The sequence below is a fragment of the Mesorhizobium sp. M1006 genome (genome assembly GCF_040318825.1).
Lineage (GTDB): Bacteria > Pseudomonadota > Alphaproteobacteria > Rhizobiales > Rhizobiaceae > Mesorhizobium.
This window is the reverse complement of the sequence record NZ_JAMYMZ010000013.1, coordinates 57,539-113,218: the sequence shown is the minus strand read 5'-3', so window position 1 is coordinate 113,218 and position 55,680 is coordinate 57,539. Positions and strand designations below refer to the sequence as shown.

General features: G+C 62.8%; 59 protein-coding genes (2 of these 59 only partly in view). 39 read left to right on the top strand and 20 right to left on the bottom strand.

The genetic code is table 11. The annotated features are described in order from the left end of the window. From NKH60_RS15305 to NKH60_RS15260, 10 genes are all read left to right on the top strand, one after another. Positions 1-215, top strand: partial view of a sensor histidine kinase gene (locus NKH60_RS15305; protein WP_352833436.1) — the final stretch only. The gene continues 1,390 nt to the left of window position 1, outside the view; 215 of the gene's 1,605 nt are visible here — the last part of the coding sequence; the start codon falls outside the window, past its left edge; it ends in the stop codon at positions 213-215. Continuing rightward, positions 193-873, top strand: coding sequence for a response regulator transcription factor (locus NKH60_RS15300; protein ID WP_352450507.1), 681 nt, complete (start codon positions 193-195; stop codon positions 871-873). The genes NKH60_RS15305 and NKH60_RS15300 overlap by 23 nt, the downstream gene beginning before the upstream one ends. 421 nt (positions 874-1,294) lie before the next feature. Further along, entirely contained in the window at positions 1,295-1,801 is a 507-nt protein-coding gene (locus NKH60_RS15295; RefSeq protein ID WP_352833433.1) for a DUF2938 family protein, read from the top strand. A gap of 223 nt (positions 1,802-2,024) precedes the next feature. After that, complete coding sequence (locus NKH60_RS15290) at positions 2,025-2,669, top strand: 50S ribosomal protein L25/general stress protein Ctc (protein WP_352469743.1); 645 nt, start codon at positions 2,025-2,027, stop codon at positions 2,667-2,669. Positions 2,670-2,692: 23 nt separating this feature from the next. Then, a complete protein-coding gene (gene pth / locus NKH60_RS15285; RefSeq protein ID WP_352833430.1) occupies positions 2,693-3,418 on the top strand; it encodes an aminoacyl-tRNA hydrolase in 726 nt (241 codons plus the stop codon). A gap of 3 nt (positions 3,419-3,421) precedes the next feature. Further along, complete coding sequence (locus NKH60_RS15280; protein WP_352770921.1) at positions 3,422-3,985, top strand: hypothetical protein; 564 nt, start codon at positions 3,422-3,424, stop codon at positions 3,983-3,985. 77 nt (positions 3,986-4,062) lie between these two features. After that, positions 4,063-5,166, top strand: a complete 1,104-nt coding sequence (ychF, locus tag NKH60_RS15275; RefSeq protein ID WP_352469740.1) for a redox-regulated ATPase YchF — start codon at positions 4,063-4,065, stop codon at positions 5,164-5,166. A gap of 217 nt (positions 5,167-5,383) precedes the next feature. Continuing rightward, on the top strand, positions 5,384-6,358 hold the full coding sequence (corA, locus tag NKH60_RS15270; RefSeq protein ID WP_352833425.1) for a magnesium/cobalt transporter CorA: 975 nt from the start codon (positions 5,384-5,386) through the stop codon (positions 6,356-6,358). Positions 6,359-6,492: 134 nt separating this feature from the next. Further along, complete coding sequence (locus NKH60_RS15265) at positions 6,493-6,954, top strand: MaoC family dehydratase (RefSeq protein WP_352770919.1); 462 nt, start codon at positions 6,493-6,495, stop codon at positions 6,952-6,954. Beyond that, entirely contained in the window at positions 6,951-7,421 is a 471-nt protein-coding gene (locus NKH60_RS15260) for a MaoC family dehydratase (protein WP_352772566.1), read from the top strand. The genes NKH60_RS15265 and NKH60_RS15260 overlap by 4 nt, the downstream gene beginning before the upstream one ends. Positions 7,422-7,467: 46 nt before the next feature. Here the strand turns inward: NKH60_RS15260 and NKH60_RS15255 are convergent, their stop codons facing one another. The 4 genes from NKH60_RS15255 to petA form a co-directional block, all read right to left on the bottom strand. Beyond that, positions 7,468-8,013 carry an adenine phosphoribosyltransferase gene (locus NKH60_RS15255; protein WP_352469734.1) on the bottom strand — a complete coding sequence of 182 codons (546 nt, stop codon included), beginning with the start codon at positions 8,011-8,013 and terminating at the stop codon, positions 7,468-7,470. Positions 8,014-8,226: 213 nt separating this feature from the next. Beyond that, on the bottom strand, positions 8,227-9,099 hold the full coding sequence (locus NKH60_RS15250) for a cytochrome c1 (RefSeq protein ID WP_352469733.1): 873 nt from the start codon (positions 9,097-9,099) through the stop codon (positions 8,227-8,229). Between the two features lie 89 nt (positions 9,100-9,188). Further along, complete coding sequence (locus NKH60_RS15245) at positions 9,189-10,490, bottom strand: cytochrome b (RefSeq protein WP_352469732.1); 1,302 nt, start codon at positions 10,488-10,490, stop codon at positions 9,189-9,191. 16 nt (positions 10,491-10,506) lie between these two features. After that, a complete protein-coding gene (gene petA, locus NKH60_RS15240; protein WP_352541007.1) occupies positions 10,507-11,067 on the bottom strand; it encodes a ubiquinol-cytochrome c reductase iron-sulfur subunit in 561 nt (186 codons plus the stop codon). Positions 11,068-11,348: 281 nt separating this feature from the next. On the opposite strand from petA, the gene NKH60_RS15235 reads away from it, so the two are divergent. Beyond that, a complete protein-coding gene (locus tag NKH60_RS15235; RefSeq protein ID WP_352819963.1) occupies positions 11,349-11,705 on the top strand; it encodes a cupin domain-containing protein in 357 nt (118 codons plus the stop codon). Positions 11,706-11,732: 27 nt separating this feature from the next. Here the strand turns inward: NKH60_RS15235 and NKH60_RS15230 are convergent, their stop codons facing one another. The 4 genes from NKH60_RS15230 to NKH60_RS15215 are packed head-to-tail and all read right to left on the bottom strand — an operon-like array spanning position 11,733 to position 16,409. Beyond that, positions 11,733-12,047 (bottom strand): DUF6665 family protein, encoded by a 315-nt coding sequence (locus NKH60_RS15230; RefSeq protein WP_352819916.1) that lies wholly within the window; start codon positions 12,045-12,047, stop codon positions 11,733-11,735. 22 nt (positions 12,048-12,069) lie between these two features. Continuing rightward, the gene (locus NKH60_RS15225; protein ID WP_352833420.1) at positions 12,070-13,953 is read right to left on the bottom strand and encodes an ABC transporter ATP-binding protein; all 1,884 of its coding nucleotides are present in this window, start codon (positions 13,951-13,953) and stop codon (positions 12,070-12,072) included. Then, a complete protein-coding gene (locus NKH60_RS15220; RefSeq protein ID WP_352541005.1) occupies positions 13,950-15,839 on the bottom strand; it encodes an ABC transporter ATP-binding protein in 1,890 nt (629 codons plus the stop codon). The genes NKH60_RS15225 and NKH60_RS15220 overlap by 4 nt, the downstream gene beginning before the upstream one ends. 27 nt (positions 15,840-15,866) lie before the next feature. Continuing rightward, on the bottom strand, positions 15,867-16,409 hold the full coding sequence (locus NKH60_RS15215) for a hypothetical protein (RefSeq protein WP_352833417.1): 543 nt from the start codon (positions 16,407-16,409) through the stop codon (positions 15,867-15,869). Between the two features lie 283 nt (positions 16,410-16,692). On the opposite strand from NKH60_RS15215, the gene NKH60_RS15210 reads away from it, so the two are divergent. From NKH60_RS15210 to NKH60_RS15200, 3 genes are all read left to right on the top strand, one after another. Continuing rightward, the gene (locus NKH60_RS15210; RefSeq protein ID WP_352683922.1) at positions 16,693-17,151 is read left to right on the top strand and encodes a tRNA (cytidine(34)-2'-O)-methyltransferase; all 459 of its coding nucleotides are present in this window, start codon (positions 16,693-16,695) and stop codon (positions 17,149-17,151) included. Positions 17,152-17,283: 132 nt separating this feature from the next. Continuing rightward, positions 17,284-17,730: a redox-sensitive transcriptional activator SoxR gene (gene soxR, locus NKH60_RS15205; RefSeq protein WP_352683921.1), complete on the top strand. Its 447-nt coding sequence runs from the start codon at positions 17,284-17,286 to the stop codon at positions 17,728-17,730. 43 nt (positions 17,731-17,773) lie between these two features. Continuing rightward, positions 17,774-17,974 (top strand): hypothetical protein, encoded by a 201-nt coding sequence (locus NKH60_RS15200; RefSeq protein WP_352819913.1) that lies wholly within the window; start codon positions 17,774-17,776, stop codon positions 17,972-17,974. A 6-nt stretch (positions 17,975-17,980) separates the two neighbouring features. On the opposite strand, the gene NKH60_RS15195 is transcribed toward NKH60_RS15200, so the two are convergent. Then, on the bottom strand, positions 17,981-18,238 hold the full coding sequence (locus NKH60_RS15195; RefSeq protein WP_023679487.1) for a hypothetical protein: 258 nt from the start codon (positions 18,236-18,238) through the stop codon (positions 17,981-17,983). A 103-nt stretch (positions 18,239-18,341) separates the two neighbouring features. Here NKH60_RS15195 and hemF point away from each other — a divergent pair, with 103 nt between their 5' ends. From hemF to NKH60_RS15180, 3 genes are all read left to right on the top strand, one after another. Further along, complete coding sequence (hemF, locus tag NKH60_RS15190) at positions 18,342-19,256, top strand: oxygen-dependent coproporphyrinogen oxidase (RefSeq protein ID WP_352833414.1); 915 nt, start codon at positions 18,342-18,344, stop codon at positions 19,254-19,256. 257 nt (positions 19,257-19,513) lie between these two features. Continuing rightward, positions 19,514-19,774 carry a DUF1344 domain-containing protein gene (locus tag NKH60_RS15185; protein WP_352541000.1) on the top strand — a complete coding sequence of 87 codons (261 nt, stop codon included), beginning with the start codon at positions 19,514-19,516 and terminating at the stop codon, positions 19,772-19,774. 280 nt (positions 19,775-20,054) lie between these two features. Further along, entirely contained in the window at positions 20,055-20,240 is a 186-nt protein-coding gene (locus NKH60_RS15180; protein ID WP_023679490.1) for a DUF1059 domain-containing protein, read from the top strand. 3 nt (positions 20,241-20,243) lie between these two features. Here the strand turns inward: NKH60_RS15180 and NKH60_RS15175 are convergent, their stop codons facing one another. Genes NKH60_RS15175 through NKH60_RS15165 form a run of 3 tightly spaced genes read right to left on the bottom strand, consistent with a single transcriptional unit; the run spans position 20,244 to position 22,784 of the window. Continuing rightward, positions 20,244-21,512: a CCA tRNA nucleotidyltransferase gene (locus tag NKH60_RS15175; protein WP_352469725.1), complete on the bottom strand. Its 1,269-nt coding sequence runs from the start codon at positions 21,510-21,512 to the stop codon at positions 20,244-20,246. Further along, entirely contained in the window at positions 21,509-22,141 is a 633-nt protein-coding gene (locus tag NKH60_RS15170) for a CoA pyrophosphatase (protein ID WP_352469827.1), read from the bottom strand. Before NKH60_RS15170 ends, NKH60_RS15175 begins: the two co-directional genes overlap by 4 nt. Positions 22,142-22,154: 13 nt before the next feature. Then, the gene (locus tag NKH60_RS15165) at positions 22,155-22,784 is read right to left on the bottom strand and encodes a DUF1285 domain-containing protein (RefSeq protein ID WP_352469826.1); all 630 of its coding nucleotides are present in this window, start codon (positions 22,782-22,784) and stop codon (positions 22,155-22,157) included. A gap of 144 nt (positions 22,785-22,928) precedes the next feature. Here NKH60_RS15165 and NKH60_RS15160 point away from each other — a divergent pair, with 144 nt between their 5' ends. Genes NKH60_RS15160 through NKH60_RS15145 form a run of 4 tightly spaced genes read left to right on the top strand, consistent with a single transcriptional unit; the run spans position 22,929 to position 29,757 of the window. Beyond that, positions 22,929-23,933 carry an AAA family ATPase gene (locus NKH60_RS15160; protein WP_352450525.1) on the top strand — a complete coding sequence of 335 codons (1,005 nt, stop codon included), beginning with the start codon at positions 22,929-22,931 and terminating at the stop codon, positions 23,931-23,933. Continuing rightward, the gene (locus tag NKH60_RS15155) at positions 23,933-24,847 is read left to right on the top strand and encodes a DUF58 domain-containing protein (protein WP_352833412.1); all 915 of its coding nucleotides are present in this window, start codon (positions 23,933-23,935) and stop codon (positions 24,845-24,847) included. Before NKH60_RS15160 ends, NKH60_RS15155 begins: the two co-directional genes overlap by 1 nt. Continuing rightward, the gene (locus NKH60_RS15150) at positions 24,844-27,666 is read left to right on the top strand and encodes a DUF4159 domain-containing protein (protein ID WP_352833409.1); all 2,823 of its coding nucleotides are present in this window, start codon (positions 24,844-24,846) and stop codon (positions 27,664-27,666) included. The genes NKH60_RS15155 and NKH60_RS15150 overlap by 4 nt, the downstream gene beginning before the upstream one ends. A gap of 3 nt (positions 27,667-27,669) precedes the next feature. Continuing rightward, the gene (locus NKH60_RS15145; protein WP_352833406.1) at positions 27,670-29,757 is read left to right on the top strand and encodes a hypothetical protein; all 2,088 of its coding nucleotides are present in this window, start codon (positions 27,670-27,672) and stop codon (positions 29,755-29,757) included. Between the two features lie 172 nt (positions 29,758-29,929). Here the strand turns inward: NKH60_RS15145 and clpS are convergent, their stop codons facing one another. From clpS to NKH60_RS15130, 3 genes are all read right to left on the bottom strand, one after another. Next, positions 29,930-30,235: an ATP-dependent Clp protease adapter ClpS gene (gene clpS, locus NKH60_RS15140; RefSeq protein ID WP_352540995.1), complete on the bottom strand. Its 306-nt coding sequence runs from the start codon at positions 30,233-30,235 to the stop codon at positions 29,930-29,932. A 256-nt stretch (positions 30,236-30,491) separates the two neighbouring features. Beyond that, complete coding sequence (locus NKH60_RS15135) at positions 30,492-30,707, bottom strand: hypothetical protein (RefSeq protein ID WP_352450529.1); 216 nt, start codon at positions 30,705-30,707, stop codon at positions 30,492-30,494. Positions 30,708-30,743: 36 nt separating this feature from the next. Then, positions 30,744-31,088: a hypothetical protein gene (locus NKH60_RS15130; protein WP_352833496.1), complete on the bottom strand. Its 345-nt coding sequence runs from the start codon at positions 31,086-31,088 to the stop codon at positions 30,744-30,746. A 237-nt stretch (positions 31,089-31,325) separates the two neighbouring features. Here NKH60_RS15130 and NKH60_RS15125 point away from each other — a divergent pair, with 237 nt between their 5' ends. Beyond that, positions 31,326-32,042 carry a response regulator gene (locus tag NKH60_RS15125; RefSeq protein WP_352469721.1) on the top strand — a complete coding sequence of 239 codons (717 nt, stop codon included), beginning with the start codon at positions 31,326-31,328 and terminating at the stop codon, positions 32,040-32,042. Further along, entirely contained in the window at positions 32,039-33,448 is a 1,410-nt protein-coding gene (locus NKH60_RS15120; RefSeq protein WP_352540994.1) for an ATP-binding protein, read from the top strand. The genes NKH60_RS15125 and NKH60_RS15120 overlap by 4 nt, the downstream gene beginning before the upstream one ends. A gap of 236 nt (positions 33,449-33,684) precedes the next feature. Here the strand turns inward: NKH60_RS15120 and choV are convergent, their stop codons facing one another. The 3 genes from choV to NKH60_RS15105 all read right to left on the bottom strand — a co-directional run bounded on the left by choV (position 33,685) and on the right by NKH60_RS15105 (position 36,771). Continuing rightward, complete coding sequence (gene choV, locus NKH60_RS15115; protein ID WP_352540993.1) at positions 33,685-34,866, bottom strand: choline ABC transporter ATP-binding protein; 1,182 nt, start codon at positions 34,864-34,866, stop codon at positions 33,685-33,687. After that, positions 34,863-35,717, bottom strand: coding sequence for a choline ABC transporter permease subunit (choW, locus tag NKH60_RS15110; RefSeq protein ID WP_254819158.1), 855 nt, complete (start codon positions 35,715-35,717; stop codon positions 34,863-34,865). The genes choV and choW overlap by 4 nt, the downstream gene beginning before the upstream one ends. 118 nt (positions 35,718-35,835) lie before the next feature. Next, entirely contained in the window at positions 35,836-36,771 is a 936-nt protein-coding gene (locus NKH60_RS15105) for a choline ABC transporter substrate-binding protein (protein WP_292660734.1), read from the bottom strand. 237 nt (positions 36,772-37,008) lie between these two features. On the opposite strand from NKH60_RS15105, the gene NKH60_RS15100 reads away from it, so the two are divergent. The 9 genes from NKH60_RS15100 (at position 37,009) to NKH60_RS15060 (ending at position 47,632) form a co-directional block, all read left to right on the top strand. Beyond that, a complete protein-coding gene (locus NKH60_RS15100) occupies positions 37,009-37,620 on the top strand; it encodes a thymidine kinase (RefSeq protein ID WP_023679506.1) in 612 nt (203 codons plus the stop codon). Between the two features lie 127 nt (positions 37,621-37,747). Continuing rightward, positions 37,748-38,137 carry a c-type cytochrome gene (locus NKH60_RS15095; RefSeq protein ID WP_023679507.1) on the top strand — a complete coding sequence of 130 codons (390 nt, stop codon included), beginning with the start codon at positions 37,748-37,750 and terminating at the stop codon, positions 38,135-38,137. A 216-nt stretch (positions 38,138-38,353) separates the two neighbouring features. Beyond that, positions 38,354-39,442 (top strand): hypothetical protein, encoded by a 1,089-nt coding sequence (locus NKH60_RS15090; RefSeq protein ID WP_352450536.1) that lies wholly within the window; start codon positions 38,354-38,356, stop codon positions 39,440-39,442. 35 nt (positions 39,443-39,477) lie between these two features. Continuing rightward, positions 39,478-40,623, top strand: coding sequence for a hypothetical protein (locus NKH60_RS15085; protein WP_352872607.1), 1,146 nt, complete (start codon positions 39,478-39,480; stop codon positions 40,621-40,623). A 24-nt stretch (positions 40,624-40,647) separates the two neighbouring features. Continuing rightward, the gene (locus NKH60_RS15080) at positions 40,648-42,558 is read left to right on the top strand and encodes an AAA family ATPase (protein WP_352743314.1); all 1,911 of its coding nucleotides are present in this window, start codon (positions 40,648-40,650) and stop codon (positions 42,556-42,558) included. Positions 42,559-42,675: 117 nt separating this feature from the next. Then, a complete protein-coding gene (locus tag NKH60_RS15075) occupies positions 42,676-43,092 on the top strand; it encodes an endonuclease domain-containing protein (protein WP_352743316.1) in 417 nt (138 codons plus the stop codon). Positions 43,093-43,201: 109 nt separating this feature from the next. After that, complete coding sequence (locus tag NKH60_RS15070) at positions 43,202-44,506, top strand: DUF6638 family protein (RefSeq protein ID WP_352833399.1); 1,305 nt, start codon at positions 43,202-43,204, stop codon at positions 44,504-44,506. 14 nt (positions 44,507-44,520) lie between these two features. Beyond that, positions 44,521-45,645 (top strand): DUF2333 family protein, encoded by a 1,125-nt coding sequence (locus NKH60_RS15065; RefSeq protein ID WP_352450540.1) that lies wholly within the window; start codon positions 44,521-44,523, stop codon positions 45,643-45,645. A 307-nt stretch (positions 45,646-45,952) separates the two neighbouring features. Continuing rightward, entirely contained in the window at positions 45,953-47,632 is a 1,680-nt protein-coding gene (locus tag NKH60_RS15060; RefSeq protein WP_352833396.1) for a formate--tetrahydrofolate ligase, read from the top strand. Positions 47,633-47,710: 78 nt separating this feature from the next. Here the strand turns inward: NKH60_RS15060 and NKH60_RS15055 are convergent, their stop codons facing one another. Continuing rightward, on the bottom strand, positions 47,711-48,358 hold the full coding sequence (locus tag NKH60_RS15055) for a cysteine hydrolase family protein (protein ID WP_352450542.1): 648 nt from the start codon (positions 48,356-48,358) through the stop codon (positions 47,711-47,713). 128 nt (positions 48,359-48,486) lie between these two features. Here NKH60_RS15055 and NKH60_RS15050 point away from each other — a divergent pair, with 128 nt between their 5' ends. The 3 genes from NKH60_RS15050 to NKH60_RS15040 all read left to right on the top strand — a co-directional run bounded on the left by NKH60_RS15050 (position 48,487) and on the right by NKH60_RS15040 (position 50,649). Further along, positions 48,487-49,476 (top strand): helix-turn-helix domain-containing protein, encoded by a 990-nt coding sequence (locus tag NKH60_RS15050; protein WP_254819147.1) that lies wholly within the window; start codon positions 48,487-48,489, stop codon positions 49,474-49,476. 187 nt (positions 49,477-49,663) lie between these two features. Continuing rightward, positions 49,664-50,143, top strand: a complete 480-nt coding sequence (gene parS, locus NKH60_RS15045) for a type II RES/Xre toxin-antitoxin system antitoxin (protein ID WP_352849956.1) — start codon at positions 49,664-49,666, stop codon at positions 50,141-50,143. Further along, entirely contained in the window at positions 50,140-50,649 is a 510-nt protein-coding gene (locus tag NKH60_RS15040) for an RES family NAD+ phosphorylase (RefSeq protein ID WP_352833387.1), read from the top strand. Before parS ends, NKH60_RS15040 begins: the two co-directional genes overlap by 4 nt. Positions 50,650-50,707: 58 nt before the next feature. Here NKH60_RS15040 and NKH60_RS15035 read toward each other — a convergent pair whose 3' ends face one another. Continuing rightward, positions 50,708-51,265, bottom strand: a complete 558-nt coding sequence (locus tag NKH60_RS15035) for a sugar O-acetyltransferase (RefSeq protein ID WP_352450544.1) — start codon at positions 51,263-51,265, stop codon at positions 50,708-50,710. Between the two features lie 148 nt (positions 51,266-51,413). Here NKH60_RS15035 and NKH60_RS15030 point away from each other — a divergent pair, with 148 nt between their 5' ends. The 4 genes from NKH60_RS15030 to NKH60_RS15015 all read left to right on the top strand — a co-directional run. After that, a complete protein-coding gene (locus NKH60_RS15030; RefSeq protein WP_352450545.1) occupies positions 51,414-51,875 on the top strand; it encodes a DUF4126 domain-containing protein in 462 nt (153 codons plus the stop codon). Then, positions 51,872-53,248: an FAD-containing oxidoreductase gene (locus tag NKH60_RS15025; RefSeq protein WP_352743322.1), complete on the top strand. Its 1,377-nt coding sequence runs from the start codon at positions 51,872-51,874 to the stop codon at positions 53,246-53,248. Before NKH60_RS15030 ends, NKH60_RS15025 begins: the two co-directional genes overlap by 4 nt. 101 nt (positions 53,249-53,349) lie before the next feature. Further along, positions 53,350-54,399: a M14 family metallopeptidase gene (locus NKH60_RS15020; protein WP_352744290.1), complete on the top strand. Its 1,050-nt coding sequence runs from the start codon at positions 53,350-53,352 to the stop codon at positions 54,397-54,399. Positions 54,400-54,835: 436 nt separating this feature from the next. Then, positions 54,836-55,680: the beginning of an anthranilate synthase gene (locus NKH60_RS15015; RefSeq protein WP_352837278.1), read on the top strand. It continues 1,345 nt past the right edge of the window; only the first 845 of its 2,190 coding nucleotides appear in the window; it begins with the start codon at positions 54,836-54,838; its stop codon lies beyond the right edge, outside the window.

Genomic DNA, 55,680 nt, shown 5'->3' with positions numbered 1-55,680 from the left:
ACGATCTCCCGTTCGTGTTTGACCGATATTATCGCGGGCGTGTCGGCGGGAGGTCCGCAGCCGACGGCCTTGGTGTTGGCCTCGCGATCGCCAAGGAGATTATAGACGGGCACAATGGCACAATCGGCCTTGAAGGAATTGAGCCTTCGGGAACCCTCCTCAGAATCAGACTGCCGCTGGTACATCGCACCCATGATTCGAATCCTGATCGTTGAAGACGACCGGCGTGTCTCCGACTTTCTCCGCCGGGGGTTGGAGGCCGAAGGCTTCCACGTGAGTGTCGCGGAGGACGGTCGCGAGGGACTAGCCATTATTCGTACGGATCCATTCGATCTCGTGATCCTGGACCGTCTGCTTCCCTACCTGGACGGCCTTGAGCTGTGCCGGATCGTGCGATTGGAGCAGTGGCCGGTTCTCATCCTGATGCTGACCGCGAAGGAGACAATTCAGGATCGCGTAGATGGGCTCAAGGGCGGTGCCGACGATTACCTGACGAAACCGTTTGCGTTTGATGAACTGGTGGCCAGGATTGACGCGCTGCGCCGACGCCGTCAGGGTGCAGTGGATCGACAATTGCTTCGAGTGAGCCGCCTCAATCTCGACACGAGCGCTCGTCGTTTTGCGGACGGCGACCGGGAAATCAGCCTTACCCGACGTGAATTCGACCTTCTGCATTTTCTCATGCTCAACGCGGGGAAAGTGGTTAGCCGCGAGCGCATCCTCAACAATGTCTGGTCATACAGCTTCGAACCCGGGACGAAGATCGTGGAGGTATACATTCGCTATCTGCGTGCGAAGCTCGGGCCGGATGCATCGGCCAGCATTCAGACAGTTCGTGGGATCGGCTACATGCTGGTCGAGCGGAAGCCATAGAAGGTAGAGCGAAACTCTTTATCGCACCGTTCTCGCCACTCGCTGGAAACCTCCCCTTTCCGCAACGCCGCTTCCACCGCTTGTTTCCGAATAGGTGTTCATCGGCTCCCTTCCATGCTGCCGGCGCGCGCCGTCCACCCGCCGTGGGCATTGCCCCGCCGCGGTTCCCCTTTCCACCCGCCGCGGTTCCCCTTTCCATTTGTGTTCGGGCTTGGGCGGCGACACCGATTTTGGCGGCCGTTAACCGCTTTCGTAATTCACGGCCTCTACCCCCAGGCCTGCAGCCACCCAGTCGGGGAAGCCGCCTTCGAACCGGCGCGGGGCCCAGCCTCGTGCCCTGAGGATTGCCAAGGCGTCGGGCGAAAGAACGCACTGGACTCCACGACAATAGGCGACAACGGGTGAAACAAGAGATGCCAAAATGTTGGAGTTCGTTGTTCGTGCGGCCGTCGTTGGAATCGGCGCGACAGCCCTGATGGACCTCTGGGGATGGTTTCTGAAGCGAATGTTCGCGATTCCACCGCTTGATTACGCCTGGGTCGGCCGCTGGATCGGGCACTTTCCACATGGACGTTTTGCACATGCGAATATCGCACAAGCTGCCCGCGTTCGCGGCGAAACCGCCATTGGATACCGCCATTGGATGGAGTGCGCATTACGCGACCGGCATCGTATTTGCCGCAGCGCTGATTGGAGTGTGGGGCCTCGACTGGGCACGGCACCCGACAGTGCTTCCGGCCCTGTTGGTCGGCGTCTGCATCATCGTCGCCCGTTCTTCGTGATGCAACCGGCTTTTGGGATCGGCATCGCGGCTTCGAAAGTTCCCAACCCGCGCACTGCGCGCCTGCGCAGCCTTATGGCCCATCTGTCTTTCGGGATTGGGCTGTACGTTGCAGCATCGCTTTCGGCATTGCTACTTCCGGCCTGATGGGCCGCCCGCTTGCACCTCGCGCCGCCTTCCGCTATAGAGCCGCCACCCGCGTAGACACCCTTGGAGGCAACGCGGCGGAAGGCCGCCTTCCCGCATGATCCCGAAAAGTGGATTCCGGTTTTCGGACCAGGTCATGCGTCAGCTATGTCGGCTTTCGACGTTTACGGCCCCGGCACGTTGCCGGCCGCGAACGCTCCAGAACAACGCGAAAGGAAATGCCATGAGCCACGATACTTACGAGCTCAAGGCCGAAGCGCGCGAACAGGTCGGTAAGGGGTCCGCCCGTGCAGTTCGCCGCAACGGTAAAGTGCCTGCAGTGATTTACGGCGACAAGCAGCCTCCCCTGGCGATTGCGCTGACCTACAAGGACATCTACTACAAGATCCATGGCGGCGGGTTTCTGACCACGGTCGCCACGATCGATGTCGACGGCAACAAGATCCAGGTTCTGCCCAAGGATTTTCAGCTCGACCCGGTCAAGGATTTCCCTGTCCATGTCGATTTCCTGCGCATCGGCAAGGATACCGAAGTCAACGTCGATGTGCCCGTGCACTTCATCAATGAAGACAAGTCGCCCGGCATCAAACGCGGCGGCGTGCTCAACATCGTGCGCCACGAGGTCGAGTTCCACTGCCCGGCCAATGCGATCCCGGATTTCATCACCGTCGATCTCACCGGTACCGATATCGGCGATTCGATCCACATTTCGGCCGTCACCTTGCCGGCCGGCGTCAAGCCGGTGATCTCCGACCGCGACTTCACCATCGCGACCATTGCCGGCTCCTCGGCGATGAAGCCGGAGGCTGCGGAAGAGACGACTGAAGCGGCTGCGCCCGAAGCGGCTCCTGCCGCCGAAGAGAAGTAACCCCTTCCCGCCCGGAGGCGACGATGCTTGTCTTTGCAGGCCTCGGCAATCCGGGCGCGAAATACGCCAACAACCGGCACAATGTCGGCTTCATGGCGGCGGACGCGATGGCCCGCCGCCATTCCTTTTCGCCTTGGTCGAAGAAATTCCAGGGTCTGATTGCCGAAGGCACGCTTGCCGGCGAAAAGGTGATCCTGATCAAGCCGCAGACCTTCATGAACCTGTCCGGCCAGGCGGTCGGCGAAGCCTTGCGCTTCTACAAGCTCGGCCCTTCGGCGCTGACTGTCTTTTATGACGAGATCGACCTTGCCGCCGGCAAGGTGCGGGTCAAAGTCGGTGGCGGTTCCGGCGGCCACAACGGCATCCGCTCCCTCGACCAGCACGTCGGCAAGGATTTTCGCCGTGTGCGCATCGGCGTCGGCCATCCCGGCGTCAAGGAAATGGTGCACGGCCATGTGCTTGGCGATTTCGCCAAGGGCGACCGCGAATGGCTGGACGTGCTGCTCGACGCAATCGCCGATGGTGCCGGATTGCTTGCCAAGGGCGACGACAATTCGTTCATGAACCGCGTGACGCTGGCGCTGCGCGACAAGCTCACGCCGACGGACGACGACGATCGCCCGCCGCCCAAGGCGCCAAAGGCGCAAAGCCACGTCCGCCAGGCGCGGCCGCAGCAGCCGGCGGCCAAGCTGCCCGAAACCGGCCCGATGGCGGCCATGCTGAAGAAGCTTTTTGGCGGCAAGGACTGAGCCATGGATCTGGATGACATTCAGGAATTGGTCCGTCTCATCAGACAGAAGTATGTTGATTATTTCGTCACCGCTGCCGGCGAACTTGCTCGCAACAGCCAAGGATCGCATGCGACCGAAATCAAGTTTTCGAACGTCGATTCCTTCTATCGAAATTTCATCGCGGTTGATTTCGTCAGTAATGACGGACAGCCAAATCCGCAATTCATCAACAGCGATTCCTATGTGAAATTCTCTCCGGATATTCACGCCGGGATGGGTGGAATGGATGTCCTCATCTCACCTTTCAGGTGGGATGAGGTTCATTTTAAATTCCCTATAAATGAGCTCGACGGCGATCTCTTCGACGAATGGTTTCGCGGCTGGTTCGATATCGATAGCGAGCGTGAAACATCGGAGACCGTCGGAAACGTCATTCACAGTGCGCAATTGCTCGAGGGGCAACTGACCATCGATTTCGGAACCGCTGAGGTCGACGCGTTCTGGCATCTTCTGCAAATACTGAGCAGGTCCGGCGTTCGTTCGTTGGCGATAGGCACCGATGACATCGCGCAGCGTCTGAATTGAATTGCGCCTTGACGATCATCGGGGCTTTCGCCCATAGCCCTGATTAAATTTCGATTTCCCGATAGGACCAGACAAAAATGGGTTTCAAATGCGGCATCGTTGGCTTGCCCAATGTCGGCAAGTCGACGCTCTTCAATGCGTTGACCAGGACGGCGGCCGCGCAGGCCGCCAATTATCCGTTCTGCACCATCGAACCGAATACCGGCGAGGTGGCGGTGCCCGACCCGCGCCTGCAGAAGATCGCCGCGATCGGCAAGTCGAAGGAGATCATCCCGACCCGCATCTCGTTCGTCGACATTGCCGGCCTGGTGCGTGGCGCCTCCAAAGGCGAAGGGCTTGGCAACCAATTCCTCGCCAACATCCGTGAGGTCGACGCCATCGTCCATGTGCTGCGCTGCTTCGAGGATGACGACGTCACCCATGTCGAGGGCCGCATCGATCCTGTCGCTGATGCCGAGACCGTCGAAACCGAATTGATGCTTGCCGACCTCGACAGCCTTGAGCGCCGCATCGTGCAGATCCGCAAGCGTGCCGCCGGCAAGGACAAGGAAGCAGCGACCGCACTTCCGATGATGGAAGCGGCGCTTGAACTGCTGCAGGCCGGCAAGCCCGCCCGCATCCTGCTCAACGGCATCTCGGCTGAGGATCTACGCATCCTGCAGGGGCTGAATCTCTTGACCTCACACCCGGTGCTTTACGTCTGCAACGTCGCGGAAGCCGATGCCGCCACCGGCAACGCGCATACCAGGGCGGTCGAGAAGATGGCCGCCGCGCAAGGTGCCCGCACCGTTGTGATTTCCGCGGCGATCGAGGCCGAGGTCGCCCAGCTCTCGGACGAAGAGGAAATGGAATTCCTGGCAACGCTCGGTCTGGACGAACCCGGCCTGAACAAGGTCATCCGCGCCGGCTACGAGCTGCTCCAGCTCATCACCTACTTTACCGTTGGCCCCAAGGAGACACGCGCCTGGACCGTGCACAAGGGCGCCAAGGCGCCGCAGGCAGCAGGCGTCATCCACACCGATTTCGAGCGCGGCTTCATCCGCGCCCAGACCATCGCCTATGAGGACTTCGTCAGGCTAGGCGGCGAAGTCGCGGCCAAGGAGGCCGGCAAGGCGCGCGACGAAGGCAAGGAGTATGTCGTCCAGGACGGCGACATCATGCTGTTCAAGTTCAACACCTGACCTGGCGAGGGAGCCCAATGGTCACCATTGCCGTCGCTCGATGACAAACTTCAAAGCAGGGCGTCGCAGTGGCTCTTGCGCTGCTTGACGGGCCATCGTGCGGGGTCTAAGGGGCCTCTGCACCGGCCTCGCGCCTCGCCTGCCCGTGTCCGTGCGATGTGACTGACGCGCCCCCTCCAAACGAACGCTCTTTGGCAACAGCAAGGGAGACCCGGCGATGATCAAGGCCTTCGTCGTCGACAATGATCGCCTGCGCCTGGTCGACGATCTCGTGCAAAACAGCGACACTGTCGTCTGGGTCGACCTCTTCAACCCGACAAAGGAGGAAGAGACGACAATCGAGACCTGGCTCGGCATCGCCGTTCCGACGCGGGAAGAGATGGAGGAGATCGAGATCTCGAGCCGTCTCTACGTCGAGGACGGCGCCTACTTCATGACCGCCATTCTGCCTGCGCAGACCGAGGTGAACGATCCCTTGATGTCGCCGGTCACCTTCGTGCTCGCCGGAAGCAGGCTGATCACCGTGCGTTACCACGAGCCGAAGGCGTTCAAGACCTTTCCGCTGCGCGCCGAGAAGGTGGCGACCGGCTGCACCAGCGGCGACACCATCCTGATCGGACTGCTGGAGGCGATCGTCGACCGCCTCGCCGACATTCTGGAGCGCGCCGGCCGCGACGTCGAGGCGATCTCGCGCGACATCTTCGAGGCACGCTCGACCAAGGTTTCCAAGCGCAACCGCGACTTCCAGGAGCTGTTGAAAGGCATTGGCCGCAAGGAGGACCTCGCCTCCTCGATCCGCGACAGCCTAATCTCGCTGCAGCGCCTTGCCGGCTTTCTCGCCCATGCCTCCACGCAAAGCAGGATGAGCAAGGATATCCGCGCTCGCATCAAGACCTTGTCGCGCGACGTGCTGTCGCTCGCCGACCACGCCACGTTCCTGTCGCAGAAGATCAGCTTCCTGCTCGACGCGACGCTCGGCATGATCTCGATCGAGCAGAACGCCATCATCAAGATCTTCTCCGTCGCCGCTGTCATCTTCCTGCCGCCGACGCTTGTCGCTTCGATCTACGGCATGAATTTCGACATCATCCCTGAGCTCAAATGGCACTTTGGCTATCCCTTCGCCATCGGCATGATGGTGCTTTCGGCAATCCTGCCCTTCTGGTATTTCCGCCGCCGCGGCTGGCTATAGGGTCGTCAATACCGCGCTGCGGCTTGGGCGCAGCGGGCTGGCGCAATAGAAATTGCTTGACCAAATGCCGCCCTGCCTGCATCCGGGACCCGGACCCGTAGCGATCGTACAATCCTGAACAGGATTTCCAGACCATGACCGCAAAGACCTGGGCTTATGAGGATTTTGTCGAGGGCGCTTCGCTCGACCTGGGCACCAAGCTGGTAAGCGCCGCCGAAATCATAGAATTCGCCAACGAGTTCGATGCCCAGCCGATGCATCTCGACGAGGCCGCGGGCAAGGCCAGCATCCTCGGCGGGCTGGCGGCTTCAGGCTGGCACACCTGCGCCATGTTCATGCGCATGCTGTGCGATGCCTTCCTGCTCGACTCGACCTCCCAGGGCGCGCCGGGCGTCGACCAGGTCAAATGGAAACGGCCTGTCCTGGCCGGCGACCTGTTGACCGGCAGCACCACCGTCCTTGCCAAGCGACTGTCCAGATCGAAACCCCGCCTTGGCCTGGTGACCATGCGCAGCGAGTTGTTCAACCAGCGCGGCGAAGGTGTTTTCGAGCTCGAAAACACCGTCATGTTCCTCACCCGCGAGGGCAGTGCGTGAGCCTCGACGAATTCTTCTGCATCGGTATCACCGTCACGCTCGGTTCACATCGATTCGAACCGGAGGCGGTCAAGGCGTTCGCCCGCAAATACGACCCGCAGATATTCCATATCGACGAAGAGGCGGCGAGGAACAGCATATTCGGCGGGCTCTGCGCCTCGGGCTGGCACACCGCCGCCACCTGGATGAAATTGAACCTCCAGGCTGGCATAGAGGCAGAGGTCGCCCGCTGGCCCGGTCCCGGGCCGGTGCCGGAATTCGGTCCCTCGCCCGGCTTCAAGAACCTCAAATGGCCCAAACCTGTCTATGCCGGGGAAACCGTGACTTTCACCCGCACCGCGCTGGCCCATCGCCCCATCGCCTCGCGACCGGGCTGGCGGCTGCTGACGCTCCGCTCGGAGGCCTTCGATTCGACCGGCGACAAGGTCATCGAATTCGAAAGTGCCGTGCTGGTGAAGGTGGAGTGAGCGGAGTTCTTCCCTTCTCCACAAGAAGGGGAGAAGGAAGAAACGCTCAATGCCCCTCAAACCCGATCAGCGTCCTCACCGGTACGCCGAGCGCCTCTAACCTCTCGCGGCCGCCAAGGTCCGGCAGGTCGATGACGAAGCAGGCGGCGAGGATGTCGGCGCCGATCTGCCGCAATAGCTTGACGGCCGCCTCGGCCGTGCCGCCAGTGGCGATCAAATCGTCGACGAGGATTACCTTCTCGCCTGGAGAAACACCGTCTTTGTGCATCTCCATCTCGTCCAGCCCGTATTCCAGGCTGTAGGCGACGCGCACCGTCTCGGAAGGCAACTTGCCCTTCTTGCGGATCGGCACGAAGCCGGCCGAGAGCTGGTGGGCGATGGCGCCGCCGAGAATGAAGCCGCGCGCCTCGATGCCGGCGATCTTGTCGATCTTGAGGCCGGCATAGGGATGCACCAGTTCGTCGATGGCGCGGCGGAAGGCCCGCGCATTGCCGAGCAGCGTGGTGATGTCGCGAAACAGGATGCCCGGCTTGGGATAATCCGGAATGGTGCGGATCGCGGCAAGCAGCGTCTCTTCGAGCGAGGATTTCATCAAGCGGCTCTCCGGGCCTTTCAGATTCGGCTGAAGACGTGAAGGGAATTGGCCAATCGTAACCCGGTGCAGCTAAGTCCGGCTACGGCCATGTGACGCCTGACGGAAAATTGTCCGGCAAAGGGGCCACTCTGCGCCGGCAGCGATGAATCGACATGCCTGCAATGAGAAGGGCGTCTTTCGACGCCCTCGCATTCTCGTAGATCGCAGGGCTCAGTGCGCCACGCCGGCCCACACCTTGCGCTTGGTCAGGTAGACCAGTGCGCCGAACAGCAGCAGGAAGACCAGTACGCGAAAGCCGGTCTTCTTGCGGTCCTCGAGGTGTGGCTCGGCCGCCCACATCAGGAAGGCCGACACGTCACGCGAATACTGGTCGACCGTCTGCGGCGCGCCGTCATCATAGGTTACCTGGCCGTCAGAGAGCGGCTTCGGCATCTTCAGCGACACGCCGGACAGGAAGTACGGATTGTAGTACGTGCCTTCTGGTATGACCATGCCCGCCGGCGGCTGCTGGTCGTAGCCGGTCAGCAGCGAGTGGATGTAGTCGGGGCCGCCCTGGGCATACTGGGTAAAGATATCGAAGACGAAGCGCGGGAAGCCGCGTTCGACCCCGCGCGCCTTTGCCAGCAGCGACATGTCGGGCGGTGCTGCGCCGCCATTTGCCGCCGCCGCCGCTTCCACATTGGGGAACGGCGCCGGGAAATGGTCGGACGGCTTGCCGGGACGATCGAACATGTCGCCGGCATCGTTCGGTCCGTCATGGATCGTATATTCGGCCGCCAGCGTCTTGATCTGCGCATCCGAATAGCCAAGGCCCTCCAGTGTACGGAACGCCACCAAATTCATCGAATGGCAGGCCGAGCAGACTTCCTTGTAGACCTTCAGCCCGCGCTGCAGCTGGGCCTTGTCGTAGGTGCCGAATGGCCCGGCGAAGCTCCAATCCATTTCCTTCGGTTCGTGTATCGGGAAATGCGTCGGCGCCGCCTCATTGTGCGCCTCTTCCTGGGCGCTGGCTCCAGTGCTTGCGGCACCCATGCCCGCGGCCACAAGGCCAAGCAGCGCCAGCGAGGAGAGAATCTTCTTCATGCCAAATCCCCTTGAGATTCTCTGACGCGCCGTCACCGTCTCGAGCATGACCTTGTCCGAGTACCGGTTTCCACTTTTCGGAATCATGCTCAGCCCTTGGTTTCCGGCGCGGTCGTGGCGCCGGCAGGATGTCCACCGCCGCCCTTGTTCTTCTCGAGCACCGCCTCGGTGATCGAGTTCGGCAGCCGCCGCGGCTTTTCGATCAGCCCGAGCACCGGCAGCGCTACCAGGAAGAAGGCGAAGTAGAACAGCGTCGCCATCTGCGCCATGAATACATAGCTGCCCTCGGCCGGCTGCGAGCCCAGCCAGCCGAGCAGGATGGAGTCGGCCACGAACAGCCAGAAGAACAGCTTGTACCAGGGCCGGTAGACTGCCGAGCGCACCTTCGAGGTGTCGAGCCACGGCACCAGGAACAGCATGACAATCGCGCCGAACATGCAGAGCACGCCGCCGAGCTTGGAGTTGATGGGCCCGATATTGAAGGTGATAGCGCGCAGGATCGCGTAGAACGGCAGGAAATACCATTCCGGCACAATGTGGGCCGGCGTCTTCAGGGGGTTGGCAACGGTGTAATTGTCCGGATGGCCGAGATAGTTCGGCAGATAAAAGACGAAATAGGCGAAGACGAACAGGAACACGATCATGCCGAACCCATCCTTGATGGTCGCGTAAGGCGTGAAGGCGAGCGTGTCGGTCTTCGATTTGACCTCGATGCCGGTCGGATTGTTCTGGCCGACGACGTGAAGCGCCCAGATGTGCAGCACGACAACGCCGGCGATCATGAACGGCAGAAGGTAATGCAGCGCAAAGAAGCGGTTCAGCGTCGGATTGTCGACCGCGAAGCCGCCGAGCAAAAGCTGCTGGATCCAGTCGCCGACCAGAGGTATGGCGGTGAAGAAACCGGTGATGACGGTGGCGCCCCAGAAGCTCATCTGGCCCCAGGGCAGCACGTAGCCCATGAATCCGGTCGCCATCATCAGCAGGTAGATGATACAGCCGAGGATCCACAGCAGCTCGCGCGGCGCCTTGTAGGAGCCGTAGTAGAGCCCGCGGAAGATATGGATGTAGACGGCGACGAAGAAGAACGACGCGCCGTTCGAATGCAGGTAGCGCAGCAGCCAGCCCGAATTCACGTCGCGCATGATCTTTTCGACCGAATCGAAGGCGAGAGTGCTGTCGGCCGCATAGTGCATGGCCAGCACGATACCGGTCAGGATCTGCGCCGCCAACATAAGCGCAAGGATGCCGCCGAAGGTCCAGGCATAGTTCAGGTTGCGCGGCACCGGATAGGCGATGAAGCTGTCATAGACCAGCCGCGGGAGCGGCATGCGGGAATCGAACCAGCGTCCGATACCGGTCTTGGGCGTATAGGTCGAGTGTCCCTCGCTCATCGAAATATCCCTTGCCTCAGCCGATACGGATCTTGGTGTCGGAAACGAATTGAAACACCGGCACCGCCATGTTCTCCGGCGCCGGTCCCTTTCGGATGCGGCCGGCCGTATCGTATTGCGAACCGTGGCATGGGCAGAACCAGCCGCCGAAATCGCCTTCCTGGCCGAGCGGGATGCAGCCGAGATGGGTGCAGACCTGGACCATCACCATCCAGGCTTCCTTGCCCGGCGTGGTCCGGTTGGCGTCGGTTGCCGGCGCGTCGGCCGGCAGGTTGGCATTGCGGGCAATTGGATCCTTGAGTTCGGCGAGATTGACCGCCTCGGCGTCCTTCATCTCTTTTTCGGTGCGGTTGCGCACGACAACCGGCTTGCCGCGCCACTTCACGACGAGCGACATTCCCGGCGTCAGCGAGGAGACGTCGACCTCGACCGAGGCGAGCGCCAGCGTCGAGGCATCCGGGCGCATCTGGTCGATGAATGGCCAGGCAACGGCGCCCGCGCCGACCACTGCGGCCATGCCGGTGGCGACGTAGAGAAAATCACGACGGTTGGGATCCTGGGTGTCGGTTGCGCTCACGGGTGCCTGATCCTTTCGCCTCTTCCGTGCCGGCGGCCGAGCCTTGTTCCCCGCTCAATCGCGCCGGCCCGACAGCGCATGGCGAACAGGCTAGCGAATTCCTCCGGCATTTGGGACTTGGGTTTATGCGTGAAGCCTGTTTTTGTCCAGACGGGTGAAGGCACAAGGGCAGATTGTCGCGGGGGCGTAATTCGCACGGCGGAACGATTGGAAAACAGCAGCAAAACCAAATGGCTGCGTTCGCCTCGACAGCTGGCGCTGGCCCGGTTTATCCTCGGCCTATGGCGCATGTCATAGACCGCGGCAAATGGGCCGAAGCGCCCGACCGCTGGCCCGACCACTGGCAGGGCGAGCTGCAAGGCGGAGCTTACGGCTCCCGCAGCTGCCTGATCTTCAACTACCTGCCCGAGATCGGCGGCGGCCCCAGGCTGCACAGCCATCCCTATTGCGAGATTTTTATTATCCGGACCGGCACCGGCCTGTTCACCGTCGGCGACCGGCAGATCGAGGCCACCGCCGGCCAGATCCTGGTCGTACCGCCGAACACGCCGCACAAATTCACCAATGTCGGGCCAGGCCCGCTGGAAACCACCGACATACACGAGAACGGCAGCTTCATCACCGAGTGGCTGGAATAACGCTTCTCAAACCAGTTCCGGTTCGGATCATGCGCTGGCGCCGAGCCTGGCCAGCACGGCGTTGGGAATGTTGTATTCCCGGATCACCGCGTCGTGCTTGCGAAGGCCGCAGAGTTCGCGCTGGATGAAATACCCGTGCACCGCTTCGGCTGCATCCCTGAGCAGCCGGGCGCGGTCGACATCGTCGCAATTCTCGCGCAGCCTCGTCAATGTTTCCTCGACGCGCCGGCCGGCGCGGCCGAGCGCGGCCGCCTTCTCGCCGAGGATTTCATGGCCAAGCAGGTCCAACGCGCTCTCCTGCGCGCCGGACCGTCCGAAATTCGATGGCATTCTCACCGCCATGGTCTACTCCGGTCTTTAGAAACTACTCCGCCGGCCGGGTCTCGGCCAGCGCGCTCTCCTCGTTGAACAGGAAACCTCCGGACTGCCGCTTCCACAGCCTGGCATAGAGCCCGTCGAGCCCGACCAGCTCGTCATGCGTGCCTTGCTCGACGATGCGGCCCTCGTCGAGCACCACCAGCCGGTCGAGTGCCGCAATGGTCGACAGCCGATGCGCGATGGCGATGACCGTCTTGCCTTCCATCAGCCTTGCCAGATTTTCCTGGATCGCCGCCTCGATGTCGGAATCGAGCGCCGAGGTCGCCTCATCGAGCACCAGGATCGGCGCATCCTTGAGGAAGACGCGGGCGATCGCCACGCGCTGGCGCTGGCCGCCGGAGAGCTTGACGCCGCGCTCGCCGACATAGGCCTCGTAGCCGATACGATCGCGATTGTCGCGCAGACCGAGGATGAACTCGTGCGCCTCGGCCTTCTTCGCTGCCGCGACCACCTCGGCGTCGGTCGCTTCCGGCATGCCGAGCTTGATGTTGTCGCGCAGCGAGCGGTGGAAAAGTGCCGTATCCTGGCTGACGACGCCGATATTGGCGCGCAGCGAATTCTGCGTGACCCTGGAGACGTCCTGCCCGTCAATGGTGATCTTGCCGCTCTCGAGGTCGTAGAGGCGCAGGATCAGATTGACCAAGGTCGTCTTGCCGGCGCCGGACGGGCCGACCAGGCCGACCTTTTCGCCCTGCCGCACGACGAGGTCGATGCCGTTGAGCACGCCGGACCCCTTGCCGTAGTGGAACTCCACATTGCTGACGTTGATGCGCCCGCCGCCGACGACAAGCTCTTTCGCGTCCGGCGCATCGGTCAGGCCGAGCGGCTGTGAGATCAGCGCCTTGGAATTCTCCAGCACGCCGAGGTTCCGCAAGATGCCGTTGAGCTGCATCATCAGCCGGCCGAGCAGCATGTTCAGCCGCAGCACCAAAGACAGCGTGAAAGCCACGGCGCCGACTGTGATCGAACCCTCGACCCAGAGATAAACGGCAAAGCAGGCGATCGCCGTGATCATAATGCCCGACAGCATCGTCAGCGCCATGCGCACGCCGGTCAGCCTGCGGGTGAACGGGCGCAGCGCGTCGAGATAGATGTCGAAGCCGTTCCTGATGTAGCGGTCGTCGCCATCGGCCGAGAACAGTTTCAACGTCTGCACGTTCGAATAGGAATCGACAAGGCGGCCGGTGATCATCGAGCCGGCTTCGGCGGTGGCTTCGGCATGTTTGCGGATTGCCGGCAAATAGCGCCTGGCCAGAAAGCCGAAGGCGGTAATCCAGATCACCACCAGCACCGCCAGCCGGAGATCGAGCCCGGCGACCAGCGCCAGCGTCGTCACCGTATAGACGACCATGAACCAGACCACCTCGATGAAGCTTTCCATCAGATCGCCGGTCGCCTGTCCCGCCTGCCAGACCTTGGTCGCGATACGCCCGGCAAAGTCGTTCTGGAAGAAGGCGTAGGATTGGCGCGAGACATGGCGATGCGCCTGCCAGCGCACCAGATTATAGAAACCCGGCGTGATCGTCTGCTCGTCGACCAGCGCCGACAGGCCGACGACAATGGTGCGGATGACCAGCACCACCGCGATCATGAAGACAAGTTCCGGGCCGGCGGCAGTCCACAGAGCGTGCCAGCTGCGTTCACCGGGAAGCTGGTCGAGGATGTCGACCAGCCGCCCGACGAAATAGAACAGTCCGGCTTCGACCAGCGGCGCGATGCCGCCGATCACCAGCATGGCGAAGAAGGCGATCTTCGCCTGCCCGACATAATGCCAGAGGAAACCCCTGACGCCGGCAGGTGGGCGAAGGTCCGCAGGCTCGCGGAATGGATAGACCCAGTTCTCGAACCAGCGGTAGATGGCAGTCATCATTCGGCGGCTTCACCCTTGGCGATTGCATCGTTGGCGGCTGCATCGTTGGCGGAGGGGCCGTCGTCGAGCAGGAAGCCGCCCGACTGGCGTTGCCAGAGCTGGGCGTAGAGCCCGCCGCTGGCAACCAGTTCCTCATGCGAACCTTCCTCGATGACGCGGCCCTTGTCCATAACGACGAGCCGGTCCATGGCGGCGATCGTCGACAGCCGGTGCGCAATGGCGATGACGGTCTTGCCTTGCATCAGTCTGTAGAGGTTCTCCTGGATGGCCGCCTCGGCCTCGGAATCGAGGGCGGAGGTCGCTTCGTCGAGGATAAGGATTGGTGCGTCCTTCAGCATGACACGGGCTATGGCGATGCGTTGCCGCTGGCCGCCGGACAATTTGACGCCGCGATCACCGACATGCGCGTCGAAACCCTTTCGACCGTTAGAATCCGACAATCCGGCGATGAAATCCAGCGCCTCGGCGCGCCGCGCCGCCTCGATCAGCATCTGGTCGCTGGCGTCCGGCCGGCCATAGAGGATATTCTCGCGCACCGAGCGATGCAGCAGCGAGGTGTCCTGCGTGACCATGCCGATCTGGGCGCGCAGCGAGTCCTGCGTCACCGCCGCAATGTCCTGGCCGTCGATCAGGACCTTGCCGCTTTCGAGGTCATAGAAGCGCAACAGAAGATTGACCAGCGTCGACTTGCCGGCACCCGAACGGCCGACGATGCCGACCTTCTCGCCCGGCTTCACCGTCAGCGACAGGCTTTCGATCACGCCCTTCTGCTTGCCATAGTGGAAGCGGATGTCCTCAAAACGGATCTCCCCCTTGGTCACGGCAATATCCTTGGCGCCAGGCCGGTCTTCGACGAGGCGCGGCAGCGAGATCGAGGCGATGCCGTCCTGCACCGTGCCGATATTCTCGAACAGCGTGGACATCTCCCACATGATCCATTGCGACATGCCCCAGAGCCGAAGCACGAGGCCGATGACCAGGGCGACGGCGCCGATCGTCACGGCTTGGCCGAGCCACAGCCATAGCGAGATTGCGGTGACTGAAAACAACAGCAGCGAATTCAGGACGTAGAGCAGGCCGTAGAGCTGAGTCACCAACCGCATCGACCGGTAAACGGTGTCGAGAAAGCCGGCCATACCGTCCTTGGCGAAGGATGCCTCGCGCCGCGCATGCGAGAACAGCTTGACCGTCTGGATGTTGGAGTAGCTGTCGACGACACGGCCGGTCATGGTCGAGCGCGCATTGGCCTGCTCCTCGCCGACCTTGCCCAGCCGCGGGATGAAATAGCGCAACAGCAGGACATATCCGGCAAGCCAGACGGCAAGCGGCGCAGCCAGCCGCCAGTCTGCCGAGCCGACGATGAACAGCATGCCGAGAAAATAGACGACGATATAGTTGAGCACATCGATGAGCTTGATGACGCACTCGCGCACCGCGAGCGCGGTCTGCATCAGCTTGGTCGCGATGCGCCCGGCAAACTCGTCCTGATAGAAGCTCATCGACTGCTTGAGCAGGTAACGATGCACCTGCCAGCGGATACGCATCGGATAATTACCCATCAGCGTCTGCTGGTTGAGCAGCGAATGGAACCAGACCGTCGCCGGCAGCGCGAAAACCACGATGAAGGCCATCCCGGCCAGCTTCAAGCCTTCGGTCTGCAGGAATGTCTCGCGATTCTGTCCGGACAGCCAGTCGACGATCCGGCCCATGAAGCCGAACATCCACACCTCGGCAAGGGCGATGGCCGTCACCAGTACCGCATCGAGAGCGATGTAGGGCCACGCGCCGCGCGTATAATGCACGCAGAAGGCGATCAGTGTCCGCGGCGGCTCGACCGGCTCCTTGGCAGGGAACGGATCGAGCCTTTTTTCAAACCAGCTAAACATAGAGATGCTCACAATACCTGTTTCCGCTCACGCGGCACGCGAACGGACGGGGTGCCCAGACCGCATGGCGTCAAGGACCGGCGATACGGAATCGTCCGCCTCGCCGGTCCTGCTTCGCGCTATATAGGTTGTCGCGGGCCTTTCGCCGACAGTCTCGTTTGACGATGCTGACGACGTTTTGACGATCCGGATTTTCGCGCTGGTTTTTGCACCAGGCCGGATCAGCCTGATGATCCGGCGCACCAGCGACGGCCGGCTATAGTCCGGAACGGCGCGCGAGAAATCGACGTCCGGCAGCATACCGCGATGCGGACGCCGGCGGGTCTCGGCGTGAACCGCCGACGAGTAGGTCTCGCCGATCAAAAGCGCCCAGGTCGCAGTCTTCCGCTCGTGCAGGCTTCTTGAGCCGGGTATTCTACAGGGATCGAACATCGGTCCGTCCTCCAGTTGAAGATGCAGGTAGAAGGGTGAACCAACCCAGGCCGCGGGCACGCGCGGCGCGGCAATGGTGGCATCGGTCGAAGCGTGTTCAGGTGGGGCGTTCAGCCCCTTCCACAGCTTGAAAAACATCGCAGGATTCCTTCAAAGGCCGAAAAAGGTTTCGGCGGGAATCGGTGCGATTGAAGTCTAGAAGGTCAGGAGAATCGTCGTACCGAAACCGCCGTCGGGCTGGTAAGCCCACGAGAGGGGTGGTGGATGTGCATGGCCATCATGAATTACCCCTCCGTCGGTTCGGGTTGACAATGCTGGCCGTATAACCGACTTCGCAGAAAATGACCACCCGCCAGTCCAGGAATTTCCAAAACCGCGAGAGCTCTGTGGCTGATCTGCCACTTATTAGAAAGACGCGGAAATGAACGACCGTCTCCGCATCGCGCTCTACCAGCCTGATATCGCCGGCAACACCGGGACAATCCTGCGCTTCGCCGCTTGCCTCGGTCTCGGCGTCGACATCATCGAACCGGCGGGCTTCCCGCTCGGTGACCGGGCGCTGAAACGGGCCGGCATGGACTACCTCGAAATGGCGGCGCTCACCCGGCACGTCGACTGGCACGCCTTCGAGGACTGGCGCAAGCTTGCCAAGCGGCGGCTGGTGCTGCTGTCGACCAAAGCCACGACCCCTTACACCAGCTTCGCCTTCGGCGATGACGACATTCTTCTGTTCGGCCGCGAATCCGCAGGCGTTCCGGATCTTGTCCATCAAGCGGCGGATGCCCAATTGACCATTCCCATGCAAGACGCTGCGCGCAGCATCAACGTCGCGCTTTCCGTCGCCATGGTGGCGGGTGAAGCCATCCGGCAACTCGGATAACGGCACTCCGTCTCCCGTCATCCTGGCCCAGGCGCACATCACCATCTCCTTGGTTTGCAGATCCCGGGTTTCTTCGCTACAAGCTCAACTTAACTTTAGGTCAAGCGAAAAAATCGGAACGGAAAAAGAGGGATGGCACCGGTAACGGAATTGACGGTCGGCCAAGTGGCCATGCGCAGCGGTGTGGCGGTGTCGGCGCTACATTTCTATGAGGCCCGCGGGCTGATCCGCAGCCACCGGACGTCAGGCAACCAGCGGCGCTACGGCCGCGACGTGCTGCGCCGTGTCGCGATCATCAAGGTAGCGCAGGAGGTCGGTATCTCACTGGCCGAGATCGGCACGGCCCTTGCGTCACTGCCCGAGGGCCGCACGCCGACGCGCGATGACTGGAACCTGCTATCGACCGCCTGGCGCGACGGGCTCGACCACAAGATCGCCCAGCTGAAGAAACTGCGCGACGGGCTGACCGACTGCATCGGCTGCGGCTGCATGTCGATCGACAAGTGCCCGTTGAGGAACAAGGGCGACCGGCTGGCAAGGGAGGGGACCGGGGCGCGGCGGCTGATTGTTGCATCCTAAATGGAAGCAGTGCGATTATGGTGCGATACGGAAGGGAACCTCAGTGCTGGGACATCTAATCCAAGCAGAAGAAGAGACACAGCTCATCGTGATCTATCGGATCGATTCCGGCGGCATGCCAACGCCCTATACGTCCTTGAGCTTCGATGAGGCGCAGAAAATGGGCTTCGAAAAATTCGGCAAGCTACTTGGTGAGAACCTAATTCTAGATTCTCCAAAATTGCGCGATCTATTTTTGTCGTGACATCCCTTAATCTGCTGCCGGCAACCGTCGTATCGTGAACTCGATCACGTCGCCCGGCCGCTCGAACCAGCTTTCGATCTCGGTCCAATAGGCCTGCTTGGGAAAGCGCTCGAACCATTCCTTCGCCTTGAGACGAGCGTCGGAGCGCGGCAGCACGAAGGTCTCGCGCAGGAAGCCGTCGCGCGGCATGCGCGCGTTCTCGGCGCGCGAACGGTCGAGCCTCTTCTTCAGGCCATCCAGCGGCGGTCTTGCCGGGGTGCGCACGAAAGAACTCCATTGACACTTGACCCTTGCACCCAAGAGATTAGGGATCGCGGCCGGAAAAGACGAGTCATTTGTCGGGCGCGCCCGCAACCGGAGACAGGATTTGCAACGACCCGAGATACCGGCGGGGCTGCCAGCCGACATCGAACAGAAGAAGACGAAGGCACGGCTGTGGTTCGAGACGTTGTGCGAGCGCATCTGTGCCAGCTTCGAGCAGATCGAGCAGGACCTGCAGGGGCCGCAGGCTAGCTGGTCGCCCGGCCGCTTCGAAAAGACGCCGTGGCAACGCGATGCCGGCAAGGGCGGCGGCGGTATCATGTCGATGATGCACGGCCGCGTCTTCGAGAAGGTCGGCGTCCACACCTCGACCGTCCACGGCGAGTTCTCGCCCGAATTCAGGAAGCAGATGCCGGGCGCCGAAGAGGACCCCTCCTTCTGGGCAAGCGGCATTTCGCTGATCGCCCATCCGTGGAACCCCAACGTGCCGGCCGTGCATATGAACACGCGCATGGTCGTCACCTCGCGCCAGTGGTTCGGCGGCGGCGCCGATCTGACACCGGTGCTCGACCGCCGCCGCAGCCAGGACGACCCCGACACGATCGCCTTCCACAGAGCGATGCAATTTGCGTGCGAGAAGAACGCGGCGATCGCCGACTACGTGAAATTCAAAGCCTGGTGCGACGAGTACTTCTACCTGCCGCACCGTGACGAGCCACGCGGTACCGGCGGTATCTTCTTCGACTGGCTGCATTCGGATGAGGACAAAGGCGGCTGGGACGCCGATTTCAACTTCGTCCAGGACGTCGGGCGATCTTTTCTCGTCGTCTACGAACATCTGGTGCGCGCCAACTTCAATGACAACTGGACCGATGGCGACCGTGACGAGCAGCTCATCCGCCGCGGCCGTTATGTCGAATTCAACTTGCTTCACGATCGCGGCACCATCTTCGGGCTGAAGACCGGCGGCAATGTCGCCTCGATCCTGTCCAGCCTGCCGCCAGAAGCGAAATGGCCGTAAAATCTCGGTGAGCACGACGTGAGCCGCAATCGGGTCCAAATCCCCAGAATTTGACGGCGAATGTGGCGCAAGGCGCGCCAGAAAATATCTTTTTCGTCTAATGTATCATTGTAAAGATTGGGCTATTTGTCGCGTCGGGCCGGGAAACGCCGGCGGTTCTTTACTCCCGAGAGCCGCGACCCGACGTGACCGGACGGCCCATGATTGAATCGGGCACCTTTCCCAAGCGGTGCCCGTATTTTCCAGGAGAGCATGCCATGCGCAAGCTTATTATGACCGCAGCCGCCACTGCCGTTCTCGCCTCTGGTACTGCCGCATTCGCTGCGGTCAAGCACACCACCGGCACGATCAAAAGCTTTGATGGAACGGCGATGAGCCTAGTTCTGGATAACGGAGCCACCTTTACGTTGCCCCAGACCTTCAAGGATCCTGGCCTGAAGGTCGGCGAAAAGGTCCGCGTCACGTGGGATATGAGCGGCAAGGATAAAATTGCCGAGGCAGTCAAGATCGTGAAGTGATGTCCTGCCCGCTGGAGCAAGACGAGGTCTTACTCCTGGGTGGCGTAAGAGGGCGGAGCAGCGATGCTCCGCCTTTTCGCAACCCGATCACCAGAGGGCCGCGTGTCGGCTTGGACGCACGGCACTCTAAGGCAACCAAAACCGTTCGATCGTGTTATGCTTAGCTGGCCAGCGTGTAGCCCGGATACCGTACGCGGTTTCCGGATCGCGCAATCAAAGGTCTGGAGCTTCCGTGTCAGTGCGCTGCGCGGCGCTCCAAGGAGGAGATGAGGAGAAGCCGATGAAGGAATTCCATTGCGGGTCGCTCGTACCCGGCTGCGAGTGGCACACACGCGCCGAGGAGGAGGCTGAGGTCATGCGCCGTGCCGTCGAGCATCTGCGCGAGACGCACGGCGAGACGGTGATCCGCGAGACGATGATCGAGGCGATCCGCTCGCGCATCGAAAAGGTCCGCGACGCAGCGTGACGGTCAGGATTCGAGTGCCTCCGCGGCGCGCTTGAGCAGCGCGCCGCGATCAAGCGCAAAACCGGACTCGACCCATTCCTTTTCGAGATTCTTCAACGTTGCACCAAGCTTCGGCCCCGGTGATGCGCCAAGCGTCGTCAGATCGGCGCCCTTGACCGGAAAAACAGGATTTTGCCATTTTGCAGCGAAGGCAAGCAGGCGCGAGAAGCCGCCGGCTTCGAGCAGTGCGTCATTGTCTTCGACCGCGCGGGATCGAGCGGAAGCGAGCAACAGCCGCAACCGGTCGACAAAGCCTTGGCGGTCGCCAAAATAAAGCCTTTTCGCCAACTCTCCTTCAGTCGTTTTCGGATCGACGGCAGCCGTGATCGCCCAATTCCGCAGCCGGCTTGCTTCGCTCACGGAAAGCCTCAATCTCTCGGCAAGCGTTTTCATGCGCGCGGCATCCGGCGGCACGATGGATTCCAGCCTGAGCAGCGGGTCCGGCGCCCAGGCCAGGTCCTTCTCGGTCTTGGTCAGCCCGTGGATGGCATCGATGCCCCATTTCTCGCTTTCCGGCAAAACGGCGGTCAGAACGCCGGCCTGGCGCATCCACAGCAGCGCCCGCGACGGATCTGGCGCCGACAGCAATTTCTTCAATTCCCACCAGACGCGCTCGACCGAAAGCTGGTCGAGCCCCTGCTTCAGCCGAGCACAAGCCTTCAACCCTTCGGCATCCGGCCTACCGTCGCCATACCATGCGAAGAAACGGAAGAAACGCAGGATGCGCAGATAATCCTCGCGGATACGGGCTTCCGGATCGCCGATGAATCGCAGCCTCCGCGCTTCGATATCGGCGATACCGCCGACCAGATCGACGACCGTTCCATCGGCCTCGGCATAGAGTGCATTGATGGTGAAATCACGCCGCTCAGCGTCGGCTTTCCAGTCGCGGCCGAACGACACTTTGGCGCGCCGGCCGTCGGTTTCGATATCGGCACGCAGCGTGGTGACCTCATAGGCCTTGCCGTGGCCGACCGCGGTGACTGTGCCATGCTCGATGCCGGTCGGTACCGTCTTGAAGCCTGCCGCCTCGGCGCGCCGGATGGTTTCCTCGGGCACCGTGGTGGTGGCGATGTCGATGTCGGCGACCGGCTGGCCGATGAGCGCGTTGCGCACCGCACCGCCGGCGACACGCGCCTCCTCGCCGCCATCAGTCAGCGCGGCGAGCAGGCGCTGCAGGTGGCGTTCGCCGAGCCACCCGGCCTTGTCCGCGATCGACACTGGATCGCTCACGAATAGAGCCTTTCATAAAGCGTACGGATGATGCCCGCGGTGACGCCCCAGATGCGCTGGTCGCCATAGGGCATCTCGTAATAGAACCATTCGAGGTCGTTCCACATGCGACTGTCTCTGGTGTGGTTGGCGGGGTCCATCAGAAAGCCCAGCGGCACCTCGAAGACGGCATCGACTTCGTCGGAATTCAGCGTCAGGCTGAAACCGGGCCGCACAATCCCGAGCACCGGGGCGATGCGATAGCCGCTGCCGGAAACGTAGTCCGGCAGACGGCCGACGATCTCGATGTAATCCCTATCGAGACCGATCTCCTCGAATGTCTCGCGCAACGCCGCCGCTTCCGGGCTCGCATCGGTTTGATCGATGGTACCACCGGGGAAAGCCACCTGCCCCGAATGGTTGCGCAGCTTTTCCGCCCGCCTGGTCAAAAGGACCGTGGCTTCATGGCCATGATCGACCACCGGGATCAGCACGGCGGCATCGCGCAGCGCCTTGGCCAGCTTCAGCCTGGGATGGCCCGGATTGAAGCGGTGGTCGCCAAAATCGTCGCCGGCATGCGCCAGCGGCTGCGCCGCGACGCGCTGGCGAAACCCGGCAACGGAAAACGGCAACGGCATCACCTGATCCATCATAGGCGGTCCATCATGCGCTCAGCCGTTTCAGTTTCTCAGCCGGCATGATTGGATAGACCTCGCCTTTGGAACGGACGGCAAACATCCTCTTGCCACCGATGTCGATCTCTTCGCCGTGCTCGACCAGCTCGTACATCACCGGCCGTGCCACCAGCGCCTCCAGCCGCCCGCGCACCAGCACATAAGGCTTCAGGCCACCTGTCTCGTCCTCATCGACGAAGCGCAGCGGGTGTCCCGCCCCAGCCTCGACCACGTCGCCGACATTGGTGCGAAAGGTGATGATTTGTCCGTCGCCGACGCCCGACACGTCCATCTCGACGGCAATGAAGGGCGCGTCGGCGACGCGGATGCCGACCTTTTCCACCGGCGTCACCAGGTAAGTCCTGCCGTCCGCGTCCTTGCGCAGCACTGAGGAAAAAAGCTGCACCAGCGGCATCCGGCCGATCGGCGTTCCCAGATAGAACCAGGTGCCGTCCTGCTTGATTTCCATGTCGAGATCGCCGCAAAATGCCGGATTCCAGCGTTCCACCGGCGCCGGCCCCTTACCGGCGCGCGTCGCGCGCGAGACCAGCGCTTCCAGCCCGCGCGCCTCGGTCGCGGCCGTCAGGCTCTCTTCACGATGGTCGGCGGCTTCCGTCATGGTCACGAAATAGTCACTGTTGTTCCGCTTGTCAGCCTAAGTCTGTGATTTAAGTTCATTGCAGGCGCATGCGAAGCCGAATCGCGGCATTCTCTGCGGCACCAAGGTGCCAAGCGGTGTTTCCAACAGAAGGATCGATGCTGCATGAGCGTTATGATCAAGGAAAGCCCAATCAGCGAAAAGGACATGGTGGCGCAGGCCGAGAAAGCGCTGGCCGACATTTCGAGGGTCCGTGACGGCGTCGGCCGGGTCATTTTCGGCCAGGAAAGCGTCGTCGAGCGCACGCTCGTCGCATTGCTGGCCGGCGGCCATGCACTGCTGGTCGGCGTGCCCGGCCTCGCCAAGACCAAGCTGGTCGAAACGCTGGGCATCGTGCTCGGCCTCGATTCGCGCCGCATCCAGTTCACGCCCGACCTGATGCCATCCGACATTCTCGGCTCGGAAGTGATGGAGCAGGATGAATTCGGCAAGCGCTCCTTCCGCTTCATTTCCGGGCCGATCTTTGCGCAACTGCTGATGGCAGACGAGATCAACCGCGCCTCGCCACGCACCCAGTCGGCGCTGCTGCAGTCGATGCAGGAATACCACGTCACCATTGCCGGCGTGCGCCATGATCTGCCGTCACCGTTCCACGTTCTGGCGACGCAGAACCCGCTGGAGCAGGAAGGCACCTATCCGCTGCCGGAAGCGCAGCTCGACCGCTTCCTGATGCAGGTCGATATCCTCTACCCCGAGATCGAGGCGGAGCGCCGCATCCTGCTGGAGACCACCGGTATCGAGGATGCCAAGGCTGAAAACGTGCTGCAGCCGGCGCGGCTGAAGGACATCCAGACGCTCATCCGCCGTATGCCGGTGCCGGAAAGCGTCGTCGAGGCGATCCTCAAGCTGGTGCGCTCAGCGCGCCCCGGCCAGGGCAACGCCGATACCGACAAGCACGTCGCCTGGGGCCCAGGCCCGCGCGCCAGTCAGGCGCTGACGCTGTGCACCCGCGCCCGCGCCCTCTACGATGGCCGGCTGGCGCCGTCGGTCGACGACGTCCGCGCGCTCGCCGAGCCGGTGCTGCAGCACCGCATGGCGCTGACCTTCGCCGCCCGCGCCGAGGGCACCACGGTTCGCGATGTTGTGGCGAAGCTCGCGAAAGGGATTTGATGGCGCGCATCGGTGAAGCGCAGGCACCGGCAGCGACGCGCGATGCGCTCGCCAGAGGCCGGTTGCGGGCTTCGTTGGTGCCGGACCTGCTGGTCGAGGCGCGCCGCATCGTCAACACGGTAATTGCCGGCTGGCATGGCCGCCGCAAGCGCGGTATCGGCGAGAATTTCTGGCAGTTCCGGCCCTACGTCGAAGGCGATTCCTCGCGCATTGACTGGCGCCGTTCCGCTCGCGACGACCACACCTATGTCCGCGACCGTGAATGGGAGGCTGCCCACACGGTGTGGCTTTGGGCCGATCCCTCGCCTTCCATGCTCTACAAATCGACCGGGGCCAGCGTTTCCAAGGAATCGCGCGCCCTGGTGCTGGCGCTGGCCATGGCCGAGCTTTTGTCGCGCAGCGGCGAGCGCATTGCCTGGCCGGGCCTGACCGACCCGTTCACCGCCCGCAATGGCGCCGAGCGCATCGCGGCGCAACTAATGCACGCCGGCGACCTGCCGGCAAAGCCCGACCTATCCGGCATTCGTCGGTTCTGCGACATCGTCCTCGTCAGCGATTTCCTCGACCCCGTCGAGGACACTATTGCGTGGCTGGACGTTCCCGCCCGCCACGGCGTGCGCGCCCATCTTGTCGAGGTCGCCGATCCGGCCGAGGAAAGCTTCCCCTATGCCGGGCGCACCGAATTCACCGATCCTGAGACCGGCGACAAGCTGACCGCCGGCCGCGCCGAAATGCTGGGCGAGGAATATCGCCTGCTTTATGCCGCCCGCCGCCAGGAACTCGCCGCCTGGTGCAAACGGCGTGGCTGGAGCTTTACCGTCAATCATACCGATCGCCTTGCCTCCGAGGCGCTGGTGCGCATCCACATGGCGATGACCGCCGAAGGCAGCTTTGCCGGGAGGGCCCGCGCATGAGTTGGCTGCCGCTCTCCTTCGGGGCGCCGATGGTGCTGTGGGGCCTGCTGGCGCTGCCGGTGATCTGGTGGCTTCTGCGGCTGACCCCGCCCAGGCCGCAAGCCGAGGTGTTTCCGCCGCTCAGGATTCTCGCCCGCGTGCTGAGGCGCGAAGAAACGCCGCAGCAGAGCCCTTGGTGGCTGACGCTGCTCAGGCTGCTGATGGCCGCGCTTGTCGTGGCAGCACTTGCCGAACCCGTCTTCAACCCGCGCGAAAAGCTGCCGGCCGAAGGCGCCGCCCTGGCGCTGGTGATCGACAATGACTGGGCAAGTGCCGCCGACTGGGGCAAGCGGGTCGCCACCGCCGAGCGGCTGATCGCCGATGCCAATTCGAACGGCGTGCCGGTGCTCATCGCTTTCACCGCCGAGAAGCCGAATGCCGAGATCGGTCCCTTCGATGCCGCTGCCGCGCTCGACCGGCTGCGCGCGGCAAAGCCGCGGCCGATCCCGACCGACCGCCCCGCCGTCTACGCCCGCGTCGCGTCAGCCCTGGAGTCGCTGCCGGGCGCAAGCGTCGCAGTGCTCGCCGATGGCTTGGCGGCGCAAGGCGACGAAGCCGCCTTCAACACGTTGTTGTCAAAGAACGCGGCACGTGTCGTCTGGGCCGTCTCCGACCGGCTGTCGCTGACCGGCCTGACCGGCGCCGACAACCAGGTCGACGGCTTCGCCCTGACCGCCATCCGCGCACCGGGCGATCCGGCACCTGCACAGGTGACGGCCGGCGCGTTCGACGACAAGGGGCGCCGCATTGCCGACGCGACGCTGACCTTTGCCCCGGGCGGAACCACCGCAACCGGCACGATGGCGGTGCCGTTCGAACTGCGCAACGACTTCGCCTACATCGCGCTCGATGGCGAGCGCCAGGCCGGTGCCGTCCGCGTGCTCGATGAGAGCTCAAAACGCCGCCGCGTCGGGCTGCTGTCGCAGTCCGAGGCTGATCAGGCGCAACCGCTGCTGTCGCCGCTCTACTACATTCGCCGCGCCCTGCAGCCCTTCGCCGATCTCGTCGAGCCGTCGAGCGTCGATCTCGCCGACGCCATCCCGCAACTGCTCGACCAGAAACCGGCGATGATCGTCATGGCTGATGTCGGCACCATTCCGGAACAGGCGCGGCAGAGGCTGGTCGACTGGGTCGACAAGGGCGGCACGCTGGTGCGTTTTGCCGGTTCGCGGCTGGCCGCTGCCGGCAATGACGACGATCTGCTGCCGGTCCGGCTGCGCACCGGCGAGCGATCGCTTGGCGGCGCGCTGTCATGGACGGCGCCGCAGCCGGTCACCGAATTCCCGAAAACCGGTCCCTTCGCCGACCTCGCGCCGCCGACCGAGGTCACCGTTACCAGGCAGGTGCTGGCCGAGCCGACGCCCGACATTGTCGAGCGCACCTGGGCCACGCTTGCCGACGGTACGCCGCTGGTGACCGGGATGAAGAAGGACAAGGGCACCCTCGTACTGTTCCACGTCACCCCCGAGGCGACGTGGTCCAACCTGCCGATCTCCGGCAGCTTCGTCGAGATGCTGCGGCGCATCGTGCAATTGTCGCGCAACCAGGGCTCGGCGGTCGCCAATGCCGAGGCAGCCGCCACGTCGCTGGCACCCTATCGCATGATCGCTGCCGACGGCACGCTGGTGCCGCCGACGCCGGATGCCAGGCCGCTGGTGCCCGGCGCCGGCCCGCTGCCGGTGACGCTGGAAAACCCGCCCGGCCTCTACGGCTCGGAGACGGGAGTGTTCGCTCACAATCTGCTCGGTGGCGACAGCGCATTCACGCCGCTGGCCCGGCCTGAAATCACGGTGCCGGTCACCACCATCCAGTATGCCTTCGACGAGCAGCGCAACCTCAAAGGTCCGCTTGTCACGGCCGCCCTGGTGCTGATGGTGCTCGACACGCTTGCCGTATTCTGGATGGGCGGCCTGTTGTCGCGCCGGCCGCGCCGTGCCGGCGCTGCGGCGACGGCAGCCGTCCTGCTGATTGCGCTCGGCGCTTTGATTGGCCACGCGGACGTCGCGCGTGCCGACGACGCCAAACCGGGAGATACGGAGGCGATCGGGGACATTTCAAAGACCCGGATCGCCTATGTGCTGACCGGCGAGCCGGGTGTCGATTCGATCAGCCGCGCCGGGCTCGAAGGCCTGACCCGCTTTCTTATCGAAAAAACCGCGCTCGAACCCGGAGCACCGGCCGGCGTCGACATCTCGAAGGACGAACTTTCCTTCTATCCGCTGATCTACTGGCCGATCGATCCCTCGGCCCCGATGCCCAGCGAGGCCGCCATCGCCCGCATCGACGCCTACATGCAGCAGGGCGGAACGGTCTTGTTCGACACCCGCGACCAGTTCGCCAATGGCATTGGTGCGGATTCGACCAGCCCGGCGACGGAGCGGCTGCGCGACATCCTCGGCAACCTCAACGTGCCACCGCTGGAGCCGGTGCCGTCGGACCACGTGCTGACCAAATCCTTCTATATCCTTCCGGAGTTTCCTGGCCGTTTTGCCGGCAGCCCGCTTTGGGTCGAGGCATCGCTCGAAGCCAGCAACACCGAGAACCGCCCGGTGCGCACCGGCGACGGCGTTTCGCCAATCATGATCACCGCCAATGATTTCGCCGGCGCTTGGGCCGTCGACGAGAATGGCGACCCGCTATTGCCGACGGTGCCTTCGGATCCGATGCAGCGCATCTATGCGCTGCGTGCCGGCGTCAACATCATGATGTACATGCTGACCGGCAACTACAAATCCGATCAGGTGCACGTCCCGGTGCTGCTCGAACGGCTGGGGCAGTAGACTATGAACTGGTCGCTCTCCTTCGAACCGCTCATCACCTGGCCACTGCTCGCAGTGGTTCTGGTGCCGCTGCTGCTGCTGGCGCTGGTCGGCCTTTGGTTTCGCCAGCGCGGCGCGGTCTTCCGCCTGGCAGCCCTGATTGCCCTGGCTGCGGCGCTGCTCAATCCGGTGTTCCTCGACGAAGAACGTGAGCCGCTGAAAAGCATCGTCGCCGTCGTCGTCGATCGCAGTCAGAGCCAGGATATCGGCGACCGCACCAAGCAGACTGACGCGGCGTTGGCCGGGCTTCAGCAGCGTCTCGGCCGCTTCAAGCAGTTCGACGTCCGTGTCGTCGAAGCCGGCAAGTCCGAAGCCGCTGACGAGCGCACCGAGACGCGGTTGTTTTCCTCGCTCGAAAATGCTTTCCGCGACGTGCCGCCATCGCGCATCGGCGGCGCCATCATGATCACCGATGGCGAGGTGCATGACGCGCCGTCCGGCGCACCCGACTTCAATGCCCCGCTGCACGCGCTGATTACCGGCAACGAGCATGAAAAGGACCGTCGCATTCGCTTCGAGAATGCGCCGCGCTTCGGCCTCGTCGGCAAGCCGCTCGACATGACCTATCGCGTCATCGCCACCAACAACGAAACCGGCCCGGTCGATGTCCGCGTATCGGTCAATGGCGAGCAGGTATCGGTCGAGCACGCCAACATCGGCCAGGCGATGCCGCTGCAGGTGACCATTCCCAGTGCCGGGCGCAACATTGTCGAACTCGCCATCAACCACGAGCCGGGCGAACTCACCGACACCAACAACCGCGCCATCGCGCTGATCGACGGCATTCGCGAAAATCTGCGCGTATTGCTCGTTTCCGGCGAACCGCATGCGGGCGAGCGCACCTGGCGCAATTTGCTGAAATCCGACGCTTCGGTGGACCTCGTGCACTTCACCATCCTGCGCCCGCCGGAAAAGCAGGACGGCACGCCGATAAACGAATTGTCGCTGATCGCCTTCCCGACGCGCGAGCTGTTCGTCGAGAAGATCAAGGATTTCGACCTGATCATCTTCGACCGCTATCAGCACCGCGACGTACTGCCGATCCTCTATTACGACTATATCTCCGAATATGTCGAAAAGGGCGGCGCGCTGCTGATCGCGGCAGGCCCCGAATATGCCGGCGAAAGCTCGATCGCTCGCACGCCGCTGATGTCGGCGCTGCCGGCAATGCCGACCGGCGAGGTCATCGACAAGGCCTTCTATCCGCGCCTCACCGATACCGGCCAGCGTCATCCGGTAACGCGCGGGCTCGACGGCTCCGCGACCGAGCCGCCGCACTGGAGCCGCTGGTTCCGCACCATCGGCGTCGAGAACCCCGAGGGCGAGGTGGTGATGAAGGGCGCCGACAACCGGCCGCTGCTGCTGCTCGATCGCAAGGGCGAAGGCCGCGTCGGCATGCTTCTGTCCGACCAGGGCTGGCTGTGGGCGCGCGGCTTCGAGGGCGGCGGCCCCCATGTCCAGCTCTACCGGCGCATCGCCCACTGGCTGATGAAGGAGCCCGAACTCGAGGAAGAGCGGCTGACCGCCGACGGCCGCGGCATGGTGCTTGAAATCCGCCGCCAGACGATGAGCGACGACCCCGGCCCGGCGCAAGTCATCACGCCGTCCGGCAAGGCACTGATCGTCAGGCTCGAGAAATCCGAACCAGGCGTCTTCCTCGGCAGCGTCGAGACCAACGAAATCGGTCTCTATCAGGTCGGCAATGGCGACCTGACGGCATTGGCCCATGTCGGGCCGGTCAACGCCCCGGAATTCACCGACGTCGTCTCCACCGAGAACCGGCTGAAACCACCGGCTGAGGCAACCGGCGGCAGCGTTCGCCGGCTGGCGCCGGCCTCAGCACTTGGCACTCTCACCAGCACCGTCACGCTGCCATCCGTAGTCCCGGTCCGTTCCTCGGGCGCTGCCTCCGGCGATGACTGGATCGGCCTGCGCACCACCGACGACAGCGTACTCAAGGCCGTCTCGCGCGTGCCGCTGTTCGGCGGCTTCCTCGGCCTCGGCCTGCTGCTTCTGGCGATGGGCTCGATGTGGTACCGCGAAGGGCGGTAACGCGGTTTATCCTTCTCCCCTTGTGGGAGAAGGTGGATTGGCGCGCAGCGCCAAGACGGTTGAGGGGTGCTGGACGGAGTGCCGTCCTTGCCAAGCTGGAACACCCCTCATCCGACCGAGCTTCGCTCGGCCACCTTCTCCCACAAGAGGAGAAGGAAGAAAGCGAACCGCCCTACTCCTCCGGCTCCGTCGTGAACATCAGCGGGTAGCCCTTGGCCTTGCCGGCATCGGTTGCCCGCGCCGCCTTGGTCTCGGCGACATCCCTGGTGAAGACGGCGACAACGCAGACGCCGCGCCGGTGCGCGGTGATCATTATCCTATGCGCCTGGTCTTCGCTGAGCTTGAACTCGGACTTCAGCACCGTCACGACGAACTCGCGCGGCGTGAAATCGTCATTGACCAGGATGACCTTGTAGAGCTTCGGCCGTTCGACCTTCGGCTTCGTGCTGGTACGGGGTTTTGTCGTGATTTCAGGCATTGGACCGGCAATTGCGTACGACAGCTTTGCGGTCATTTTGACATGGGCAAAAGCGGTCGTCCATTCAACCGCGCGCGATCGGCTTCCCGGCAGGCGCAGTTCAAAGTCCGCGCCTATGTGGGAACTGCCGTCTGGCGTTCAACCGGGGGTGTGGGCCGGGCCTGGCCCTATTGTATGCACGCAACAAAAAAGACGACCGCTCCAGGCAAATCGCAACTGGAGCGGTCTTCTCATAGGGTAGAAAGATGTCGCTTGATCAGGCCTTCGGGGCTGCCTTGACCGCGTGCTTCTTGTGCTTCTTGACGGTCTTCTTGGCAGCGACCTTCTTCACGGCCTTGGCCGGCGCAGCGGTCGTCGTTGTCGTCGCAGCCGGGGTGGTGGTCGCGGCATTGGCGCTGCTGGCGCCGAGAACCGGCATCGAGACGGCCAGCGCGATGGCGAGACCGAGGGCGGAGAGGAGGGACTTTTTCATGGCTTCACTTCCTTTTTGTGCAGATCGGATTGAGTGTCACTGAACGGGATCGATCGGTGTCACTCCAAGCAGCTTCAAAGCGTTCGCGAGCATCCGGATTCCCTGTGCCTGTTTCTTGTTGGCGCAGAACCGGTTTCCCTTTCTTTGAAGTGCTTTCGCCGCGGTGACCTGCGTTGCCGCGGCATGGGTTTCGAGGGCTTCGTCAAACTGGCGGTTCAGATCGATGCAACGCTCGCTGCGGGTGGTCGCCACCTTTGCATCGGCCGCCTGTGCATTGGCCACCTTCGCATCGGCCAGTTTTGCATCGGCATGTTCGACCGCGACCGTGACGAGCGAAATGGAAAGCAACGCACCCATCAGACTGATCGAGAACCTTTGCATTGGTCTGTCCGTAATCCCGTAACGCGTGTCGCAGCCGATGACCTGACCGCCACGGCACCACTTATGCCTTTGATTTTTTTCGGCAGTTTTTCCGGATTGTAGAATTTTGTTTCTGGATTGTTTCTGGGCAGCCCGGATCGGGCCGCCGATCTCCACTGGCCAACTTATGGCCTGAATTCTATCGTCTGGCTGACAGCCGAAGCAGCGCTTGGGCGATCCACAAATGACAGGTTCCCTGTGAAATCCGACCCCCACATACTGATCGTCGACGACGACAAGGGCATTCGCGACCTGCTTCAGGAATTTTTCCAGAAGCGAGGGCTGCATACATCGGTCGCCGCCGACGGCACCGAGATGGAGACCATCCTACGCCGCGCCCAGGTCGACCTGATCGTCCTGGACGTCATGCTGCCCGGCAAGAGCGGGCTGGAGCTCTGCCGCGAGTTGCGCGCCAATTATTCGACGCCGATCATCATGCTGACCGCGGTTACCGAAACTACCGACCGCGTGGTTGGGCTGGAGATGGGTGCCGACGACTACGTGCCGAAACCCTTCGATCCGCGCGAGCTGCTCGCACGCATTCGTGCCGTCTTGAGACGCAATGGCGCCGCCGAACCGCGACGCGCGGCCTCGCGGCAGATCTACCATTTCGCCGGCTGGACGATGGACTGTTCGCGCCGCCGGCTGATGGCGCCCGGCGACGTCAGGATCGAGCTGACGATGGCCGAATTCAATCTACTGCAGACCTTCGTCAAGAGCGCGCAACGCGTACTGAGCCGCGAGCAGCTGATCGAGCTGTCCGGCGGCGACAGCGGCTACAGCTTCGACCGCAGCGTGGACATTCTGGTCAGCCGGCTGCGGCGCAAGATGGAGGATGACCCGAAAACGCCGAAGCTGATCTTAACTGTGCGCAGCGGCGGCTACCAGTTCCTGCCTGAGACGACCGCCGAATGAGACGCATTCTGCCGCAAACACTGCCGGTCTGGGTGCTGCTCATCGTCATCGCCGGCCTGCTGATCAGCCAGATCGCGACGCTCTACATCGTTTCGCGGGACCGTGCCGCCGCCAATGACGTCGTCGATCTCTATCGGCTGAACGACCGCGCCTTCTCGCTGGTACAGCTGATGCATGACGCCACCCCCGAACAGCGCAAGGCGACGGCCTCCGGCCTGTTCAACGCCACTTATGCGCTCACCGTTTCCAACACGCCCGCCGTTACTTCCTCGATAGCCGGCGACGACGAGCTGGCCGAATTGGAGGACATATTGGTCGGCCGGCTATCGAAGTTCGGCATCACCGACGCGCGGGTCCGTCGCGACCCGGCAACGCACGAAGCCGACGCTCCCGGCGGGACGGTCGCCGGTCCCGATATTGGCCAGGTCGAGCGCGACCTGCTGGTGCTGGCGGCCGATTTCGCCCAGAGCGACAAGCTGACCGCTTCGCTTCGCTTTGCCGACGGCCAATGGCTGAACTTCACCGAGCCGAACACGCCGGCCGGGCCGATACTGAGCTTCGATAGCCTGCCACTCTATGCCTTGATCGCCGGGCTGGTGGTGGCTTCCTCGATCTGGTCGCTGCGCCGGCTGACGGCGCCCTACCGGATGATGGAGACCGCGGTGAAGCGGATCGGCGAGGACCTGAAGAGCCCGCCGATCGCCGAGAGCGGCAGCCGCGAGGTGCGTACCGCGGCAAAGGCGGTCAATGCCATGCAGGCAAGACTGCGCGCCTACGTCGAGGACCGCGAGCATCTTGCCGCCGCGCTGGCGCACGACCTACGCACGCCGTTGACCAGGATGCGGCTGCGCCTCGAACTGCTGAGGAATTCGTCCGTGCGCGCCGCACTGGCGCACGACCTCGCCGACATCGAAGGCATTGCCAGCTCGGTCATCGACTTCGCCACTTTCGAGGTGACCGAGGAGAAGAGCGAGAGGATCGATTTCTGGTCGCTGGTAGAATCGATCGCCGACGGCTTCGACGAGGTCTCCTTCGACAATGAGGACGCGCGCTCGCGCGGCCTGATCTGCGTCGCGCAGCCGGTCGCGCTACGGCGCTGTGTCACCAACCTCGTCCAGAACGCGGTGACCTATGGCAAGAGGGCGCATCTCAGCCTGCGTCAATCAGGCAAGACAATCACGCTGGCGATCCATGACGAGGGTCCGGGCATCCCGCAAGCCGAGCTCGACGCCGTGTTCGGCTCGTTCGTGCGCCTGGAACAGTCGCGCAGCCGTCAGACCGGCGGCCTCGGCCTCGGCTTGACCATCGCCCGCAACATCGCCCGTAGCGCCGGCGGCGAAGTCAGCCTGTCCAACCATCCCGATGGCGGCCTGATGACGGAGCTGCGCCTGCCGCTGGCGGTTTAGCTTGCGTATCGGGCTAAGCCGGCGTTCCTTCGCGCCCCCTCTGTTCTGCTGGACACCTCCTCCACAGGTGGGGAGATTGGCCGTCATCGCCGATTTCGCCAATTACAAACGTTGGAATGTGAGAGCCGTCCGCGAAGCCGCCGATCTCCCCCCAAGTGGGAGAGATGTCCGACAGAACAGAGGGGGGCGCGACAGAACTCGGCGTTTGGTCTTGGTTCTCTCCCCAAGGAGAAAAACTATCTTCGCAGCACCGCGCTCAACACATCCCTGACGCCGATGGCGCCGACGAAGCGCGACTGCTCGTCGAATAGCGCGACGGGTGCGGTCTGCGAGCGATGCATGGCCAGCATCACGGTCTTCAGCGAGGTGCCGGGATTGGCCCAGAATACCTGAGCCGTCTCCTCCGGCTGGGCTTCGACATCGGCGCAGGACACCCAGACCGCCGGCTTGCCGTCGCGCTCGGCCGCCGCCACCAGCCCATGCTCGTCGATCTTGAAACGCGTCGTCCTGCGCCGGTCGAGCCACACCCAGCCGTTCTCGCCATGTTCGAGGTCGCGTCGGTCGCGCATGACGTTCCACGCGGTCAGCACCGAGAGCGGGTTCACATTGGCGATGAAGTCGCGGACATAGTCGTTGGCGGGCCGCAGCACGATGTCTTCCGGCGCGCCTGTTTGCACGATGCGCCCGCCTTCCATGATGGTGATATGGGTGCCGATCTTCAGCGCCTCCTCGAGGTCGTGGCTGACGAAGATGATGGTCTTCTTCAGCTCGGCCTGGAGCTGCAGCAACTCGTCCTGCAGCTTGGTCCGGATCAGCGGATCGAGCGCCGAGAACGGCTCGTCCATGAGCAGGATCGGCGCCTCGGTGGCAAAGGCGCGCGCCAGGCCGACGCGCTGCTGCATGCCGCCGGACAGCTCATGCGCATATTTCTTCGACCACTGGTCGAGATGAACCAGCTTCAGTTGCCTGTTCACCCGCTCCTTGCGCTCGGCTTCGGGTACGCCGGCGAGCTCGAGGCCAAGGCCGACATTCTCCTCCACCGTGCGCCACGGCAGCAGGCCGAACTGCTGGAACACCATCGCCACCTGTTTCTGCCGCAGCCGCCGAAGCGTCGCCTCGTCGCAGGTGACGACGTCGACCGTGCCGTCGCCATCCTTGACCAGCACCTGGCCGCGCGAGACGACGTTCAGCCGGTTGACGGCTCTGAGCAGCGTCGATTTGCCGGAGCCGGAAAGCCCCATCAGCACCGAGATCTCGCCCTCGTTCACGGTGAGGCTGGCGCCGGCGCAGCCCAGTACGTTGCCGGTTTTTTCGAGGATCTCGGCTCGGGTGGCACCACTGTCGATCAGCGCCAGCGAGCCTGCCTGGTCGGCGCCGAAGACGATGTCGACATTCCTGAAATCGACGGCGACGGTCATTTCTTGCCTCCCACGCCGATGCGCGTCATCCGGTCGAGCACGATGGCGAGCACGACGATGGCGAGCCCTGCCTCAAGCCCGAGGTCGATCCTGCGCGAACCGAGCGCCCGGTTGATTTCCGTACCGAGGCCGCCGGCGCCGATCAGGGCGGCGAACACCACCATCGACAGCGACAGCATGATCGACTGGGTCAGCCCAGCCATGATGGTCGGCAGCGCTGAAGGCAGCTCGACCTTCCACAGCAGCTGGCGCTTGGTGGCGCCGAATGCCTCGCCCGCCTCGACGATCGATTTCGGCACCGAGGTGACGCCGAGATGGGTGAGCCGAACCGAGGTCGGGATGACGAAGATGATGGTGACGATCAGGCCGGGCGCGTTGCCGAGGCCGAACAGGGTCAGCACCGGGATCAGGTAGACGAAGGTCGGCAATGTCTGCATCAGGTCGAGCACCGGCAGCATGACGCGATACACCTTCGGCTTGTGCGCGGCCCAGATGCCGAGCGGCACGCCGATGGCCATCGACACGGCGGCGGCGGCGACCACCAGCACCAGCGTCTCCACCGTCTGCTTCCACAGGTTCTGGTTGAGGATGAACAGCAATCCGATGAATACCGCCAAAGCCAGGCCTTTCGAGCGCTGCAGGAAATAGGCGAGCAGAGCGATCAGCGCGATCAGCAGAACCGGCGGCAGCAACAGCAGCCCGTCGACGATGCCGTCGAGCAGGAAGTTGAGGCTGTTGGAAAAGGCCCTGAAGATGGTGTCGAAATTGTCGGTGAGAAAGCCGAAAAACGCCTTCCCCCATGCCCCGATGGGAATCTTGTAACTGACCAGGAATTTGGAGATCGGATCCATCTAGCCCCTCTTCTGCCGGCGCCGTCCTTCGCCGGACGGTCATCTTGTCACAGGATATGAAAAAGGGCAGCCATTTCTACCGTGGCTGCCCCTTGTCTCGTCATGCCAGATGGTCGGGTCAGCTTCCGAGCGCCGTTTTCACCGCAGCCGCCGCATCGCCGCCGTCGAAGGTGGTGACGCCGGCGATCCAGGGAGCGACCGCGTCCGGGTGCTTCTTCAGCCAGTCGGTCGCGACCGTATTGGCATCGCCGCCCTTCAGGATCGCGTCCATCATCTCGCCTTCCATGTCGAGGTTGAACTTCAGATTGGCGATGAACTTGCCGGCGTTCGGGCATTCGCTCATGTAGCCCTTGCGTACATTGGTATGCACGGTGGCAGCACCAAAGCCGCTATCTCCCATCCCCTCGAGGTAGGTGATCTTCATGGCGCCCATCACCGGATGCGGCGTCCAGCCGAGGAAGGCGATCCATTCATTGTTCTTCATCGACTGCTCGGCCTGGGTGAGCATGCCGGCCTCGGAAGATTCGACCAGTTCGAAGCCTTCGAGATTGGTCTTCGGATCCTTGATCATGTCGAGGATGATGCGGTTGCCGTCATTGCCGGCCTCGATGCCGTAGATCTTGCCGTCGAACTTGTCCTTGAACTTGCCGAGATCGGTCAGCGTCTTGACACCGGCATCGGCGACATAGGTCGGAACGACGATGCCGTAGCCGGCACCGCTGAGATTTTCGCTGACGGTCTCGACCGAGCCTTCGGCGGCATAGTCCTTGATGTCGTTGGTCATCGACGGCATCCAGTTTCCGAGGAACACGTCGAGGTCTTTGTTCTTCAGCGACGCATAGGTCACCGGCACCGAAAGCTGGATCACCTGCGGCTCGTAGCCGAGCGCCGTGAGCAGCACCGAAGCGACGCCGGTGGTCGCCTGGATGTCGGTCCAGCCGACATCGGACAGCCGCACCGTCTTGCAGCTTTCCGGATCGCCGGCGAAGGCCCCAGTCGTGGATAGAAAAGCCGCCAGGCCGAGGCCGGCGACGAATGAACTCATACGCGACATGAAAATTCTCCCATTTCAGTTCTCGGTGAAGCGAAGCGACGGTTTTATCTCCGCCTTTGTTCCGTCAGCCAAACATCATTCTGCTGCGGTTTCAAGCACTAAGGCAATCACGAACAACGGCGCAGGCTGGCCGATCAGCGACACGCCCGCCGCTTTCCGGATGGAAGTCGCCTTTTCCCGGTGGAATGTAGGCGCTCCCCCTCCCCGCTTTGTTGCAACTCGGCTTAAAAGGACGGCATGGCCAAGCTGTACTTCCATTATGCGACGATGAATGCCGGCAAGACGACGATGCTGTTGCAGGCCTCGTATAATTACCGCGAGCGCGGCATGACGACGATGTTGTTCATCGCCGGCCACTACCGCAAGGGCGATACCGGGCTGATCTCGTCGCGCATCGGCCTGGAGACGGAAGCCGAGATGTTCCGCGACGGCGACGACCTGTTCGCCCGGGTCGCCGAGCATCACGACCACGCCACGGTCCATTGCGTCTTCGTCGATGAGGCGCAGTTCCTCGAAGAGGAGCAAGTCTGGCAACTCGCCCGCATCGCCGACCGGCTGAACATCCCGGTCATGTGCTACGGCCTGCGCACCGATTTCCAGGGCAAGCTGTTTTCCGGATCGCGCACCCTGCTGGCAATCGCCGACGACCTGCGCGAGGTGCGCACCATCTGCCGTTGCGGCCGCAAGGCGACGATGGTGGTGCGCCTCGGTGCCGACGGCAAGGTGGCGAAACAGGGCGAACAGGTGGCGATCGGCAAGGATGTCTATGTCTCGCTCTGCCGCCGCCATTGGGAAGAAGAAATGGGCCGCGCCGTGCCCGACGATTTCATCGGCTTCACCAAAACCTGACCAGCGCTATTGCTTTCATCCGACCTCCCGGCCGACATTCGTTCGCCAATCGCGCCATCGTGCGGCGCTTGTTTAAGGCCTGCTTCCTATTTCAGAACCTCTCAGCCAGAGCCGTCGGGGAGTTCCCATGCTTCGAGCCATTTCGTCTGCCGCTGCTTTCCTCATCGCCGGCGCTCTTGCCGCGCATGCCGACGGCGATGCCGCTCTCGGCAAGAAAGTCTTCAACAGATGCATGGCCTGTCATGAGGCAACGAGCGACCACGACAAGGTCGGCCCGCATCTGCTGGGTGTCGTCGGCCGCACCGCCGGCACCGCGGACAGTTATCTCAGCCGCTACTCGCAGGGGATGAAGGACGCCGGCGCCGCCGGCCTGGTCTGGGACGAAGCAAACCTCGCCGAATACCTGCGCGCGCCGCGGCAGAAGGTCCCCGGCAACAAAATGGCCTTCTCCGGCCTGACCAGCGACGACGACATCGCCAATGTCATCGCCTACCTCAAGGCCGATCCCAAGCCCTGAGCGTCGCTCCCGACCTGAAAGTCCAGCCGCGGTTGAAGCGGTGTCTGACCGGACGGCAGTTACACCGTAATCATTGCCTGACTATCCTGCGGTCGGCCTTCTGAAATTCTTTTGTTTTCCTGTAATCCCATGTCTTCCGTCTTTCATTCGCCAAACCCGGCACATATATTCGCGGCGGTTTGCGAAACGAAACCGATGCCGAAGCGGGAGGCCCCAATGGCGACATTGCAGAATTTCGACGCCGAGATTGCCAAGACCAAGCAGGTCGTTGAGGACATGCGCACCAAGATCGAGCAGTCCGGTACTGTGCTCGACACGCTCGCCACCGCCGACAAGAAGATCGGCGACGCCAATTTCGACATCGAGAATGCCCGCATCGAGGACGTGCTGAAGCAGCAGAAGGTGATGGAAGGCAATATCGCCGACCTGATTATCGGCCTCGAGGACGCCACCAACGTCTTCGGCGCCGAATTCGAGAGCATGAAGAACTACACCGGCTGGGAAAATTTCGTCGGTGTCTTCTCCAGCCAGCGCAAGCAGCGCCTGCGCACCGACCGCGTCCGCAACATGTCGCTGGCCGGCAATCTGCAGGAGCTGCTGGCGAAATCCGACACCATCGTCGGCATCCTCAAGGCGCAGAAGCAGGTTCTCGACACGCGCTACAAGACCTCCGAGGCCAGCCTGTCGCAGGTGATCGAGCGCCGCAAGACCACCATGTCCAATCTCGAGACCGTGCAGAAACGCATCGAAGAACTCAACCCGATGCTGCTCGACATCGAGAACAAGATCGCCGCCTCGACCAGCCAGAAGGAGCGCACCCAGCTGGAAGGCGAACGCTCGAAACTAGCCACGGAATACAACGAGAAGCAGGCCAAGGAGCAGGAATTGCTGGCCGAAAGCCAGACGCTGGAGCGCTACACCTCGATGTTCCAGACCTTCGTCGATTCGCTCAACAACCAGATCGCGGCGCAATCGACGCTGATCAACAAGCTGACCATCGATACCGAGCAGCGCATCGTGCTGTACAAGGCGCTGGAAGATTCGCTGAAGACCGCCGCCCAGCAGGATGTCGCCCACAAGATCAACACGCTGGGCAGCCAGGTCGACAACACCGCCGAAGAGACCATGGCCGGCATTGGTGCCGCCTCGCAAAAGCACATCGGCGATCTGCTTGAAATGCACGAGAAAAACATGGTTGCCACCGCCGACATCCAGCGCCGCAAGAAGCTCGCCGACGATGCCTTCGCCCGCCGCTTCGACGATGTGATGAAGAAGCACAATTCGGCAAATTACGTGCAGTCGTAATTGCTGCACGTGCACTGCTCCCAAGGGCTGGCAGCATGACCCCCGAAAACGAAGCTGCGGCGCGCTATTTCTCGGCGATCACGGCGGCACTTGGCGGCCTCGAAGTGTTCATGCGCGACGATCGCTCGCCGCTCTATCGGCACGGCATCGTCGCCAAGGTCGTCGCCGAATATATTGCGCGGCTCGACAAGTCGTTCTCGTGCTGGCGCAACCGGCTGGGCTTCACCGAGACATTCCGCATCTCGCGCGCCGAAAGCGGTTTTCCGGTCTTCCAGAACCTGCTCGAACTGGAAAACGACCGGCTCCAGGCCGACGGCCGTCTCGCCGTCATCCCTTCGGCCAGCGAGCTGCGCGAGGAAATGGCCGACTTCATCCTGCGCCACAAGGAATTCCCCGAAGCGCTGCGGAAGTCGATGGCCGAGCGGCTTTACCTCGAGGACGTCAAGAGCGAGACCACCTTCGGCCCGTTCACGCTGGCCCAGACGGTCAAGGTGTCGGTCAATCCGAAGACGTTGCGCCCGTATTATCTGGTCCACTGGGCGTGCTTCGACGGCAGCGCCAACCTGCCGCTTGTGTATATGGTGACGGTTGAGGATTCCTCGGACGACATGATCCGGCAGCTTGTCGACTCCAGCGGCAAGCTTAATGAGAGGGTCGACATTCCGCTGCCGGTCGACGGCTTGCTCAATCCCGAGCTTGCCCACCGTTTCGACGATTTCACCGAGAAGAATTCCGCCTACGCGCTGTCGCCGGCGACCATCGCGGTCAACCTCGACAAGGATTTCGAGCCGCTGCATCCCAAGCAGCTGCGTCGCGTCGTGCTCGGCCCGTTCTATTCTGCAGGGATTACCGACAACAATTCGACGGTGAGCGAAGTGCTGGCCAAGGTGCGCAAGCCGGAAAACGCCTGGCTGCTGACCTGGACCGTCCAGGAGGTCTTTTCCAAGGCCGAAAAGCCAGGCCGCAAGGGGCTGTTTTCGAGCGAAAAGACGACGCAGGAATTCTTCATCAATACCGACGATCTCGAGGCCGCGCGGCAAGGCGTGTCGAGCTATGAGAACCATGCGCTGATTCCGCACGAGGCCTATCAGGCGCTCTATGCCGCCGGCGAGGCGCAGAAGATCTTTTCGGGCTACAAGGTCCACATCCTGTCCAAAGGGCAGGTCATCAGCGACGTCTGACCGTCAAATCGCGGAGCATCCTCCATGGACACCGGCCTGACCACCATCCCGGAAGCGGCAATTGAAAAGCACCGTGCCACTGCGCAAAGTTTCATCACTCGCATCGTCGTGCTGGAGGACCCATCGCGCGAGTCCGGCACCGCGCTTGCCGGCACCAACCGCCGCTTCGTCTCTACCGTCTCGGTCGGCTCGGTGCGCCGCACGCGCGAGGTCGAGCTCTCCAAAACCGTCGCCGCCGTCCATTCCGACGACCAGTTGCTGACCATCCCGCAGCACACGCTGTTGTTTCGCGCCCGGCGCGGCACAGCGATAGCGCTGGCCATATCGGATGTCTTCGCCGAGGGCTCGGACCTCGAAAGTCTGCAGGCGAAAAACGCCCGTGCGCCGCTCGAAGGCGATGAAGCTGCCACCTTCAAGAAGCTGCTGTCGGCCTCTGCCTACATCTCCGCCTTCAGCCTTGCCTCCTATTTGTTCCAGCTGATCGACAGCGACGGCGAGGCGCCGAACGACACGCCCGAGCCGGACTTTCTGTTCGACACGCCACAGGATGCGGTGAAGTCGATCGTAGCCGGGCTCGACAGGGCGATAGCAGGTTCGAAGGACGATGCCGACCTGATGACCCGCGCCCGCGCCTTTGCCCGCGTCGCCATCGACGGGCTGCTGGCGCGAAAGGGCCGCTTCGACGGCATCGGTCCGTTCGAGAACGCGCATATCCGCATCGACGTCGACGATTTTACCCTTGACGGCTTCGACGTCGCGCCGGGTAAGCGGGCAAAGCCGCTGGTGATGACCTTCAAAAAACCGGAAGAGGTCGTCGGCAACCACATCGCCAAATACCAGTCAGTCAAGCTTGCCAAGATGCTGATGGCCTACGACTTCGAGCGCGAGCTGAACCCGTTCGTCGAGCTCGGCGGCTTCCTGTTCACCTTTATCGGCGATGGCGCGCCCGGCACCGGCAAGACAACCTTGATCCAGATGATCGCCGGTCTTCTCAATGGTTATTGCCAGGTCGCCGGCTATCCCTTCGCTTACGAGAATTTCGGCGTCGACCAGATCTCCTCCTACCAGGGCAAGTCGGGCCAGAACTGCCGCCAGTTCATCAACAATGTGCTGAACCCGCGCGTCATCGGCTTCGGCACCATCGACGATATCGACCAGGTGGCGGCACGCCGGTCCGACGACCGCGCCTCGGCCGGCCAGCAGGAAATCACCGGCGTCCTGATGGACGCCTTTGGAGGTGCGGCGACCGTGGTGCGCGGCAATTGCTCTTTCGGCATGTTTTCCAACTATCCCGAGAACGTCGACGACGCATTGCGCCAGCGCGCCGGCGCGCGCTGGCTGGTCGATGGCCCGCAGAGCCGCGACGACTACATCGACATCTTCGTTCTGCTCGCCGGCAAGAACCACAAGATCCCGCTCGGCGAGCACAAGCTCTACGCTGCCCAGGAAATCCAGCGCGCGGTGATGGAAGCCTACGAGGAGCATGAAAAGCCGCAGGAAGACGGGCTGATGAAGGTCTATGAGCGCTACATGAAGGAGAATGGCGCGCCAAAGACGATGGCCGACATCGGCACCTATCTGCACTTGATCAAGGATGCCGAGCCGCGCTTTACCGGCCGCGCCATCAAGAACGTTACCGATGCCATCAAGATGCGCGCCATGGACATCGAATTGCCGGACGAGTGGTTCGAAAAGCCGGAAGCCTTCATGCACAAGGGTTACGACGACAAGAAAGCGATGATCGAGGAGCTGCGCGGGCCATTCTCGATGGACATGGTCATGCAGGAGATCAACCGCTACGCGGATTCCGAATTCCGCTATTCCGACAAGTCCGATGATGCGGCGGTGACCAAGATGATCCGCGACACCCGTCTGCGGGAGCGTGCCGTCCGCGAGATCGAGGAGATGAAGAAAAAGGGGCTGTGGAATGCGTGAGGTTTCTTCTGGTGCGCTGCATAAGCTCCCACAGCAACGCTGAAAGACGTGGCTCAAAAGCTGACGCCCCCCTCTCCCCGTTCTTCACGGGGAGAGGGTAAGGGTGAGGGGCAGCGCATGCGTGGACCAGAAATAGACATAACCAGGCGCGCAAGGCGCCTGCGTCAATCCGACAACGATGCAGAAGCCGCGCTCTGGATGGAGTTGCGCGACTGCAGACTGAACGGCCATAAATTCGTACGGCAGTTGCCGATAGGCTCTTACTTCGCCGATTTGGCCTGCAGAGACTGCCAGCTCGTCGTCGAAGTCGATGGCAGTCAGCATGTCGGCAGCCAATATGATCGAATCCGGGATCGCTTCATCGGCTCGAATGGCTGGTCCATGCTGCGCTTTTGGAACGTCGACGTATTGAAGGACCGGGAAGCAGTCCTTGAGACAATATTGGCTGCGATCGAAGGACGCCTCGAACGCCATATCGAAACGCATGATCTTCGATTTGTCACCGCCAAAGGGTATGGAGAGACATGTCCTTGACCGTTCGCGCCGCCCCTCACCCTTACCCTCTCCCCGTGAAGAACGGGGAGAGGGGGGCGTCACCGCTGGAGCTCGATCCTCCAGCGCAAGATCCATTGGTATCGCGCACATGAGCCCCGCCAAGAAACCCGATCTGTTGCGCGACAACGAGCTGATCTACGGCCGGCTGCTGACGATCGACGAGCCGCACCTGATCCAGCGCTACAACAAGGCGATGGTCGCGTTCGGCTTGAAGCCGACCAAGTTGAAAAGCTTCGAGATCGACCGCACTGGCTTCTCGCCGCAGGTCGCCGAGGAATGCGGCGACTACAGCTACCTCGATCCGAACGAGGTCAACCGCCGCTTCATCATCCTGACGCCGTCGCAGATCGACCTGCCGGTGGTGCACACGGCGTTCTCCAACACCTCGCTGCTGATGTACGAGTTCATGTCCAAGAACCAGCGCGCCATCGATGCGCTGACGATCAAGGACGTCATCTACGGCGAGATCGAGGATTCGGTCCCCAAGGTCGACGACATCGAGGACCTGCTGTCGATCAACCAGGTCGAGTTCAAGGTGCTGTCGGCCGAGGATGTGCTCGGCAAGGCCGCCGAGCTCGGCAAGCTGGTCGACCGGCTGAAGCAGGAGCCGGATGCCTGGCGCGACAACGCCATGCTGGCCCACATGGTCGAGCTGGCGAAGGTCTGCGGCGACATCCGCGAGAATGCGCTGGTGCCGGACCAGGTGATCTTCCGTCACAATGCCTATTGGACCAGCCATTTCGGCGGGCTCTATGTGTTCGTCGATCCCGACGTGACGACGGTGATCAGCGACCCGGCAGCGCCCGGTTTCCGCCGCTCGCGGCCGTGGCAGGTGAGTCACCTTTCGATCCACGATGCCGACAAGGTGTTCAAGTTCCTCGCCTCGACCGGCCGCATCGAGCTGCCGCGCGCCTCATGGATCGAAACCTCCGGTTATCTCGAGCATCGCGCCGAAATGGTGGTGCGCGCGCTGATCCGCGACGCCGATCCCGACCGCAATCTGACCGACGTCGACAAGGTCTGGCTGCAGACCTGGATCCACGGCCATACCGATCTGATCACCAGGGACGGCAATTTTCCCTTCCTCAACGCCGCCAAGCGCGAGATCGCCCAGCTCGGCCATCTCAAGATCGAGGACGTGTTCCCGCAGCAGCGCTTCCTGGTCATCCGCGCCAAGCCGGACCATGCCGACGCCTGGCTGACCAACCAGCTGATCTCGGACTTCGTGCCGCAGGACTTCGTTTCGCGTTACGTCTTCAACAAGCCGGGCTTCTACAGGGACTATGAGGGCTTCAGCGACGCCTGGCGATCGCATGTTGTGGACGTTCTGAAAACCACATATCTGAAGGACAAGGTGGCGTTTCGCACGCGCCTCTACGGCTTGACTGACTGAGGGGTGACATCGCCATGCTTGATCCGATCGTGAGTTTCTTCACCCGGATTTTCCAGTGGATTGGCCGCGGCATCGGCCTGCTCATCGGCGCGATCCTGTGGCCGTTCCTGTGGGCGGGGCGCTGGTACACGCAACGCGGCTGGATCCTGAAGGCGGTGCTCGGCCTGGCTGTGCTCGTGCTGATCGGTCTCTATGTCAACTTCTTCTACGCCACCCAGTGGTGGAACAATTTCGACCCGAATTACGTCGACAAATACACGTTCGAAAAACGCAACAGCTCCGCCGGTGAACAGGTTTCCGCCGGCGCCGGCACCGACACGGCCAAGACCTGCGGAAATTCAGCCATTGCCCAGGTTGCGGCCGACCTGACCGACTTCAACGTCAACCAGAATGCCTGGGTGTCGTCGATGATTCTTTACAAGCTCGGCCTGTTCGGCATCGACTGGGATCACACGCCGTTCATGGACAACAAGGCTTCGTTCCAGCGCGGCATCAACCAGGCGGTGCGGCGCACGGCGACCGAGCTTGCCGATAATCTCGGCCGCGTCCGCACCACCTCGCAGATCGACGCCGACCTGCAGGATGCCCGCGGCAATCTGCAGTTCGACGAGGAAACCTGGTATTTCGGCTTGAACCCGTTCGGCCCCAAGACGCCGACGCCGAGCTACTATCGTGACGCGGTGCGCAAGCTGCGTTCCTTCAACGCCCGCCTCGCAGCCTGCCAGGCGACGTTCGATGCCCGCGCTGACAATCTCAAGCAGTATATCGACCGCATCTCGTCCGACATCGGTTCGACCTCGGCGATCCTCAAGGAGCGTGCCGAAAACCACAATAATGGCTGGTTCGACACTCGCGCCGACGACCGCTTCTGGTTCGCCTATGGCCAGCTCTATGCCTATTACGGGCTGATGAAGGGCGCACAGGCCGACTTCGAGGACGTCATCAAGGAAAAGCACCTGCAGAACCTGTGGGATACGATGGACGCGCAGTTCGTCTCGGCACTGCGCATCCAGCCCTTCATCATCGCCAATGGCCGCGAGGACGGCTGGCTGTTGCCGACACATCTGACGACGATGGGTTTTTACATACTCAGGGTGCGCTCGAACATGGTTGAGATCAGCAACGTGCTGACGCAGTAGCGGATCGTCCCGCACAGCCGGCGCTGGTGAATTTGCGCCGTTGCTTCTGTCGCTTTTCGCGTATTACGCGGCTGTTTTGAGACGGCGGAACCGCGCCTGCTCTGGCTTCTATACGGCGCGGCAACCGGCGCGAAAAGAACCTGTGGCAGGGCAGCCGGCCGCAGAGGCATTTTCTTCGTAGGAAACATAGTTGCATGAAAGTTGACGCCGCGGCAGCGACAGGGGTAGAACATGCCCGCGCCTGCAATGCCGGGCTATTCTTGCGACCACACTAGTCAAATCCGTCCAATTCAGAGGGAAGTCGTCCATGGCCGAAGTGAAGTCCGACATCGAGATCGCGCGCGGCGCCAGGAAGAAGCAGATCCAGGAGATCGGCCAGAAGATCGGCATTCCGAGCGAACATCTTCTGCCCTACGGCCACGACAAGGCGAAGATCTCGGCCGAGTTCATCAAGTCGGTGAAGGGCAACAAGGATGGCAAGCTGATCCTCGTCACCGCCATCAACCCGACACCGGCCGGCGAAGGCAAGACGACGACGACGGTGGGCTTGGGCGATGGCCTCAACCGCCTCGGCAAGAAGGCCATCGTCTGCATCCGTGAGGCTTCGCTCGGACCGAATTTCGGCGTCAAGGGCGGTGCCGCCGGCGGTGGCTACGCGCAGGTCGTGCCGATGGAGGACATGAACCTCCACTTCACCGGCGATTTCCACGCCATCACCACCGCCCATAACTTGCTGTCGGCGCTGATCGACAACCACATCTACTGGGGCAACGAGCTCGGCATCGATACCCGCCGCGTCGTCTGGCGCCGCGTCATGGACATGAACGACCGGTCGCTGCGCGAGATCATCTGTTCGCTCGGCGGCGTCGCCAACGGTTTCCCGCGCGAGGCCGGTTTCGACATCACAGTCGCCTCGGAAGTCATGGCCATCCTGTGCCTGTCGAACGACCTGAAGGACCTGGAAAAGCGCCTCGGCGACATCATCGTCGCCTATCGCCGCGACAAGTCGGCCGTCTATGCCCGCGACCTCAAGGCCGACGGCGCCATGGCCGTACTCTTGAAGGATGCCATGCAGCCCAATCTCGTGCAGACGCTGGAGAACAACCCGGCTTTCGTCCATGGCGGCCCCTTCGCCAACATCGCGCATGGCTGCAACTCCGTCGTTGCCACGACGACGGCGCTGAAGCTTGCCGACTACGTCGTCACCGAAGCCGGTTTCGGCGCCGATCTCGGTGCCGAAAAGTTCTTCGACATCAAATGCCGCAAGGCCGGCCTGAGGCCCGCCGCGGCGGTCATCGTCGCCACGGTTCGCGCCATGAAGATGAATGGCGGCGTCAAGAAGGAGGACCTCGGCAAGGAGAACGTCGAGGCGGTCAAGAAGGGATGTGCGAATCTCGGCCGCCACATCGAGAACATCCGCCAGTTCGGTGTGCCGGCTGTGGTCGCCATCAACCATTTCTACTCCGACACAGAGGCCGAGATCCAGGCGATGAAGGACTACGTCGCCTCGATGGGCGAAGAGGCGATCCTGTGCAAGCACTGGGCCCAGGGATCGGCCGGTAGCGAGGAACTGGCCAAAAGAGTCGTGGCGTTGGCCGAATCCGGCGCGTCGCAATTTGCCCCGCTGTATCCCGACGCCATGCCGCTGTTCGAGAAGATCAACACCATCGTCCAGCGCATCTATCGCGGTTCGGAAGCGATCGCCGACAAATCGGTGCGCGACCAGCTCCACGCCTGGGAGCACGCCGGCTACGGTCATTTGCCGGTCTGCATGGCCAAGACGCAATATTCCTTCTCCACCGATCCGAATCTGCGCGGCGCGCCGACCGGCCACACCGTACCGGTGCGCGAGGTCAGACTGTCTGCCGGCGCCGGCTTCGTCGTCATCATCTGCGGCGAGGTGATGACCATGCCCGGCCTGCCCAAAGCGCCATCCTCGGAAAAGATTTTCCTGAACGAAATGGGCCAGATCGAAGGCCTGTTTTAGGGATAATCAACGCTTGAACGGCAAAGGGCGCCGCAACGCTGCGGCGCCCTTTTTGGCGACTTCGCGACGAGCTCGTCCCTAAGCCGCGCTTCGCGCCAGCGCGCGCTGGTTGGAGGCATAGGGTGTGTCGTGCTGGGGTACCACGCCGGTCTTCAGGCAATCGATCCACTCGGCGGTCTTGAGAACGGCCGCGAAGCGCGACTGCAATACGATCGTCACCACGCGATGGATTTCCTCCCCCGAAGCGTAGCCGGCGCTGTTGGCGTACGGCAACGACCCCGTTGCGTCCGACAGGAACTCCACCTCGAAGCCCATATGCACGGCGTGGATGACCGTCGACAGATCGCAATTGTGCGTCATGTAGCCGATGACTGTGACCGTATCGATAGAGTTGGCGCGCAGCCACTCCTCGAGGTCCGTGCCGGTGAAGGCGCTGGGCAAGTTCTTTTCGATGTAGTGGTCGCGGTTTCGCCTAGCGATTTCCGGGTGCAACTCGGCGCCATGGCTGCCCTTGGCGAAGACCGGTGAGGTTTCCGGCGCCAACTGTTTGATGACCACCACCTTGACGCCTGCCTCGGTGGCCGCATCCATCGCTCGCGCCACATTGACGACGCTGTCGCGGAACGGCGGATGCTGGATGGCGAGGTTGCCGCCGTCATAGTCGTTTTGAACATCGATGACGATGAGGGCGCGGCGCGGAGCTTTGCCTTTGGCTGGTTGCGACATGGGGTTTTCCTTTCCCGTTGGACATTGATGGGCGGACGATAAGCTCGGCACCGGATTGCAAAAAGTGTCCCGATTGACATTATTCGAAAGAATTGGGACAATCGGCCTCACCCGTTGCTGGAGCTCCCATGACCGATCCTGCCGTTGCCGCCATCGCCTTCGATGGCATCAGCCCGTTTCATCTCTCCGTGCCGTGTCTCGTGTTCGGCGCGGATCGCACGGAGCTCGGCCTGCCGCGCTTCGACTTCCGGGTCTGCGCGATTGAGGACGGGCCGATCCGCACCGATGCCGGTCTGACCATCAGCGTCCCGCACGGGCTTTCCGCGCTCGATGACGCCGACATCGTCATCGTGCCAAGCTGGAAAGATCTCGGGAGCTCGCCTCCAGCGGCATTGATCGACGCGTTGCTTGGCGCGCACGAGCGCGGCGCGCTGATCGTCGGACTGTGCTTGGGAACGTTCGCTGTTGCGGCGACCGGACTGCTTTCGGGGCGGCGAGCGGCGACGCACTGGGCCTACGCGGATCAGCTGCAGGAACTCTATCCCGACATTCTCGTCGAACCGGAAGTGCTCTACATCGACAATGGCGATGTCGTGACATCCGCCGGCGTCGCCGCCGGGCTCGACTGCTGCCTGCACGTCGTACGGGCTCGTTACGGCGCGGAGGCGGCACTTCGCCTTGCCCGGCAGATTGTGCTTTCTCCGCACAGGCAGGGCGGGCAGGCGCAATTCATCGAACGTCCCATCGCCAGGACCGGCAATGCGGACCGCTTTACCCAGGCTCTCGAAGCGGTGCGCAAAACCCTGGGTGAGCCGCACAGTCTGGACAGCGTTGCCGGTCACGCCGGCCTCACCCGCCGGACGTTCACGCGCCGTTTCCAGAAAACGATCGGCACCAGTTTCGGCGACTGGCTGACCGACCAGCGCGTCCAGCTGGCGCAACGGCTGCTGGAAGCAACGGAAAAATCGATGGACACGGTTGCCTTCGAGGCCGGCTTCGGCAGCGCTACCTCGCTGCGCCAGCATTTCGCAGCGCGCCTCAGAACCTCGCCGGCGCAGTACCGGCGCGAATTCTCGAAGAGTGCTCAGGAGGAGCGCGTGGCGCACATGCCGAGGTGAAATTCGGCTCGCGCTCGATTCCAGGGCAATCGCTTCAGTGCCGACGTTGGACTGCCATCTGGCCCGAGTAGGCTATCTTTTCTCTCGAAGCGATTGCCCTGCTCTCGATCCTCTCGTGCTTGAAAGGCCTTGCGTCATCTGTCATATATTAAAGCGACAGATGACGCGAAGAGGGCTCGCCGTGGCGATGGCATTGGAAAAGGCTGCGCCAGCAGCAAAAAACAATGAACTTCAGAAGGTGGCGAGATTGCTAGGCGGCAGCCGCATTCTGGCAAGGCGCCTCAGCAGCGCTTTGGATGCTCACGAGTTGCTTCTGCACGGCCTGCCGGCTTCAGCGCTGGACCATCTTATCGGGCAACTCGTCTTCATCCAGAAGACCGATTCGCTGGAGAAGGCCGTCGGCATGAGCCTGCGCACCTACCAGCGCCGCAAGGATGCTCCGTCCAAGCCTCTCAATCAGGACCAGAGCGGACGAACCTGGAAGTTCGCGGAGATCCTGTCGAAAGCTACCGACGTGTTCGGTTCGCAGGCGGAGGCAGAGCAATGGCTGGAGCGCCCGGCGATTGGGCTAGACCAGCGTCGTCCAATCGACCTTCTGGCGACGCCGGCGGGGATCGAGCTTGTAGAAGACTATCTGGAACGGCTTGAATATGGCGTTTATGCATGACGCCGCTGCCGGCGGCGCTTGGTGGCTCCGACCTCATCGGATGGCGCCTCGATCAAGCCGCGTTTGCGCCTACATGGGATAGTGGCGAGGGCGCATACAGGGTGGGCGGACGCTGGAACAGCAAGGGCGTGCGCGCCGTCTACTGCTCGATCGATCCGTCGACTGCGATCCTCGAGGTTGCGGTCCATAAGGGCTTCAGGGCGCTCGACACGATTGCGCATGTCATGACGGCAGCAATCGTCAGCGATGTCGCGGATGTGCATATCGTCGACCCCGCCGCCGTGCCCAACCCCAAGTGGTTGCGCCCTGGCATTCCGAGCTCCGGACAACAGGCGTTTGGCGACGATCTTCTGCAACGGCACCGGTTCGTGGTGATTCCGAGCGCCGTATCGCAGCGTAGCTGGAACCTGATCTTCGACGCGAGCCTCGCCAGAGGGGCATACGCCATGAAGACCCAGGAGGCGTTTGCGCTCGACACACGGTTGCATCCACCTCCGGCCAAGTGACATAGCCGCCCCCATGTCCATCAGAACGAGGACGTGACCGGCAACAGAAGCACGGTGCTCAGTTGTTGCTGATTACCCGTGCCGGATTGCCGACCACCGTGGTGTTCGCCGCGACGTCGCGCGTCACCACAGCACCGGCGCCGACGATGGCGCCATCGCCGATCCTGACTCCGCCGAGGATGACGGCACTGCCGCCGATCCAGGCATTGTCGCCGATCTCGACCGGCTTGGCGATCTCCAGCCCTGCCCGTCGCCCGGCAGCCTCCTTGTGGTGCTCGGCGCAATAGATCTGCACATTCGGGCCGAGCAGCGTTCCCTTACCGATGCGCACTGGCGCCGTGTCGAGAATGATGCAGCCGGCATTGAGAAAAACGCGGTCGCCGAGAAAGATGTTGAAGCCATAAGCGCAGTGGAACTGCGCCTCGATCCGGGCGCCCTCGCCCGCAGCGCCGAGCAGCGTCCGCAATCCAGGCCCGATGTCGCGACGCTGCCGGGGCGGCAGGCTGTTGTGCTCGAACACCGCGTCTCGCGCCGTGATGCGCAACGCCTCCAGTTCCGGATCGAGGCAGCAATACCACTCGCCCGCCGCCATTTTCATGCGTTCGCTTTCGGCCATGGCCGCAACTCCAGTCTCAATCTTTGCCAAAGCACAAGTGCTGCAAATGCGGAAGCGCCGGCGGCGACACCACCTCTGGTCAAATACCGGACCTATGGTAGCTTGCTCTCTCGGACCTGTCCCAAGCCGGCCATCGAGGGGATCAATCATGCTGTACATTTTTGCACTCCTGATTGGCATCGTTGCCGGGCTTCGCGCGATGACCGCGCCCGCCGCCGTCGCCTGGGGCGCCTGGCTTGGCTGGTTGCCGGTCGCGGACACCTGGGCCAGCTTCATGGGCCACTGGATCGCCGTCGGCATCTTCACCATCCTGGCCATCGCCGAACTGGTCACCGACCAGCTGCCCTCGGCGCCGAGCCGCAAGGTGCCGCAGCAATTCGGCACGCGTATCGTCTTGGGCGCTTTCACCGGCGCGGTGATCGGCGCCACCGGCGGCGCCACCATCGGCGGCCTGATCGCCGGCGCCATCGGCGCGGTGATCGGCACGCTGGGCGGCGCCGAGGCGCGTAAACGCCTGGCCGCCGCCTTCGGCAAGGACCCGCCGGCCGCCTTCATCGAGGACGCGGTGGCGATCGTCGGCGGGCTTCTGATCGCGGCGGCGGCGGCATGACGGCAAAGACATTCGACGCCATCATCGTCGGTGCCGGGCAGGCCGGCCCACCGCTCGCCGGCCGGCTGAATGCGGCCGGCATGAGCGTGGCGCTGATCGAGCGAAAGCTGGTCGGCGGCACTTGCGTCAACACCGGCTGCACGCCGACCAAAACGATGGTGGCAAGCGCCTATGCCGCGCATCTCGCCCGCTCGGCCGCGGATTACGGGGTGACGCTGTCCGGTCCCGTCGGCGTAAACTACAAGGCGATCAAGGCGCGCAAGGACAAGGTCTCCAACGGCGCCCGCGGCAATCTCGAAGACTGGATTGCCGGCATGGACAAATGCACGCTCTATCGCGGCCATGCGCGCTTCGTAAGCGCCAACACGGTGCGCGTCGGCGACGATCTGCTGAGCGCCGAAAAGATATTCCTCAACACCGGCGGGCGCGCCTCGGTGCCCGACCTGCCTGGCATCGACGGCATTTCTTACCTGACCAATTCCTCGATGATGGATCTCGACGTGCTGCCGCGCCATCTCATCGTTGTCGGCGGCAGCTATGTCTCGCTCGAATTCGCGCAGATGTTCCGCCGCTTCGGTTCCGAAGTCACGGTCATCGAAAAAAGCCCGCGCCTGATCGGTCGCGAGGACGAGGATGTCTCGGACGCCATTTTGTCGATCCTCGAAAACGAAGCCATTGCCGTCCATCTCGGCGCCGACGACATCCGCTTCGCCAGGCGAGGCAACGAAATCGCCGTGACCTTCTCGCCAGGCAAGGCGGCTGCGGTCGGCTCGCATGTGCTGCTGGCGCTCGGCCGCACGCCAAACACCGACGATCTCGGCCTCGACAAAGCCGGCGTCGAGGTCGACAAACGCGGCTTCATCGTCGTCGACGACCAGTTGCGCACCAGCGTGCCCGGCATCTGGGCGATGGGCGACTGCAACGGCAAGGGCGCCTTCACCCACACCTCGTACAACGATTACGAGATCGTCGCCGCCAACCTGCTCGACAACGATCCGCGCAAGGTCAGCGACCGCATCGAGGCCTATGCGCTCTATATCGACCCACCGCTCGGCCGCTGCGGCATGACCGAAGCCGCGGTAAGGAAATCCGGCCGCCGCGCCCTGGTCGGCCAGCGGCCAATGACCCGCGTCAGCCGTGCCGTCGAAAAAGGTGAGACGCAAGGCTTCATGAAGATCCTGGTCGATGCCGACACCAAGGAGATCCTCGGCTGTTCGGTGCTCGGCCCGGGCGGCGACGAGGCGGTGCACTGCGTGCTCGACCTGATGTATGCCAAGGCGCCGGTCAGCACGCTGGCGCGCGCCGTGCACATCCACCCGAACGTCTCGGAGCTTCTGCCGACCATCGCCCAGGAACTCAAGCCGCTGGTGTGACGGCCGGGTAGAATCGTGCGCCCATAGCGGCAGCGACTGGACCAATCGACAGCCCAGCGGCAAAAGGGCATGTGTTCCGCCTCTTCTCCCGGAGCCATCCCATGCAGAAGTCCATCGAACGCGTCGCCGGCGACAGCGAAGGCGTTTCCTACGAATTCCCCGTCTTCCGCTTCGCCGGAACGGACAAGACGGCGCCTTCCGCCTATCTGCAGGCGGCACTTCATGCCGGCGAATTGCCGGGCGTCGTCGCCATCGACACGCTGATGCCGATGCTCAGCAAGGCGGAAGCCGAAGGCCGCATCACCGGCAATATGACCATCGTGCCCTGGGCTAATCCGATCGGCCGCGCGCAATATCTTTACGGCGACCATCAGGGCCGCTTTCATCTGGGCACGCGCACCAATTTCAATCGCGGCTTTCCGCGGCTCGCCGCGCCCGACCTCACGCTGCTGCCGGCGCACGGCACGGTCGACCAGCGGCTGAAAACGCGGCTGCTGCAGCTCTCCATTGGCCACGACATCGTGCTCGACCTGCATTGCGACGATGAGGGCCTCGCCTATCTTTACGTCCACACCAGCCTGTGGCCGGCCATGGCGGATTGTGCAGCGGCCATGGGCGTCGACGCGGTGATGCTGTGGGACGAAGACCCCGACGGCACCTTCGAAGGCGCCTCGATCATGCCGTATCAGAACGTTCCCGCCGACGTCGCGTGCCTCGACCGGCGCGTCGCCACCACGGTCGAATATCGCGGCATACTCGATGTCGACGGCGCCCTCGCCGGCGCCGATGCCGAAGGGCTCTACCGGCTGCTGGTGGCGCGCGACGTCATCCAGGATCAGGCGCTGCCCGCGCCTGGCAGCTTCGTTGGGCTCGTCGCGCCGCTCGAAAACATCGAGATGATGCCGGCGCCCCGCTCGGGCGCGATCCTCTACGACGTGAAGCCGGGCGACCGCGTCACCAAGGGTGCGCGCCTTGCCACCATCGTCCACGCGCCCGGCGAGCCCGACGGCCGCACGGAAGTGTTGGCGCCGCAGGCGGGCCTCATCCTGACGCGGCGTTCCCGCCGCATCATCCGCGCCGGCGAAGACCTCTTGAAGCTGGTCGGCGACGGGACGAGCGCCGATGCAAGGTCGGGAACGCTGGAGGACTGACGCACCCCGCCAGGTTATCCCGAAATCGCCTGTCGCGCCTTGGCCTCCAGCCATTCGGCCATCTGCCGGTACGGCACCGGACCATGGCTCACGCGGGCGACGCCGAGTTCGGCAAGCCTCTGGCGCGGCGGCACATGCGCCAGGGCAACGCAGAGTCTAGGCAGGACAGCCGGTCTTGGCCATGTGCTGGGTTGCGAAAGCGGCAGCCACCCCACAGACTTTCAAACCTGTTGCGCATACCGCTTTTCGCGGCTATGGATTTCGCCATGAATATGCGTTCGATCAAGACCATTTGGTGGTGGGCTCGCTGACAGCGGCCTGTTCGAACGCGTTCGCGTGACAATAGAGGGTGGCCGCAGCGGAATGTCCGGGCGGCCATTTGTTTTTTCAAGCCATTCCCGGGTCCGTTGCCCCAAAGACGCTGATGGAGACGGCAATGACGACGAAAATTCTGGAGAATGGCGCCGAGCGCTTTGTCACGGCGGGTGGCGTGGCGATTACCCGCCAGCGCCATGACCGGCCTTACGAGGGGGCGATCGACGGCTATGTCGATGGCCTGAATTCGCGCCGCGGCGCCGTGTTTTCCTCGAATTACGAATATCCCGGCCGCTATACGCGCTGGGACACCGCCATCATCGATCCGCCGGTGGTGATCTCGGCACACGGCCGCGCCATGCGCATCGAGGCGCTGAACCGCCGCGGCGACGTGCTTTTGCCGGTGATCGGCACGGTGCTTGCCGGCCTTGACGATGTCACGATCGCCGAGACGTCCAACAAACTCATCCGCCTCGAGGTCGCCAAGCCCGATCGTATCTTCACTGAAGAGGAACGCAGCCGAGTTCCCTCCGTCTTCACCGTGCTGCGCGCCATCACGGCTTTGTTCAAGACCGAGGAAGACGCCAATCTCGGCCTCTATGGCGCCTTCGGCTACGACCTCGCCTTCCAGTTCGATCCGGTCGACTACAAGCTCGAGCGCAAGCCAAGCCAGCGCGATCTCGTGCTGTTCCTGCCCGACGAGATCCTCGTCGTCGACCACTATTCGACCAAGGCCTGGACCGACCGCTACGACTATTCCGGCGATGGCTTCTCGACCGAAGGCCTGCCGCGCGACGAAATCGTCGAGCCGTTCAGGACCGCCGACCGCATCCCGCCGCGCGGCGACCACGAGCCCGGCGAATATGCCAAGCTGGTGCGCAAGGCGATGAAGAGCTTCGAGCGCGGCGACCTGTTCGAAGTGGTGCCGGGGCAGATGTTCTACGAACGCTGCGAAACCCAGCCCTC

Coding starts and splice junctions, on each gene's coding strand:
- NKH60_RS15300 (WP_352450507.1), top strand. CDS start 193: ATGATTCGAATCCTGATCGTTGAAGACGACCGGCGTGTCTCCGACTTT.
- NKH60_RS15295 (WP_352833433.1), top strand. CDS start 1,295: ATGTTGGAGTTCGTTGTTCGTGCGGCCGTCGTTGGAATCGGCGCGACA.
- NKH60_RS15290 (WP_352469743.1), top strand. CDS start 2,025: ATGAGCCACGATACTTACGAGCTCAAGGCCGAAGCGCGCGAACAGGTC.
- pth (WP_352833430.1), top strand. CDS start 2,693: ATGCTTGTCTTTGCAGGCCTCGGCAATCCGGGCGCGAAATACGCCAAC.
- NKH60_RS15280 (WP_352770921.1), top strand. CDS start 3,422: ATGGATCTGGATGACATTCAGGAATTGGTCCGTCTCATCAGACAGAAG.
- ychF (WP_352469740.1), top strand. CDS start 4,063: ATGGGTTTCAAATGCGGCATCGTTGGCTTGCCCAATGTCGGCAAGTCG.
- corA (WP_352833425.1), top strand. CDS start 5,384: ATGATCAAGGCCTTCGTCGTCGACAATGATCGCCTGCGCCTGGTCGAC.
- NKH60_RS15265 (WP_352770919.1), top strand. CDS start 6,493: ATGACCGCAAAGACCTGGGCTTATGAGGATTTTGTCGAGGGCGCTTCG.
- NKH60_RS15255 (WP_352469734.1), bottom strand. CDS start 8,013: ATGAAATCCTCGCTCGAAGAGACGCTGCTTGCCGCGATCCGCACCATT.
- NKH60_RS15250 (WP_352469733.1), bottom strand. CDS start 9,099: ATGAAGAAGATTCTCTCCTCGCTGGCGCTGCTTGGCCTTGTGGCCGCG.
- NKH60_RS15245 (WP_352469732.1), bottom strand. CDS start 10,490: ATGAGCGAGGGACACTCGACCTATACGCCCAAGACCGGTATCGGACGC.
- NKH60_RS15235 (WP_352819963.1), top strand. CDS start 11,349: ATGGCGCATGTCATAGACCGCGGCAAATGGGCCGAAGCGCCCGACCGC.
- NKH60_RS15230 (WP_352819916.1), bottom strand. CDS start 12,047: ATGGCGGTGAGAATGCCATCGAATTTCGGACGGTCCGGCGCGCAGGAG.
- NKH60_RS15225 (WP_352833420.1), bottom strand. CDS start 13,953: ATGATGACTGCCATCTACCGCTGGTTCGAGAACTGGGTCTATCCATTC.
- NKH60_RS15220 (WP_352541005.1), bottom strand. CDS start 15,839: ATGTTTAGCTGGTTTGAAAAAAGGCTCGATCCGTTCCCTGCCAAGGAG.
- NKH60_RS15215 (WP_352833417.1), bottom strand. CDS start 16,409: ATGTTTTTCAAGCTGTGGAAGGGGCTGAACGCCCCACCTGAACACGCT.
- NKH60_RS15210 (WP_352683922.1), top strand. CDS start 16,693: ATGAACGACCGTCTCCGCATCGCGCTCTACCAGCCTGATATCGCCGGC.
- soxR (WP_352683921.1), top strand. CDS start 17,284: ATGGCACCGGTAACGGAATTGACGGTCGGCCAAGTGGCCATGCGCAGC.
- NKH60_RS15185 (WP_352541000.1), top strand. CDS start 19,514: ATGCGCAAGCTTATTATGACCGCAGCCGCCACTGCCGTTCTCGCCTCT.
- NKH60_RS15180 (WP_023679490.1), top strand. CDS start 20,055: ATGAAGGAATTCCATTGCGGGTCGCTCGTACCCGGCTGCGAGTGGCAC.
- NKH60_RS15170 (WP_352469827.1), bottom strand. CDS start 22,141: ATGGATCAGGTGATGCCGTTGCCGTTTTCCGTTGCCGGGTTTCGCCAG.
- NKH60_RS15165 (WP_352469826.1), bottom strand. CDS start 22,784: ATGACGGAAGCCGCCGACCATCGTGAAGAGAGCCTGACGGCCGCGACC.
- NKH60_RS15160 (WP_352450525.1), top strand. CDS start 22,929: ATGAGCGTTATGATCAAGGAAAGCCCAATCAGCGAAAAGGACATGGTG.
- NKH60_RS15155 (WP_352833412.1), top strand. CDS start 23,933: ATGGCGCGCATCGGTGAAGCGCAGGCACCGGCAGCGACGCGCGATGCG.
- NKH60_RS15150 (WP_352833409.1), top strand. CDS start 24,844: ATGAGTTGGCTGCCGCTCTCCTTCGGGGCGCCGATGGTGCTGTGGGGC.
- NKH60_RS15145 (WP_352833406.1), top strand. CDS start 27,670: ATGAACTGGTCGCTCTCCTTCGAACCGCTCATCACCTGGCCACTGCTC.
- clpS (WP_352540995.1), bottom strand. CDS start 30,235: ATGCCTGAAATCACGACAAAACCCCGTACCAGCACGAAGCCGAAGGTC.
- NKH60_RS15135 (WP_352450529.1), bottom strand. CDS start 30,707: ATGAAAAAGTCCCTCCTCTCCGCCCTCGGTCTCGCCATCGCGCTGGCC.
- NKH60_RS15130 (WP_352833496.1), bottom strand. CDS start 31,088: ATGCAAAGGTTCTCGATCAGTCTGATGGGTGCGTTGCTTTCCATTTCG.
- NKH60_RS15120 (WP_352540994.1), top strand. CDS start 32,039: ATGAGACGCATTCTGCCGCAAACACTGCCGGTCTGGGTGCTGCTCATC.
- choV (WP_352540993.1), bottom strand. CDS start 34,866: ATGACCGTCGCCGTCGATTTCAGGAATGTCGACATCGTCTTCGGCGCC.
- choW (WP_254819158.1), bottom strand. CDS start 35,717: ATGGATCCGATCTCCAAATTCCTGGTCAGTTACAAGATTCCCATCGGG.
- NKH60_RS15105 (WP_292660734.1), bottom strand. CDS start 36,771: ATGTCGCGTATGAGTTCATTCGTCGCCGGCCTCGGCCTGGCGGCTTTT.
- NKH60_RS15100 (WP_023679506.1), top strand. CDS start 37,009: ATGGCCAAGCTGTACTTCCATTATGCGACGATGAATGCCGGCAAGACG.
- NKH60_RS15095 (WP_023679507.1), top strand. CDS start 37,748: ATGCTTCGAGCCATTTCGTCTGCCGCTGCTTTCCTCATCGCCGGCGCT.
- NKH60_RS15090 (WP_352450536.1), top strand. CDS start 38,354: ATGGCGACATTGCAGAATTTCGACGCCGAGATTGCCAAGACCAAGCAG.
- NKH60_RS15085 (WP_352872607.1), top strand. CDS start 39,478: ATGACCCCCGAAAACGAAGCTGCGGCGCGCTATTTCTCGGCGATCACG.
- NKH60_RS15080 (WP_352743314.1), top strand. CDS start 40,648: ATGGACACCGGCCTGACCACCATCCCGGAAGCGGCAATTGAAAAGCAC.
- NKH60_RS15075 (WP_352743316.1), top strand. CDS start 42,676: ATGCGTGGACCAGAAATAGACATAACCAGGCGCGCAAGGCGCCTGCGT.
- NKH60_RS15070 (WP_352833399.1), top strand. CDS start 43,202: ATGAGCCCCGCCAAGAAACCCGATCTGTTGCGCGACAACGAGCTGATC.
- NKH60_RS15065 (WP_352450540.1), top strand. CDS start 44,521: ATGCTTGATCCGATCGTGAGTTTCTTCACCCGGATTTTCCAGTGGATT.
- NKH60_RS15060 (WP_352833396.1), top strand. CDS start 45,953: ATGGCCGAAGTGAAGTCCGACATCGAGATCGCGCGCGGCGCCAGGAAG.
- NKH60_RS15055 (WP_352450542.1), bottom strand. CDS start 48,358: ATGTCGCAACCAGCCAAAGGCAAAGCTCCGCGCCGCGCCCTCATCGTC.
- NKH60_RS15050 (WP_254819147.1), top strand. CDS start 48,487: ATGACCGATCCTGCCGTTGCCGCCATCGCCTTCGATGGCATCAGCCCG.
- parS (WP_352849956.1), top strand. CDS start 49,664: ATGGCATTGGAAAAGGCTGCGCCAGCAGCAAAAAACAATGAACTTCAG.
- NKH60_RS15040 (WP_352833387.1), top strand. CDS start 50,140: ATGACGCCGCTGCCGGCGGCGCTTGGTGGCTCCGACCTCATCGGATGG.
- NKH60_RS15035 (WP_352450544.1), bottom strand. CDS start 51,265: ATGGCCGAAAGCGAACGCATGAAAATGGCGGCGGGCGAGTGGTATTGC.
- NKH60_RS15030 (WP_352450545.1), top strand. CDS start 51,414: ATGCTGTACATTTTTGCACTCCTGATTGGCATCGTTGCCGGGCTTCGC.
- NKH60_RS15025 (WP_352743322.1), top strand. CDS start 51,872: ATGACGGCAAAGACATTCGACGCCATCATCGTCGGTGCCGGGCAGGCC.
- NKH60_RS15020 (WP_352744290.1), top strand. CDS start 53,350: ATGCAGAAGTCCATCGAACGCGTCGCCGGCGACAGCGAAGGCGTTTCC.